General features: G+C 60.1%; 50 protein-coding genes (2 of these 50 only partly in view). 14 read left to right on the forward strand and 36 right to left on the reverse strand.

What is annotated here, in order from left to right; translation table 11 throughout:
* On the reverse strand, positions 1-1,371 hold the 5' portion of the coding sequence (locus tag OHL18_RS03360; RefSeq protein WP_263373414.1) for a deoxyribodipyrimidine photo-lyase. The gene continues 51 nt to the left of window position 1, outside the view; the window shows 1,371 of its 1,422 coding nt (coding positions 1-1,371); its start codon is at positions 1,369-1,371; the stop codon falls past the left edge of the window.
* A gap of 287 nt (positions 1,372-1,658) precedes the next feature.
* Here OHL18_RS03360 and OHL18_RS03365 point away from each other — a divergent pair, with 287 nt between their 5' ends.
* On the forward strand, positions 1,659-2,189 hold the full coding sequence (locus OHL18_RS03365) for a GNAT family N-acetyltransferase (RefSeq protein WP_263373415.1): 531 nt from the start codon (positions 1,659-1,661) through the stop codon (positions 2,187-2,189).
* Positions 2,190-2,344: 155 nt separating this feature from the next.
* Here the strand turns inward: OHL18_RS03365 and OHL18_RS03370 are convergent, their stop codons facing one another.
* The 12 genes from OHL18_RS03370 to OHL18_RS03425 form a co-directional block, all read right to left on the reverse strand.
* Entirely contained in the window at positions 2,345-2,689 is a 345-nt protein-coding gene (locus OHL18_RS03370; protein WP_263373416.1) for a cytochrome C oxidase subunit IV family protein, read from the reverse strand.
* Between the two features lie 27 nt (positions 2,690-2,716).
* On the reverse strand, positions 2,717-3,490 hold the full coding sequence (locus OHL18_RS03375) for a cytochrome c oxidase subunit 3 family protein (protein WP_263373417.1): 774 nt from the start codon (positions 3,488-3,490) through the stop codon (positions 2,717-2,719).
* Complete coding sequence (ctaD, locus tag OHL18_RS03380; protein ID WP_263373418.1) at positions 3,483-5,159, reverse strand: cytochrome c oxidase subunit I; 1,677 nt, start codon at positions 5,157-5,159, stop codon at positions 3,483-3,485. The genes OHL18_RS03375 and ctaD overlap by 8 nt, the downstream gene beginning before the upstream one ends.
* Complete coding sequence (coxB, locus tag OHL18_RS03385) at positions 5,156-6,238, reverse strand: cytochrome c oxidase subunit II (protein ID WP_263373419.1); 1,083 nt, start codon at positions 6,236-6,238, stop codon at positions 5,156-5,158. Before coxB ends, ctaD begins: the two co-directional genes overlap by 4 nt.
* Positions 6,239-6,240: 2 nt before the next feature.
* Positions 6,241-7,170 carry an SCO family protein gene (locus tag OHL18_RS03390; RefSeq protein WP_263373420.1) on the reverse strand — a complete coding sequence of 310 codons (930 nt, stop codon included), beginning with the start codon at positions 7,168-7,170 and terminating at the stop codon, positions 6,241-6,243.
* Between the two features lie 144 nt (positions 7,171-7,314).
* Positions 7,315-7,986 carry a hypothetical protein gene (locus tag OHL18_RS03395; protein WP_263373421.1) on the reverse strand — a complete coding sequence of 224 codons (672 nt, stop codon included), beginning with the start codon at positions 7,984-7,986 and terminating at the stop codon, positions 7,315-7,317.
* Complete coding sequence (locus tag OHL18_RS03400) at positions 7,976-9,316, reverse strand: hypothetical protein (RefSeq protein WP_263373422.1); 1,341 nt, start codon at positions 9,314-9,316, stop codon at positions 7,976-7,978. The genes OHL18_RS03395 and OHL18_RS03400 overlap by 11 nt, the downstream gene beginning before the upstream one ends.
* Before the next feature lie 77 nt (positions 9,317-9,393).
* Complete coding sequence (locus OHL18_RS03405; RefSeq protein ID WP_263373423.1) at positions 9,394-10,116, reverse strand: c-type cytochrome; 723 nt, start codon at positions 10,114-10,116, stop codon at positions 9,394-9,396.
* A gap of 67 nt (positions 10,117-10,183) precedes the next feature.
* On the reverse strand, positions 10,184-10,726 hold the full coding sequence (locus tag OHL18_RS03410) for a DUF3341 domain-containing protein (protein ID WP_263373424.1): 543 nt from the start codon (positions 10,724-10,726) through the stop codon (positions 10,184-10,186).
* Complete coding sequence (gene nrfD / locus OHL18_RS03415) at positions 10,726-12,156, reverse strand: NrfD/PsrC family molybdoenzyme membrane anchor subunit (RefSeq protein ID WP_263373425.1); 1,431 nt, start codon at positions 12,154-12,156, stop codon at positions 10,726-10,728. Before nrfD ends, OHL18_RS03410 begins: the two co-directional genes overlap by 1 nt.
* On the reverse strand, positions 12,157-15,324 hold the full coding sequence (locus OHL18_RS03420) for a TAT-variant-translocated molybdopterin oxidoreductase (protein ID WP_263373426.1): 3,168 nt from the start codon (positions 15,322-15,324) through the stop codon (positions 12,157-12,159).
* Between the two features lie 89 nt (positions 15,325-15,413).
* On the reverse strand, positions 15,414-16,310 hold the full coding sequence (locus OHL18_RS03425; protein WP_263373427.1) for a cytochrome c3 family protein: 897 nt from the start codon (positions 16,308-16,310) through the stop codon (positions 15,414-15,416).
* Positions 16,311-17,025: 715 nt separating this feature from the next.
* Here OHL18_RS03425 and OHL18_RS03430 point away from each other — a divergent pair.
* The 5 genes from OHL18_RS03430 (at position 17,026) to OHL18_RS03450 (ending at position 22,845) form a co-directional block, all read left to right on the forward strand.
* Complete coding sequence (locus tag OHL18_RS03430; protein ID WP_263373428.1) at positions 17,026-18,132, forward strand: hypothetical protein; 1,107 nt, start codon at positions 17,026-17,028, stop codon at positions 18,130-18,132.
* A gap of 251 nt (positions 18,133-18,383) precedes the next feature.
* Entirely contained in the window at positions 18,384-19,097 is a 714-nt protein-coding gene (locus OHL18_RS03435) for a DNA-3-methyladenine glycosylase family protein (RefSeq protein ID WP_263373429.1), read from the forward strand.
* Positions 19,098-19,112: 15 nt separating this feature from the next.
* Positions 19,113-19,400, forward strand: coding sequence for a type II toxin-antitoxin system Phd/YefM family antitoxin (locus tag OHL18_RS03440; protein WP_263373430.1), 288 nt, complete (start codon positions 19,113-19,115; stop codon positions 19,398-19,400).
* Positions 19,397-19,825: a type II toxin-antitoxin system VapC family toxin gene (locus tag OHL18_RS03445; RefSeq protein ID WP_263373431.1), complete on the forward strand. Its 429-nt coding sequence runs from the start codon at positions 19,397-19,399 to the stop codon at positions 19,823-19,825. The genes OHL18_RS03440 and OHL18_RS03445 overlap by 4 nt, the downstream gene beginning before the upstream one ends.
* Positions 19,826-20,124: 299 nt before the next feature.
* Positions 20,125-22,845 (forward strand): DUF3536 domain-containing protein, encoded by a 2,721-nt coding sequence (locus OHL18_RS03450; protein ID WP_263373432.1) that lies wholly within the window; start codon positions 20,125-20,127, stop codon positions 22,843-22,845.
* A 134-nt stretch (positions 22,846-22,979) separates the two neighbouring features.
* On the opposite strand, the gene OHL18_RS03455 is transcribed toward OHL18_RS03450, so the two are convergent.
* From OHL18_RS03455 to yajC, 10 genes are all read right to left on the reverse strand, one after another.
* On the reverse strand, positions 22,980-23,729 hold the full coding sequence (locus OHL18_RS03455; protein WP_263373433.1) for a YIP1 family protein: 750 nt from the start codon (positions 23,727-23,729) through the stop codon (positions 22,980-22,982).
* Between the two features lie 43 nt (positions 23,730-23,772).
* Positions 23,773-23,913: a hypothetical protein gene (locus tag OHL18_RS03460; RefSeq protein ID WP_263373434.1), complete on the reverse strand. Its 141-nt coding sequence runs from the start codon at positions 23,911-23,913 to the stop codon at positions 23,773-23,775.
* A gap of 182 nt (positions 23,914-24,095) precedes the next feature.
* A complete protein-coding gene (locus tag OHL18_RS03465; protein WP_263373435.1) occupies positions 24,096-24,917 on the reverse strand; it encodes a tetratricopeptide repeat protein in 822 nt (273 codons plus the stop codon).
* A gap of 641 nt (positions 24,918-25,558) precedes the next feature.
* Positions 25,559-25,990: an ExbD/TolR family protein gene (locus OHL18_RS03470; protein ID WP_263373436.1), complete on the reverse strand. Its 432-nt coding sequence runs from the start codon at positions 25,988-25,990 to the stop codon at positions 25,559-25,561.
* Between the two features lie 77 nt (positions 25,991-26,067).
* The gene (locus OHL18_RS03475; protein WP_263373437.1) at positions 26,068-26,496 is read right to left on the reverse strand and encodes an ExbD/TolR family protein; all 429 of its coding nucleotides are present in this window, start codon (positions 26,494-26,496) and stop codon (positions 26,068-26,070) included.
* 113 nt (positions 26,497-26,609) lie between these two features.
* Positions 26,610-27,353 (reverse strand): MotA/TolQ/ExbB proton channel family protein, encoded by a 744-nt coding sequence (locus tag OHL18_RS03480; protein ID WP_184217739.1) that lies wholly within the window; start codon positions 27,351-27,353, stop codon positions 26,610-26,612.
* 131 nt (positions 27,354-27,484) lie between these two features.
* A complete protein-coding gene (locus tag OHL18_RS03485; RefSeq protein WP_263373438.1) occupies positions 27,485-28,216 on the reverse strand; it encodes an energy transducer TonB in 732 nt (243 codons plus the stop codon).
* Positions 28,217-28,509: 293 nt separating this feature from the next.
* A complete protein-coding gene (gene secF, locus OHL18_RS03490) occupies positions 28,510-29,469 on the reverse strand; it encodes a protein translocase subunit SecF (RefSeq protein WP_263373439.1) in 960 nt (319 codons plus the stop codon).
* A gap of 186 nt (positions 29,470-29,655) precedes the next feature.
* Positions 29,656-31,251: a protein translocase subunit SecD gene (secD, locus tag OHL18_RS03495; RefSeq protein ID WP_263374583.1), complete on the reverse strand. Its 1,596-nt coding sequence runs from the start codon at positions 31,249-31,251 to the stop codon at positions 29,656-29,658.
* A gap of 164 nt (positions 31,252-31,415) precedes the next feature.
* Positions 31,416-31,721, reverse strand: a complete 306-nt coding sequence (gene yajC, locus OHL18_RS03500) for a preprotein translocase subunit YajC (RefSeq protein WP_263373440.1) — start codon at positions 31,719-31,721, stop codon at positions 31,416-31,418.
* A 392-nt stretch (positions 31,722-32,113) separates the two neighbouring features.
* Here yajC and OHL18_RS03505 point away from each other — a divergent pair, with 392 nt between their 5' ends.
* Positions 32,114-32,614: a heme-degrading domain-containing protein gene (locus tag OHL18_RS03505; RefSeq protein WP_263373441.1), complete on the forward strand. Its 501-nt coding sequence runs from the start codon at positions 32,114-32,116 to the stop codon at positions 32,612-32,614.
* 208 nt (positions 32,615-32,822) lie between these two features.
* On the opposite strand, the gene tgt is transcribed toward OHL18_RS03505, so the two are convergent.
* The 3 genes from tgt to OHL18_RS03520 all read right to left on the reverse strand — a co-directional run bounded on the left by tgt (position 32,823) and on the right by OHL18_RS03520 (position 35,864).
* Positions 32,823-33,950: a tRNA guanosine(34) transglycosylase Tgt gene (tgt, locus tag OHL18_RS03510; RefSeq protein WP_263373442.1), complete on the reverse strand. Its 1,128-nt coding sequence runs from the start codon at positions 33,948-33,950 to the stop codon at positions 32,823-32,825.
* Positions 33,951-35,002: 1,052 nt separating this feature from the next.
* Positions 35,003-35,419: a DUF1801 domain-containing protein gene (locus OHL18_RS03515; RefSeq protein WP_317890458.1), complete on the reverse strand. Its 417-nt coding sequence runs from the start codon at positions 35,417-35,419 to the stop codon at positions 35,003-35,005.
* 16 nt (positions 35,420-35,435) lie between these two features.
* The gene (locus tag OHL18_RS03520; RefSeq protein WP_263373443.1) at positions 35,436-35,864 is read right to left on the reverse strand and encodes a DUF3291 domain-containing protein; all 429 of its coding nucleotides are present in this window, start codon (positions 35,862-35,864) and stop codon (positions 35,436-35,438) included.
* A 212-nt stretch (positions 35,865-36,076) separates the two neighbouring features.
* Here OHL18_RS03520 and yidC point away from each other — a divergent pair, with 212 nt between their 5' ends.
* Positions 36,077-37,894 (forward strand): membrane protein insertase YidC, encoded by a 1,818-nt coding sequence (yidC, locus tag OHL18_RS03525; protein ID WP_263373444.1) that lies wholly within the window; start codon positions 36,077-36,079, stop codon positions 37,892-37,894.
* 350 nt (positions 37,895-38,244) lie between these two features.
* Positions 38,245-38,772, forward strand: a complete 528-nt coding sequence (locus OHL18_RS03530; protein ID WP_263373445.1) for a hypothetical protein — start codon at positions 38,245-38,247, stop codon at positions 38,770-38,772.
* Positions 38,773-38,780: 8 nt separating this feature from the next.
* Here OHL18_RS03530 and OHL18_RS03535 read toward each other — a convergent pair whose 3' ends face one another.
* The 5 genes from OHL18_RS03535 to thrS all read right to left on the reverse strand — a co-directional run bounded on the left by OHL18_RS03535 (position 38,781) and on the right by thrS (position 43,093).
* Positions 38,781-39,260 carry an SRPBCC family protein gene (locus tag OHL18_RS03535; RefSeq protein WP_263373446.1) on the reverse strand — a complete coding sequence of 160 codons (480 nt, stop codon included), beginning with the start codon at positions 39,258-39,260 and terminating at the stop codon, positions 38,781-38,783.
* A gap of 9 nt (positions 39,261-39,269) precedes the next feature.
* On the reverse strand, positions 39,270-39,752 hold the full coding sequence (locus OHL18_RS03540; RefSeq protein WP_263373447.1) for an SRPBCC family protein: 483 nt from the start codon (positions 39,750-39,752) through the stop codon (positions 39,270-39,272).
* A 12-nt stretch (positions 39,753-39,764) separates the two neighbouring features.
* Complete coding sequence (locus OHL18_RS03545) at positions 39,765-40,115, reverse strand: HNH endonuclease (protein WP_263373448.1); 351 nt, start codon at positions 40,113-40,115, stop codon at positions 39,765-39,767.
* Between the two features lie 117 nt (positions 40,116-40,232).
* On the reverse strand, positions 40,233-41,000 hold the full coding sequence (locus OHL18_RS03550; protein WP_263373449.1) for a phytanoyl-CoA dioxygenase family protein: 768 nt from the start codon (positions 40,998-41,000) through the stop codon (positions 40,233-40,235).
* Between the two features lie 38 nt (positions 41,001-41,038).
* The gene (gene thrS, locus OHL18_RS03555) at positions 41,039-43,093 is read right to left on the reverse strand and encodes a threonine--tRNA ligase (protein ID WP_263373450.1); all 2,055 of its coding nucleotides are present in this window, start codon (positions 43,091-43,093) and stop codon (positions 41,039-41,041) included.
* A gap of 294 nt (positions 43,094-43,387) precedes the next feature.
* Here thrS and OHL18_RS03560 point away from each other — a divergent pair, with 294 nt between their 5' ends.
* Complete coding sequence (locus tag OHL18_RS03560) at positions 43,388-43,672, forward strand: hypothetical protein (protein ID WP_263373451.1); 285 nt, start codon at positions 43,388-43,390, stop codon at positions 43,670-43,672.
* A 152-nt stretch (positions 43,673-43,824) separates the two neighbouring features.
* On the opposite strand, the gene OHL18_RS03565 is transcribed toward OHL18_RS03560, so the two are convergent.
* Together OHL18_RS03565 and OHL18_RS03570 are read right to left on the reverse strand one after the other, a co-directional pair.
* The gene (locus tag OHL18_RS03565) at positions 43,825-44,841 is read right to left on the reverse strand and encodes a Kelch repeat-containing protein (RefSeq protein WP_263373452.1); all 1,017 of its coding nucleotides are present in this window, start codon (positions 44,839-44,841) and stop codon (positions 43,825-43,827) included.
* Between the two features lie 239 nt (positions 44,842-45,080).
* Entirely contained in the window at positions 45,081-46,148 is a 1,068-nt protein-coding gene (locus tag OHL18_RS03570) for an SDR family oxidoreductase (protein ID WP_263373453.1), read from the reverse strand.
* Positions 46,149-46,445: 297 nt separating this feature from the next.
* Between OHL18_RS03570 and OHL18_RS03575 the strand changes: the two genes are divergently transcribed.
* Positions 46,446-47,105, forward strand: a complete 660-nt coding sequence (locus tag OHL18_RS03575) for a hypothetical protein (protein WP_263373454.1) — start codon at positions 46,446-46,448, stop codon at positions 47,103-47,105.
* 100 nt (positions 47,106-47,205) lie between these two features.
* Here OHL18_RS03575 and OHL18_RS03580 read toward each other — a convergent pair whose 3' ends face one another.
* Positions 47,206-48,051, reverse strand: coding sequence for a hypothetical protein (locus OHL18_RS03580; RefSeq protein ID WP_263373455.1), 846 nt, complete (start codon positions 48,049-48,051; stop codon positions 47,206-47,208).
* Positions 48,052-48,242: 191 nt separating this feature from the next.
* Between OHL18_RS03580 and OHL18_RS03585 the strand changes: the two genes are divergently transcribed.
* Positions 48,243-49,910, forward strand: a complete 1,668-nt coding sequence (locus OHL18_RS03585; protein ID WP_263373456.1) for a GH39 family glycosyl hydrolase — start codon at positions 48,243-48,245, stop codon at positions 49,908-49,910.
* A 184-nt stretch (positions 49,911-50,094) separates the two neighbouring features.
* On the forward strand, positions 50,095-51,996 hold the full coding sequence (locus OHL18_RS03590) for a sensor domain-containing diguanylate cyclase (RefSeq protein WP_263373457.1): 1,902 nt from the start codon (positions 50,095-50,097) through the stop codon (positions 51,994-51,996).
* A gap of 29 nt (positions 51,997-52,025) precedes the next feature.
* On the opposite strand, the gene OHL18_RS03595 is transcribed toward OHL18_RS03590, so the two are convergent.
* Both OHL18_RS03595 and OHL18_RS03600 read right to left on the reverse strand, forming a co-directional pair.
* Positions 52,026-52,454, reverse strand: coding sequence for a hypothetical protein (locus OHL18_RS03595; RefSeq protein WP_263373458.1), 429 nt, complete (start codon positions 52,452-52,454; stop codon positions 52,026-52,028).
* 376 nt (positions 52,455-52,830) lie between these two features.
* Positions 52,831-56,124 carry a TonB-dependent receptor gene (locus tag OHL18_RS03600; protein WP_263373459.1) on the reverse strand — a complete coding sequence of 1,098 codons (3,294 nt, stop codon included), beginning with the start codon at positions 56,122-56,124 and terminating at the stop codon, positions 52,831-52,833.
* Between the two features lie 697 nt (positions 56,125-56,821).
* Here OHL18_RS03600 and OHL18_RS03605 point away from each other — a divergent pair.
* Positions 56,822-57,671 carry the 5' portion of a VWA domain-containing protein gene (locus OHL18_RS03605; RefSeq protein WP_263373460.1) on the forward strand. 215 nt of this gene lie beyond the right edge of the window, so the window shows 850 of its 1,065 coding nt (coding positions 1-850); it begins with the start codon at positions 56,822-56,824; its stop codon lies beyond the right edge, outside the window.

Below are 57,671 nucleotides of genomic sequence, written 5' to 3' on the forward strand. Positions count from 1 at the left end.
TCGTATGTACTTCTTCGAATCGAACTTCTTCCCCGTCGACCCACCCGACATGTACCGGATCTTCCCAAAGATCGGCCGGTCAAACCACGGTCGATCGAACTTCCCCACAATCGCCCACGCAATCCCCGCATACCCTCCAGGATCGCGCCCATCCAGCTCGTACTTATCATTCAGATACACGCAGTACTTCACCGCCGTAGCCGCATCCGGCGTCCACTCAAGGATCTTCTTCGCCCAGTACATCCGCAGATAGTTGTGCATCCATCCGTGCCGCGTCATCTGGATCTGCGCCGCATTCCAAAGCTCGTCATACGTCTCGGCATGCTCGAGCTGCTTCAGCGTATAAAGCTGCTCCCGCTCGTCCCGCGCATGTTCAGCAATCGACTTCTTCGCCCAATCCTCCGCGCAGTCCGCCGTGTCGTATTGCGGGCACCAGATCACGAAGTTTACCGCCAGCTCCCGCCACGCGATCAGCTCATTGATAAAGCTGTCCCGAGCCTTCGTCAGCAACGGATCACTCTTCGCCGCCGCCTCCACCGCCAGCGCAATCGTCTGCGGCCCGATATGCCCATAGTGAAGATAAGGCGACAGCGCCGACGTCCCATCCATCTCAGGATGGTTCCGCGTCTCGTCGTACTTCGCCAGCATGGAGCCCGTGAAGAGCTTCAGCCGCTTCAACGCCGCATGGGTCCCACCCTGCCACGCCTCCACCGGCGGCACGCTCCGGTCGAGATGCTCCCACCCCTTCGTCATGTCCTCGGTCAGAGAATCCGCATGAAACCCATTCGGCCGCTTCCACTCATGCTTCGCGTGAGGATTCTCATAAGGCACCAGATACTCCGGCAGCAGCTTGTAGAGCCGGGGCCGAATGATATAAGCCCCATACTGCGCCTTCTCGATCAGCTTCGACGGAATGACGACATCCGCATCCACCGTCCAGAATGGAATCGAGATCTTCTCCGCCAGGTGCTTCCGCCACTTCTCCGGCTCGCGCATCGGGTTCTCATCGCCAATCAGAAACGCCGCATCCACATCCGCCAGCAGCTTTTCATGCGACTCATGCGGAGCCCGACGCATCACGAACGAGATGTTCCGCTTTGCCAAGTCCTCTTCGATATCCGGCAACCCCTGCTGCAAGAACACATAGTGCCGCAGATTCGCGCTGGGAAAGTTCGAGATCCCCGCAAAGTACACCACCAGCGGCAGCCCAAGCAGGTTCGCCACCTCGACCGCGACATTCACCGCATGATTGTCCACGCCACGCTGCGCCCGCTGCATCCAGTACACAACGCACTTCCCATCCGCCTTCGCCGCCCCATCCCGCCGAACGGTAACCCGCGGATTCTGCTTCAGCGCCTCAAACTCATCCATCAATCAACCCTCTCATCGAACGCACGAAATCCCGGCTACCAAGAACCGAGTGCCGGGTGCCCCATCCATCACAGTTTCATCGTGATGGGTGGGACGTAAACCGTTCCCTAGCCCGTTTCTACACCGCGAAAGCACGTCATCTCGACCGGAGCGGCGGACAGCCTCACCGTCCGCCGCGCAGTGGAGAGACCCCCGCATTGGCCTTCCGCTCACACCACCACAAAATCCCGCATTCCCACCCTACCAATCCCACCGCGATAAACTGTCCTCAAACACGAGAAACCCGAATGCCTTTTGATGAGATTTCACTTCGCCGCGCCACCCTTGATGACGCACCCGCGCTTGCCATCGTCGGAGCCGGCACCACCCTCGAAACCTTCGCCGGCCTGGTCGACGGCCAATCCCTGCTCCAGCACTGCGAGAAGAACCACTCCGTCGCCGCCTATAAGAAATACCTCACCACCCCCGACACCCAGGCATGGCTAGCCGTCATGCAGCCCGGCGACGCCCCGATCGGATATATCCTCGTCACCCCACCCGACCTTCCTCTCGACGACATCACCCCCGCAGACATCGAGCTCAAACGCATCTACCTCTTTGCCCGCTTCCAGGGCACCGGCACCGGTCGCCTGCTCATGAACAAGGCCGTCGAGATCGCCCGCGAGGCCGGCAAGAAGCGCCTCCTCTTAGGCGTAAACGCCGAAAACGAGACCGCCCTCAGCTTCTACTATCGCAACGGCTTCATCAAGGCCGGCGTCCGGAAGTTCCAGGTTGGGGACATCCTCTGCGACGACTTCATCCTAGCCCGCCCGCTTTAATCCGACCACAAAACCCGGTGCCCCATCCATCGCGCCTTTGCCTCACGCGATGGGTGGGACATCGAGCGAAGCTCGACCGCTCCCGCCCCCAAAGCCCCCAAACGCAAAACGGCGCGGCCCTTGGGTCGCGCCGTCGTGACTCAAACAAAGAGCCGTTACCAAAGCCCCCACGACCGGCTGATGTAGTCACTCAGCGTCATCGTGATCAAAACGAGAAACGTAAAGAATCCCGCGCCTACGGTCATCTTGATCAGCTTCGACTGCCACTTCACGTGCATGAAGAACAGGATCACCACCACCGCCTTGAACGAAGCGATCCCTAGCGCAATGATGGGGTTGAACACCCCCAAGTCCCAGTCGGCGGCAAACACCGTGATCAGCGTCCCCAGCAACAGCGTGCCGAAGACAGCGAGATACGTGATCGGCTGAACCACATGATGCTCAGCGTGCTCCGGATTGATGACGTTCGACGGGTCGTGGTATTGATCGTGTTCAGACACAGCATGACTCCTTGAAGTATTGCGAAGTTACTTAAGCGGGTGGCGATTGATGAGGTACAGCAAGGGGAACAGGAACAGCCACACGATATCGACAAAGTGCCAGTAGAGCCCGAAGTTCTCAATCGGCGCAACATACCCCGCAGAAAACTCCCCTCGGTTCGCTCGCCAGATCAGCCAGAACAAGATCCCAAGCCCCAGGATCATGTGGAACGCGTGCATCCCCGTCATCGCAAAGTACAAGAAGAAGAAGATCTGCGTCTTCTGCGCCATGTCCGGAGCCATCGGCACCTGATCAGGCTTGCCCGTCTTGGCATCGATCGGCGGGTTCACGAACTCGCGGATATCGAAGCTCGCTCCTGGAATGTGGTGCTTCTCATACTTCTCGTGGTACTCGTCGGCCTTTACGCCGAGGAAGGCGAAGCCGAAGATCGTCGTCAGCACCAAGAAGATCACCAGCAGCTTTTGCTTCTTCATCTCCGCTGCCCAAACGCCCAGCGCCATGAAGAACCCCGACGTGATCAGGATGACCGTGTTGATCGCGCCTTCAGTCACATTCAACTGGTTCGAAGCGGCAACAAAAGCCGGGTTGTACCAGTTGCGATACAGCAGGTACGCGAAGAACATGCCGCCGAAGAACATGATCTCGGTCAGCAGGAACAGCCACATGCCGAAGCTGCCCGCCTCGCGCTGCTGCTGCTCCGTCTCAAAGTGATGGCGGTGCTGCGGAAGCATCACGTGTTCGTGATCTTCCTCATGGGCCGCACCGTGTACGTCAGGATGGGTGGCGATGGCGTTATCCAACGGTCGTTACCTCGTTTGCGTGCTTGTGTTCCAGCCACTCGTAGTCATACGCTTCATGGTCCATAACGGGAATTTCAACGAAGTTCTCCGTCAGCGGAGGAGACTGAATCTGCCACTCAAGTCCCGTAGCCTGCCAAGGATTGTTGCCCGCAATCGCTCCATACTTCAGCGACCACGCGAGATAGATCAGCGGCATCAGGAAGCCAACCCCAAGCACCGTCGCTCCGGCCGTCGAAAGCACGTTCAGCACCTGGAACTCCGGAGGATACGCATGATACCGGCGCGGCATACCCAGGTAGCCAAGGATGAACTGCGGCATAAACGTCAGGTTGAACCCGATGAAGCTGACTACTGCGGAAAGTTTGGACACCGACTCCGGATACATCCGGCCTGTCATCTTCGGCCACCAGAAGTGAATGCCCGCCAGGAACGCCATCAACATGCCGCCCACCATCACGTAGTGGAAGTGCGCCACGATGAAGTACGTCTCGGTCAGGTGGATGTCCATGCCCAGCGATCCAAGGAACACGCCCGTCAGTCCGCCAATGGTGAACAGTCCGATGAACGCGAACGCATAAAGCATCGGCGTCTCGAACGTGATCGAACCCTTCTGCAGAGTGAACGCCCAGTTGAAGACCTTGATCGCCGAAGGCACCGCGACCAGCATGGTCAGCAGCGAGAACACCAGCGCCGAGTAGTTCGACACGCCCATGATGAACATGTGGTGTGCCCACACGAAGAAGCCGAACAGCGCAATCGCCACCGAAGAGAACGCCACAGCCGTGTAGCCAAACACCCGCTTCCGGCTGAAGGTGCTGATGACCTCAGAGATCACGCCCATACCCGGCAGAATCATGATGTACACGGCAGGGTGCGAGTAGAACCAGAAGAGATGCTGGAAGAGCAGAGGATCGCCGCCCTTGGTCGGGTCGAATACTCCGATACCCAGCGTGCGCTCCAGAGCCACCAGAACGATCGTGATCGCCAGCACCGGCGTTCCCAGAACCATCAGGATCGAGGCCGCATAATTCGACCAAACGAACAGCGGCATCCGGAACCACGTCATGCCCGGCGCGCGCATCCGGTGGATGGTCACGATAAAGTTCAACCCGGTAAAGATCGACGAGAACCCTACGATGAATACGCCCGTCGCCGCCGTGATCACATGCGTGTTCAGGTAGTGAGTCGAGAGCGGCGTCGTAAACGTCCACCCCGTATCGACTCCACCCTGTACCAGCGCGATCAGCGTGAACAACGCGCCGCCAAGGTACAGATACCAGCTCAACAGGTTGATCTTCGGAAACGCCAGGTCCTTCGCGCCGATCATGATCGGGATCAGGAAGTTCCCAATCGTCGCCGGAACCGACGGCACCAGGAACAGGAAGATCATGATCAACCCGTGCATGGTGAAGAACTTGTTGTACGTGTCGGACGCAACCAGGTCAGGCTGCGGCGTCAGCAGCTCCAACCGGATCAGGCCCGCAAACGCTCCGCCCAGAAAGAAGAAGAACGTGATCGAGATCAGGTACAGGATGCCGATGCGTTTATGGTCGCCCGTCAGCAGCCAGCTCAACAGGCCGTGCTCGTTGTTCAGATAGTTCCGCTTCGGCAACTCGGCCGTGCTCTGATCAGGAAGATTGACGATCGTGTGATGTGTTGTAGCGCTCATGGCTTCACCATCCCTGTGCTGGCTCCCGGGCCTTGCTGAGGCACGACTGGCTGTGGCGTGCTCGGGGCTGCTTGGTCGGACTCTGCTGTGACCAGCGTCTGTTTGACGCGGTAGTTGGAATCAAGGTTCTTGATAAACTCCACCAGGTCGATCAGACCCTCTTCACTGATCTGCCCCTGGTACGTCGGCATAATCGGCGCATACCCCGCCGTAATATGTTGCGACGGATTAAGAATAGCGTCCCGCAAGTAAGCGTCATTTACAAGAACCTGCGATCCGTTCGTGAGCTGCAACTTCGACCCATAAACTCCCGCAAGATTCGGTCCACGCGCCGCCGCCGAGCCGTTATGGCAGGCGTTGCAGCCCATCGCCGAGTACAGCCGTTCGCCGTTCTGTGCCAGCGACATGCCGCTCGTCGACTGCTGCGTCCACTTGGTGTAGTCCTCGGGGCTCATCGCCGTAATCGAGCCAATCATCGCCGAGTGCGCCGTGCCGCAATACTGCGTGCAGAAGAGGTGGTACGTTCCCGGCTCCGTCGCCTGGAACCACACCGTCGAATAGCGCCCCGGAATCACTTCGCGCTTCACCCGGAAGTCCGGAATCGAGAAGCTGTGAAACACGTCCTGCGAGATCATCGTCAACTGCACTGGCCGTCCAATCGGAACGTGCAGCGCATTGATCTCGTGCTGCCCACCCGGATGCTCGGCCTTCCACATCCACTGCTTACCAACGATGTAGATATTCATCGCATTGGTCGGCGGATTGTAGATGCGGAAGTACAGCAGCGCGCCCCACACAAACGTTACCAGGAAGATTGCCAGCGGAATGATCGTCCACGTCGCCTCGAGCAGGGTCGAGCCTTCGATCTGCGTCGCCACCGGGCTGCGCTCCTTGCGGTACCGGATCGAGAACCCGAAGATCAGCGCGCCCACCAGCACCAGGCCGACCACCGTCATCGCCAGCAAAAAGAAGTACAGCGCATCGGTCCAAGGCGCAATCGTCGACGCCTCAGCCGGGAACAACGCCGAGGAGTGGAGCCACTTCACTAAAAACTGCCAGAGTACTGGACTGATATGCATCGTTACCCTTTATCCGTTCTCGATCCGTTGCGACCTGTCAGGTTATGCTCGCGACCCAACTTCAAATCCCGCCGGAACATCAAAAATATAAAACCGCCCAGACCCGCCATCGTCACCATCCCGCCAAACTGGACTACCCTAGCAACGATCAAGGAGTGTTTGTTCGTCTGCGGATCGTAGTGATAGCAGTAGGTCAGAATATTCGCGACCGGCGACCCAATCTTGTTTCCCGAGGCATCGATCAACCCCAGCAACATGTCCTTCGGTGAATACTCCACGCCAAGGTAGTACTGGGCCAGCTTGCCCTGCGACGTGACCAGCTCGATCGAACTCGCATGAGCGAACTGCGTCAGCCGACCATCCGGCCCCGGAACCCGAACATACCCAAATCCCACTGCGTCAGTGACTGCATCGATCGCCGGCTTCTTGCCTGTAAGAAAATGCCATCCATCCGCCGTCTCTGGACGCCCGTAACGCTTCAGGTAGAACGCCTTCTTCTTCGCCGCATCAGCCGGAGTATCTGTCGGATCGATGCTCATGATGACGACCTGGAAGTCCTTACCGGGGGTTAGGTGTACCATCTCAAGCGAACTCGTCAGCCCGTCCAGCTCTTCCGAACAAAGCAGCGGGCAGCTGAAGTAAACCAACGAGATGACTGCCGGGGTCTTGCCGCCAAAATAGTCCCCGAGATGCACCGTCTTGCCCGTCTCGTCAACGAACTCCGCGTCAAGCGGCAACTGCTGGTTCAGGTGCTGCGTCACAGCGACCTTTTGCAGTACCGTCGGCAGTTGGTCGCCAGTATTCTCGCCCGCCTGCTTATCGCCATAGCTCGAGACCTGCGCCGATGCCGTCGCGACCAGCAGAGGCAGCGCCAGAAGCCCGGCGCACACATCTGCCGCCGTCCCCTTCCACCCTCGCTTTGTCGCTCTCATCCACATATCTCTAACCTTGTCGCCCGATTGCAGGTACCACTCACTTACCCTTGTCATCCTTCGACGAAGTCGGAGGATCTGCTTCTCGTGCTTGCTTCGAAACTGCTGGCCCTGCTTAAATCCTAAGCCGTAAAGCGACCCCAACTACTTGATCGGGGCTAGCTCCGCGTGCGTATTCTCCTCAGCCTTTGCAAAGCTCATCTTCTGCTTCCGCGCTTCCATCGCATCAAGTTCGTACCCTGTCCGCGCAAAGCCGCTGGTTAGCGGAACCTGCGGAACCGGATGAGCATCCCCCGCCATCAGCGTCGTCGGTGCCGAACCCTGAGCCACGACCGGCAGTTTACCCGCCACCAACTCCATCGCCCGATCGATCGGAATCCGTATCGTACCGTTGTTCGAGCTGTAGTGATTCAGCAGCAGGTCCTCGCGGGCATGAAGGTCCGCCGTCGCCTGGTTGCCATCGTCGATATCCAGCCGAGGCGTCGGAAACGACTGCGTCATCTGCGCCAGCTCTTTCTGCTGCATCACGGCGTTGCTGGTCAGGTCTTCGCGCTTCCCGCCGCCCTCCAGGGTCGACTTCGTGTGCCACTTATCCGTAGGTCCGTCCGACTCGGTCAGCTGATTATTGATCAACTTTCCAATTCCGAAGCAGACCACAAAAAAGATGACTAGGAAGCCCATCAGGCCGCCAAGAAACACCACCACGCCGCTGACGTTGACGTCCGTTGTCTCGTAACCAGGATGCTCGCCGTCAAGGGCGGGCTTCGGGTCCACGTGGCTCACCGCTTTTCCGAGTTCTCCATCATTAGTGGGCATGTTCAGGCTCCAACATCTCTTCAACGTGAGGATCGTTGACCGCAATCAACGGACGCGAGTTCAGTAGCGTCAGGTAGTAGGTGCCCCAAAGGCCAAGCATCGCAATCGGGACAGTAACGTAAGCGAGGATTCCGAAATTGCCGGCAATATGCAGGTTGCCTGCGGCATCCGGGAAGTTCGGCTCGATGATCCAGAACAGGTCGATTGCACGCGCGAGGATCATAAAGGTGCACAGCACCTTCATCCGCGACTTGCTGCGCTTCAGGTCGCGCGACAGCAACAGGCAGAAGGGAATCAGCCAATGGCACACGAAGTCCAGCGAGCAGATCGTCCACCATCCGCCATGGATGCGTGCCAGATACCACGGAATCTCGTCCGGAACGTTGCCGGACCAGAGGATCAGGAACTCCGCGAAGGTCAGATAGATGTTCAGCATGACGAACGCGAAGAGGAACTTGCCCAGGTCGTGCTGCTCGGTCGTCCGCAGCATCGTCTTCATCGGCTCGACCTTGGAAAGGGAGACCACGGTAAGAATGCCCAGCGCCAGCACTCCGTAACCCTGGCCGACCATGAACTTCAGGCCCCATACCGAGCTGTACCAACTCACATCGAGCGACATCACCCAGACGATAATGATGTCCGTCATCAGGATTACGTAGATCAGGATGCCCGGGCCGGAGAGGTTCTCGAACTTCATCCGCCAGCGCTCGAAGCTACCCTCGGTGCCACGCGCCTCATCCGCGTCGCGCGCGATCGACCAGCGCCGCAGCGTGAAAGCCAGGAACAGAAACACCGCGAAGGCGATGCAGCTCTGCGCGACCGCAGCCCACGGGTTCAACATCGCCCGCTTCGAGATCAGCGTGAGTGCATCTTCAAGCCCGAGCTGGTGGTCCTTCACCGCCTGCAACGCCTTGGCGACGGTATCGAAGTTCGCCCACGCGTACATGCTCTTCCCGGTAAACAAAGAGATTCCAAGTGGAATAAGCGCCAGGGCGATCAAAGGTAGCGTGCCCGCCATCGCCTCCAGTGGCCGCCGCAGCAACAGGCCCCACTTACCGCCAGTGACGTACTGCAGCATCAGCATGATCAGGCCGCCGCCGGCAAAGCCGAAGCAGAGCACCCAGCCGTGGAGGTATGCGCGTGTCAAGTGTGCGCGGCCACTATCGCTGAAAGCGAAGACCAGCGAGATCACCGTGAAGGCGATGCCGACGATCAGCGATTTCGTGCGCCAGGCGCTGAGCACCTCAGGCGAACCGAGAGTCGATGGCAGCACGCGCGGACCGTGAGCCGCCAGGTGGTGTGAGCCGTGTTGTTCGTGTCCAGATGCCATTCGTTTCAAGCCTTCTTGTACGATCTCAAGTCGATCCAAACCTTGTTACATCGACCGCGTCTACGCGGCCGCTAAAGCTACTTGGCCGGAGCCGGTGCAGTGGCCTTTGGTGCAGCAGGTGCAGCCTTCATCTCAGGAGCCGCGCCGCTAGAAGGAGCTGCTCCATTACCCGGCAGTACAAACTCCTGCTTGTCCGGAGTTCCATAGTGGGCCGTGCTCGGAAGCGACCAGTCCTCGGCAAATCCCTCGTTGAACCCTTCAGCCTTTTCGATATCGCTCAGCGGCTGAACATGCTCTCCGCTGGCGACGTCCGCCTGCTTCGCGTTCTGGCTCAGCTGGAGTGCGCGAATGTAAGCAGCGATCGCCCAGCGATCCTCAACGCTCACCTGCGCCGCATACTCCGGCATCGCGCCATAACCATTCGTGATCACGTTGAAGAAGTGCCCAAGGGGAGCCGCAACCAGCCGAGCCGTATGGAAGTTCCCGGCCGGATGATAGCCACGGTCGACGATCATGCCAGCGCCGTTACCGACGCGTGAGTGGCAAGGCGTACAGTACACGTTGTACCGCTCCTGCCCCTTTTCGAGCACCTGCAGCGTCGCCGGGAAGGGAAGCGCGTCACCCTCTTTGCCGTTCTGCAAGCCGGTATAGAAGTAGGCGTCCTGGTGCAGTTGCGTGCGGGCGACAGTGTTCTCCACCTGCGGACGCGCGGAGCGGCCATCGGCGTAGAAGTCGGTGCCGCGCTGTGGAACGAACTTGGGCTGGTTGTGCATGTCCTGGCGGCAGCCAGCGAGGAACACCGTCGCCAGAGCTGCCGTCAGAATGCCAGCGCGTTGAATTTGAAGACGCGTAGCTTGAACTCGAGTGCTAATGGTCCACCTCCACCACGGAGACCGCGGGGAATGTTTCAAGAAAGGCCCGCGTCTCGCCCAGCGAGAACTTCGGGTCGGAGGCTTCAAGGCAAAGGAAGAACTTGTCCGTCGTCGCTCCATTGCGGAAGTTCGGGGCGTTGAAGACAGGATGGTAGAGCTGCGGCAGTCCGTTCAGCGCCAGCATCCCGAACGCCGTTGAAAGTCCGGCAAACAGAATCGTCCACTCGTACGCGGGAATAATGAACGCCGGCCACGAGAACAGCGGCCTTCCCGCGATGTTCAGCGGATACGCATAGACGTTGATCCACGTCTCCATCAGGAAGCAGGTGGTCACGCCCATCAACCCGCCCAGCAGGCAGACCAGCGGGACGCGTGTCTTATGAAAGTGCAGCGCCTCTGCCGCTTCTTCGACCGGGTATGGCGTGTAGCACTCCATCCGGCGATATCCAGCCTCACGTGCAGCTTCAGTCGCCTGCACCAACTCGCTCGGCGTATTGAACTCGGCAATCAGTCCGTAGATTCCTTCACGAGGTGGCATTAGACGGTCTCCTCAATTGTGGTCTCGGCACTTCCGCCGCCCTTGCTGACCTTCGTCTGCGGCAGCATCATCCGGATCTCGGACATCGGGATCATCGGCAGGAAGCGCACAAAGAGGAAGAACAGGAACGTAAACAGGCCCATCGTTCCGATGTAGATCATGTAGTCCCAACGCGTCGCCCGGTACGTTCCCCAGCTCGACGGCAGGTAGTCGCGGTACAGGCTGGTCACAACGATGACGAAGCGCTCGAACCACATACCCGTATTGATCACGAACGAGAGCAGAAAGAGGTACGTCACGTTGACCCGCAGCTTGCGCGACCAAAGCGTCGTCAGCGGAATCGCGATGTTCGTCAGGATCAGTATCCAGTAGCCCCAGCCCATCGGCCCGAACATACGGTTCCACATCATGAAGTACTCCCAGTGGCTGGCCGAGTAGTACGCCATGAAGACTTCCATGCCGTAGCCGTAAGCCACGATCAGGCCGGTTCCGAGCATGACCTTCGCCATGTTATCGAGGTGCCGCAGCGTAACCAGGTCTTCCAGGTGGTAGAACTTCCGTATCGGAATCGCCAGCGTGATGACCATGGCGAACCCCGAGTAGATAGCGCCCGCAACGAAGTATGGCGGGAAGATCGTCGTATGCCATCCAGCCAGCGACGCCACCGCGAAGTCGAAGCTGATGACCGTGTGTACCGAGAGTACCAGTGGCGTTGAAAGTCCGGCCAGCAGCAGGGAAGCGGACTCATACCGAATCCAGTGCCGCGTCGATCCTCTCCAGCCCAGCGACAGAGTCCCGTAGAAGAACTTCGCCGCCGGCAGCACAGCCCGGTCGCGCATCGTGCCGAAGTCCGGGATCATGCCGACGTACCAGAAGACAATCGAGATCGTCGCGTACGTCGATACCGCGAACACGTCCCACGCCAGCGGGCTGCGGAACTGCGGCCAGACGTTCATTGTGTTCGGGTAAGGGAAGAGCCAGTACGCCAGCCACGGACGTCCAACGTGGATCAGCGGGAACGTTCCCGCGCAGACCACGGCGAAGATCGTCATCGCCTCCGCGAACCGGTTGATCGAGTTTCGCCACGTCTGCTTGAACAGCAACAGAATCGCCGAGATCAGCGTGCCCGCATGGCCGATACCGATCCACCACACGAAGTTGATGATGGCGAAGCCCCAGGCGCCCGGAATGGTCACGCCCCAGATGCCGACGCCCTTCAGGAACAGCCATGTGCAGCCGATCACCACACCATTCGCCACCGCCGCGCCCACAATCAGGCCGAAGAACCAGCCCAGCGGCGTGTTCGACGTCAGCACGATTCCGGCGATCTTCTGCGTCACCGACTTGAAGTTGTGACCCGGAGCGATGACCGCATACTCACCAGTACGCGGGTCAATCATGGGATCGACAATTGGATTCTTGGTAGCCATTTATGCCAGCTCCGGGTTCGGGTTGATGACGCCCGCCGTGTAAGTCGTACGCGGACGGAAGTTCAGGTCGGCGAGCACGGGGTAATCGCGCTCCTCGGCCTTCAGTTTGGCGACCTTGCTGTTCGGGTCGTTGATGTTGCCGAAGGTGATCGCGGAGGTCGGGCACGCCTGCTGGCACGCCGTCACGATGTCGCCATCGCGAATCTCGCGGTTTTCCTTATCGGCCGTGATCTTCGCCTCTTCGATGCGCTGGATGCAGTAGCTGCACTTCTCCATCACGCCGCGCGAACGGACCGAGACGTCCGGATTGCGCATGAACTTCAAGCTCTCCTGGTCGTAGTCCGAGTACAGCAGGAAGTTGAACCGGCGAACCTTGTATGGGCAGTTGTTCGAGCAGTAACGCGTTCCAACGCAACGGTTATAGACCATCGTGTTGATGCCTTCGGGCGTATGCACCGTCGCGCCCACCGGGCAGACCTGTTCGCAGCCCGCGTTCTCGCAGTGCTGGCAGGCCATCGGCTGGAAGTGCGCCTTCGGAGCATGAAGATCGCCCTCGAAGTACGTGTCGATGCGGATCCACTGCATGTTGCGGCCAACCTTCACCTGCTCGCGGCCCACCACAGCGATGTTGTTCTCCGCATAGCAGCTCACCACGCATGCGTTGCAGCCCACGCAGCTGTTAAGGTCGATCGCCATGCCCCACGCGTTCTGGATCTTCAGGTTCGCGGGATCAGTCTTCTTGTAGTTCCACGCATCCGGGAAGAAGCTGTCGGCGTGGCCGAGAGGCTCGCCCTCGGGCGCATACCCAACCTTGCCGATCAGCGCGCCCGGAATCGACTTGCCAACCTCTTCCTGCTCATGCGCGAAGTTCGGATTCTTCTTGACCTCTTCAAGCGTCGCGTAGCGGATGATCGCCCGCTCCATCGCCTCATGTCCAGCCAGCGAGTACGTGCCCGTCTTGTCCGAAAGCGGCTTCTCGAGGTCGCGCTGCGCAAACGCTCCGCGGTGCTCGATGTTGTGCACCTTGGTCACGCAAAGGTCGTAGCCAGTGTCGACCTTCTTCGCCGTCGCACCCGGAGCGTAGAGCGCTCCATCGGCCGTCCGCAGCGCATAGGCGTTGAAGCCGACCTTCGCGGCGGAGCGTCCGGCCTCCGGCCCGCGGCCAAATCCAAGATGGACCGTGATCGCGCCATCCGGATGTCCGGGAACCATGAACACCGGCGCCTTGACCTTGCGGCCATTCAGCTCGATCTCGATCACGTCGGTCTCTTCGACCTTCAGATCGGCCATCGTCGCCATGCTCATCATCGCGGCGTTGTCCCAGCTCATGCTGGTGATCTGCTTCGAGAGCTCCTGCAGCCACCCGATGTTCGCGTAGCGACCGTCATAGAGCGAAGTGTCCGGCTTGAACGAGATCTCGTAGCCGCTGGTCGAGGCAGGAGCGGCAGCAGCCGTCAACCCACCCTTCGGCGATCCGCCCTTGGCCGTAAACGCCGTGCCCTCTACCCATCCATCATGCAGCGCCTTGCGCCAACCTTCGGCGAAGTCGCCCTTGATGTAGGTCTTCGCATTCGCCGAAACCACATCGAATGCCGAAGCCTGCGGATTGTCCAGCAGCGACTGGAAGACATCATGCGCCGTCTTGCCGTCGTACATCGGAGCGATCATCGGCTGAATGATCGAGATCGTGCCGTCATACGCCCGCGCATCCGACCAGATCTCCAGGAAGTGCGCCTGATTGAGGTGATACGTCGACAGAACGCCGGTCTCGTCGCGGTACATCCCAAGATGCGCCGTTGTCGGGACCTTGTCGAACGCGTCCTTGAAGTTCAGGTCAGCCGGGGCGGAGTAGAGCGGATTCACGCCCAGCATGACCAGCCAGGAGACCTTACCCGCGTTCATATCGTTGACCAGCAACTTGAGGTCTGCGATCTGCTCGGACGGAATCGGGTTGACCGTCTCGGTGTAGATCACGGTCTTGCCAATCGCGCCCAGCGCAGCATTCAAAGCATAAGCAGCAGCATGAACCGAAGCCGGAGCCTGCTCACCCGGAATCACCACAACCTTGCCCGAATTCGCCTTCAAATCATTCAGCAGCGCGGTCAAAAACTTCTGCGCATCGGGATTCGCCACACTTCCGCCACTTGCCAGCGCGTTCGCGAAGTTCACCAGGTCGCTAGGCTTCAACCCCAGCCGGTGCTCGGCCTTCATACCGGTAACCGTCGGCATGGTCTCGACGACGTACAGCCGGTTCATCGTCTTGCCTGCCTCGTACCGATGCCGCTCCGCATAAGCAGCAGCCAGCGGCAGGAAGCCCGGATGCGCGATCCCGCCGAGGAAATCGGCATCGAGCGAGACGATCACGTCCGCCTCTTCCAGCTTGTACTGCGCGTCCACGTACTCGCCAAACGCCGCCTTCGAAGCAGCGCGCGAACTATCCGAGTTCACCGGGTCCCACTGGATCAGCTTGGCCTGCGGATACTTCGCCTGCAACTGCTTCCACTGCACAGCCAGCGTCGGCGAGGTGATCGTCTCCGAGAGGAAGTAAACTCCCTGCCCGCCGTTCGTCGCCTTTACCGCAGTCGCAAAGTCCTGCTGAAACTTCCCAAAGCTCGAAGTCTCGCCCTTGTAGATCACATGCTGCGAGCGGTCCGGGTCATACATGCCCAGCAACGTCGCCTGCGTGATCGCATCGGACTTGCCCTTGACCACGGGATGCTCAGGGTTTCCCTCAAGCTTGATCGGGCGGAACGCATCGGACTTAACCAGCAACGGCAGAGCGCCGGTAGGGAAGGGATGCGCCGTCGCGAAGTACATCGACGTTCCCAGCACTAGGTCCTCAGGCTGCTTCACATACGGATAGATCGGCTCGTCGGGCTGCTTGGTGCATCCGGCCAATCCTGCCAGAGCGAACGAGGCACCCATCACCTTCATGAAGCCGCGACGCGACACGGGATCGACCCACTCATTGGTCGAGCCAGCCTGCCGCGGAAACTCCTCCGCCATCAAGTTCTGAAATGACTCCGTCTCGGCCAGCGAGTCAAGGTCCTTCCAGAACCGGCGCCCGGTCTTGCCCTCGAGCTTGGCCTGAACCTCGGCCAGCGTCAGCTTGGCCGGCGCGATGCGCGTTACCACTACCGGAGCTTCATTCGTGTTGGTCTTTTCCATCGCCTCTTCCATCTGCTCGCTGTCTCTCGCTGCCGTTCTTTGTCTCTCGCTGCCTTTAGCTGTCTTTCGCTGCCTTTAGCTGCCTTTAGCTATCTGTGGCACGTCTCGCAGCTTGAAAGCTGTTCCGGCGTTCGTATGTGGTACTGGCCTGTCAGATACTTGCCCAGATCTTCCTGGCTGGTGAACTTGTGGAAGCTCGCCGGCATGAGCATCGCCGGAGGAGCGTCGCTGACCGTTTGGCCTTCGCCCGTAAGCGGATGCGGCTGTAGCGGAGTTCCAGAATCGCTCTTACCAGCTCCCATCTGCAGGAATGCGACCTCAGGATTGCTGCTCGAAGGATCCTTGGTCGTGCAGGCGATGTTCTGCGCCGTCGGTCCGCTTACGCCCTTGTCAGCGCACCACACCGGCTTGTCGGTCGAAGGTCCAGCCCACGCCATATTGTAGATCTCGCTCGTCGGCCGCAGGTTCACGCCAGGATTGCGGTGGCAGTTCAAACACCACTCCATCTGCAACGTGTTCTGCTGATACATCAACGGCATCTCGTCCACCCGGCCATGACAGCTTGCGCAGCCAATGCCTTTATTCACGTGGATCGAGTGATTGAAATAAACGTAGTCGGGAAGGTCGTGGACCTTGATCCACTGGATCGATGCTCCCGTCGCCCAGCTCTGCCGAACCGGTTCAAGCAGTTGCGCGTTGGTCCAGATCTGCGAGTGGCAATTGATACAGGTCTTCGTCGGAGGGATACCCGCGTAGCTCGACTTCTCTACCGACGTGTGACAGTACTGGCACTGCAGCCCCAGGCCCACAACGTGGTGCTTATGGCTGAACGGTACCGGCTGGTCAGGACGCTGGCCCTGGCGCGTCACCCAGGGGGAGCGCTGCAGGTTATCCAGCGTGACGCCGAGCGCAATCACGATGACCCCGGTCAGGACCAGGCTGAACCGCGCCAGAGCGTTCGAACTACGATCAAAAACTTGCGCCATGAGAGCTTTCCTGCTTCCTCTGCTTTTCCCGTAACCGCTACTACGGAACTTCGAAAAAAGAACCTCTACTGCGAAACACTTCTGTCACCACCCGGTCTAACTGCTCAACCCTTAGTGGAAACAACATCGCCGCCTCAACTCAGACGGTGGTGAAACGGAACCTGCGCTCCCGGCACAACGTAACTACCTGCGACGGAAGCAACTTGGAAACTGCAACCTGCACAAAAAACGCTGCTTCAGGACCCATGTCGAATGGACTCAAACCCTACCGGCAACACATCTTCTGTGTCAACCGGTAACCAAAATAGGGATTACTGTCCTGATTTGCACTGCTAAGAATCCAAGTTATAGCACTCGAGAAAAAAATCCAACCGCCCAAAACTCGGACGTAAGTGGTCTTATATCTTGGATTTCCATGCCCTGAACGCTCTTTCGCACTACATCTCATACAAAAATCCCCGCAGCGTCAACATTCTCCACAAGTAATCCCTTTTTGGCACTGGTTCCCACTCTTGGTTCGCCCCCGAATTAAATTCCGCGCCCCGTTCGATGTTCGACCATCCAGACCCGGCAGTTTCTGCATCTGTTCGATCATCGGAACACTCTGATACCGCTTCTGCGTCCGCTATACTCGACCTACGCGCTCAAAACCTGATTCGGCATCCCCTATCGAGCATTCGGTACCCGACCCATCAGCCCACCACAGGAGATCGGCTTGATTCAGAGAAACCTCAAAGCGCTCTCCCCAGGCTTCTACCCCGACACCTATCCGGACGTTCAGCCCTCCTCGCGTCCCCGCCCGATAGTCGTCGCCGTTGTCTCCGTCCTGCTCCTCATGGCGACCCTGCATTGCGCGCTCTCCGTCTTCTGGCTCAACTACAGCTACGTCGACCTCCGCCTCTACGTCGCCGGCACCGCTCCCATGCCCTACCAGGGCCGCATCGGCATGATGCCCATCCTCCAGGCCGCGCAGAACTCTCCGCGCTTCGTCGATCTCGCAAAGAAAGTCGACGACAACCGCCACCTCCGCCACAAGCGCTTCCCCTTCGAGCCCATCTCCGCCCTCAAACTCGCCAGCCTGCTCGCCGGCGTCGTCGCTCTCCTGCTCACCACCGCAGCAGCGCTCTTTTACGGTCTCAAGCGCTATCCAAATTTCTGGTGGCTCCCGCCCACGCTCATGCTGGCCATGCTCTACATCACTGAGGCAGCTCGCTACGAGGTCACCCTATGGTACCCCTGGGACCTCCCCCACGCCTTCCTCTTCGGCGCTGCCTGCCTGCTCATCTTTGAGGGCCTCTGGGTCCCCGTCTTCCTCGTCTTCCTCATCGACCTCCCCGTCCGCGAGACCGCCATCTTCCTCATGCCGTTGAGCTTTGGCGTCGCCTGGGTACGCGGCCAGCACAGACAAGCGATCGCCATCTCCCTCGCCATGCTCGCCGTCTGGATACCCTTCCGCCTCTGGATTCTCCACCGCTACGCCGCCAATCTCTCCACCGAGATGGGCCTGCACCTCGGCGAAAACCTGCACAACGTCGTCAACCCCAGCCACTGGCCCCAGATGCTCAGCGCCTTCGGCTTCCTGCTCATCCCGCTCATCATGGGCAACCGCCTGCTGAAGCCCTCTCAGCGCGCCTTCATGCTCGCCGCCGTGCCCTGCCTCATCGTCACCTCCGGCTACGGCGTCTGGGCCGAGACCCGCATCTTCGGCGAATGGCTCCTGCCCGCCGCCGTCCTCGCCACCGCCGAGATCGATCGGCTCTTCGTCAACCGCCAATCCGTGGCTTACGATCTCTCCAGCGCCGAAGCCTCTCGTGTCGCGTAGGAGTACTTGTCCGTCATCTTGAGCGGAGCGCGAAGCGCGGAGTCGAAGGACCCGAGAACGACCGCACTACCCGAGATGCTCGAACCTTTTCGCCACAAACCAAGTACCCGACACCAAAGAATCGTCATCTCGACCGAAGCCACGGACAGCCTCACCGTCCGTCGCGCAGTGGAGAGACCCCCGCATTTCTCCCTTCTAACTTCTCCCTCTTTTTCCTACACCCTACCCCCTAATCCCTATACCCTGCCTTCATGCCGTACGAGCGCAAGAGCCCCCGCCCACCCCGTTACGACCACGCCCAGGCCATCGCCGACCTCTCCGCCGCCGACCCCAAACTCGGCAAGCTCATCGCCCGCGTTGGCCCCTTCACCATGAAGCTCGCCAGCGCCCAGTCGCCCTTCGAGGCCCTGCTCGAGTCCATCGTCTACCAGCAGCTCCACGGCAAGGCCGCCGCCACCATCCACCGCCGCCTCATCGAAGGCTTCTACCCGCTCGTCGGCGAAGGCATCCATCCCAGCCCGCAACATCTCCTCGACTGCCCCAACGAGCAGCTTCGCGCCGCTGGCCTCTCCCACAACAAAGCCCTCGCCGTCCGCGACCTCGCCGCCAAGACCCTCGACGGCACCGTCCCCACCCTCGCCCACATCCGCCGCATGTCGGACGAAGCCATCATCGAGCACCTCACCCAGGTTCGCGGCATCGGCAAGTGGACCGTGGAGATGATGCTCATCTTCCGCCTAGGCCGCCCCAACGTCCTCCCCGTCGACGACTACGGCGTCCGCAAAGGCTTCGCCCTCACCTTCGGCAAGCTCAAACCAACAGACAAAGTCACGCCAGGCGATCTCCCCAAACCAGACGAAATGCGCAAGCGCGCCAAACGCTGGCAACCCTGGTGCTCTGTCGCAACCTGGTACCTCTACCGCGCCTGCGACCTCGCCACTGAAGAAGCTAAGTTAGCCAAGTAGGAGTATTCTCAACCTATGAAAACGGTGAACATAGGCGAGCTCAAGAACCAGCTAAGCGGCTATCTCCAATACGTGAAAAATGGGGAAGAGGTCGTCATAAGGGATCGCAGCGTTCCAGTGGCGCGAATTCTGCCCTTCCGTCACGGCGCAGGATGGGACGAGGAAGCTCAACTGGTCGCTTCAGGAGCCTTGAAGATGCCGGAAGAGGAGATTGACTGGAGTCAGTTTTTTCTCGCTCCCGCAGGCAACGTCTCGCAAGAGATTGCGGTGGAAGTAGCGATCGATAGCCGGGGAGACCGGTGACCCCTGCTTTCTGGGATACAAGCGCGCTGGTGCCTTTGTGCGTCCAACAGCAGCCGAGTCCCGCAGTGCAGAAGCTCCTCGAACAACATGAGATTGCGGTCTGGTGGGCCACGCCGGTCGAGATTCGCAGCGCCTCCGAGCGCCTTCTCAGGATGGGCCAGCTAACGATCCCTGATCACGTAGCGGCGGTAGCGCGACTGGAGAAGCTTCGACGTGGATGGCGCGAGTTGCAGCCAACGGAATCGCTTCGAGCTGAAGCAGAACTCTTCCTGAGCAAGTATCCCCTCAAAGCCGCCGACGCGCTTCAACTCGCCGCCGCGTGGATCTGGTCTTCCGGTAATGCCCAGAATTACGTCTTTATCTCAGGAGACACTCAGCTCCTGGAAGCCGCGCGTCATGTTGGCTTCCAGACTGTTACTCCATAACCGCATGAAAATTGCATAAAAAGAAGAGAACGTCATCTCGACCGAAGCGACGGACAGCACCATCGTCCGTCGCGCAGTGGACGGACCCCGCATTTCATTCTTCTCCACATCGCTACTCAATACCAGCGCCTGAGACCCGCCCCATACAACCCCATCCCCACCTCAAACTCCACCAGAACAAAACTCCCCTCCCCAATCACCTCCCCAGCAAAAACTCCCATCCCCGAACCCTGTAAGCTGTTGGCTGTGCCGATGTGCCACACCCGGCCCGGCATCAAACATCTCAGGAGACCGGCACCATGCCCAAGGCGACATCCACACTCAAGCCTCAAAAGGCTGCTCAGAGCGCCTCTCGCCCCACTGCCGCGCAATCAGCCGAAAAACCTCTCCGCTACGTCTGCGTCCACGGCCACTTCTACCAGCCGCCCCGCGAGAACCCCTGGCTCGAGACCGTAGAAGTCCAGGACTCCGCCGCCCCCTACCACGACTGGAACGACCGCATCACCGCCGAGTGCTACGCCCCCAACGGTGCCTCCCGCATCACCGACATCGAAAACCGCATCGTCCGCATCGTCAACAACTACAGCCGCATGAGCTTCAACTTCGGCCCGACGCTGCTCAGCTGGCTGGCCGACAACGCCCCCCGCGCCTACCGCATGATCCTCGACGCTGACGTCGCCTCCGCCGCCAGCTTCAGCGGCCACGGATCGGCCATGGCGCAGGTCTACAACCACATCATCATGCCGCTCGCCAGCCGCCGCGACGCCCTCACCCAGATCCGCTGGGGCATCGCCGACTTCGAGTCCCGCTTCGGCCGCAAGCCCGAAGGCATGTGGCTCGCCGAGACCGCCGTCAACCGCAGCGTCCTCGACCTCATGGCCTCCGAGGGCATCAAGTTCACCGTCCTCGCTCCCATCCAGTGCGCTCGCGTGCGCCGCCTAGCTACGGCCCCTCCCGCTGCCACTCCCGACCTCGAAGCCGAAGTCGCCGATGGCCTCGACGGCACAACTCCCGCAGCAGCCACAACAGCCCCGGCCCCAAGCTGGATCGGCACCCCTGACGCTACCGTGGACCCTACCCAGCCCTACCGCGTCCAGCTCGACGAAGGCCGCAGCATCGCCGTCTTCTTCTACAACGGCCCTGGCTCCCGCGCCATCGCCTTTGAAGGCCTTTTGAACAGCGGCGAGACCTTCGGCCACCGCCTCCTCGATGGCTTCCATCCCGGCCCCAGCGACGCACCTCAGCTCTCCCACGTCGCCACCGACGGCGAAAGCTACGGTCACCACCACAAGCACGGCGAGATGGCCCTCTCCTACGCCCTCCACTGGCTCGAAGCCGACAACCACGCCCGCCTCACCAATTACGGCGAGTTCCTCGACAAGTACCCTCCCACCTGGGAGGCCGAGGTCGCCGAAGATACCTCCTGGAGCTGCATCCATGGCGTCGAACGCTGGCGCTCCGACTGCGGCTGCAACGGCGGCAAGCCCGGCTGGAACCAGAAGTGGCGCGGCCCCCTGCGCGCCGCCCTCGACTACCTCCGCGACGCCACCGCCCCGCTCGCCGAGAGCCTCGCCGAAGATCTCTTGGTCGACGTATGGGCCGCCCGCGACGCCTACATCCAGGTCGTCCTCGACCGCTCCCCGGCATCCATCAGCCTCTTCCTCGCCCAGCACGCCGCCCGCCCGCTCACCGAAGAAGAACGCACCACCGTCCTCGAGCTCATGGAGCTCGAACGCCACACCCAGCTGATGTACACCTCCTGCGGCTGGTTCTTCGACGAGATATCCGGTATCGAGACCGTCCAGATCATCGCCTACGCCGGCCGCGTCCTGCAGCTCGCGAGCGAGCTCTTCGGCGATCCCGGCCTCATCCTCGAAGAGCGCTTCCTCGAGATCCTCGCGAAGGCAGAGAGCAACGTCCCCGACATCGGCAACGGCGCCGAGGTTTACCGCCGCTACGTCACCGGCATGAAGCTCGGCCTCGAGCAGGTCGGCGCACACTACGCCATCAGCTCCATCTTCCGCAGCTATCCCGAAGATGGCGAACTCTTCTGCTTCGACGTCCACCGCCACTCGCACGAGGTCTTCGCCTCTGGCCGCGGCAAAGTCGCCCTGGGTCGCGCCCTCATCCGCTCCCGCATCACCGAGGAGAGCGAAGAGATCTGCTTCGCCGTCCTCCATCTCGGCGACCAGAACCTATCGGCCGCCGTCCGCCGCTACGCCCCCGAAGAGGAAGCCGCCTTCGTCAAGTTCTCCGACGACGTCCGCAGCTCCATCCGCCGCGCCAACCTCCCCGATGTCATCCGCTACATCGACCACTTCTTCGAGCCCAGCAACGTCTTCCCAGACCAGTTGCACGGCGAGCCCCACCCCTCACGCACCAGCTACTCCCTCACCTCGCTCTTCGCCGACGAGCAGCACCGCATCCTGCGCACCATCCTCAACCAGACCCTCTCCGAGATGGAAGACTCCCTCCGCAACATCTACGAGGACCACGCCAGCCTTCTCCACTACCTCACCGAGTCCGGCATGAGCCCACCGCCCGCCCTCGCCCTCGCCGCCAGCTTCGCCCTCAACGCCAGCCTCCGCCGCGCCCTGGAGGCCGAGGACTTCGACGCCACCGAGGTCCAGTCCCTCCTCACGCGCGCCGAAGGCGACCAGGTCACTCTCGACGGCACCCTGCTCGGCTTTACCGCCAGCCAGCGCATGAAGCGCGCCATGGTCAAGCTGGAGGTCGCCATGGCGTCCCTGCTGAGCTCTGCGGTCACGTCAGCCCACTCGACCGCCATGCACAACCTCCACGCCGCCCTGGCGATCGCCCATACCATCGCCGCCATGCCTTTTGAGGTGAACCTCTGGCAGGCGCAGAACATCTGGCACGACCTCCTTCGCCGCAGCCGCGACTCCGCCGGCATCACCGAATCCAGCCTCGAATGGAAGGAAGGCTTCAAGCGCCTCGGCCTCGCCCTCAACATCGCCGTAGACCGCCTCATACAAGAAGATGCCGCCCAGGAAGCCTGACCGCGTTTGGTTGCACCGAAACGTCATCTCGACCGGAGCATCGCGGCTTCATGCGATGCGTCGTGGAGAGACCCCCGCATCTCTTGGATAGCCAGAATGTAGGTTGCCCTGCCTTCGCTTCCCCACCAAAGAATCTACCCAAACGCCGCCGGCGTCACCTTCAGCAGCAGCACATAAATCAGCCACCACCCCAGCACGATCGCCCAGGCCACCCCACGCTTGATCCCCGCCACCGTCGAGATCCCAATCGCCAGCAACGCCGCCGTCCAGATCGAAAAAATATCGATCGCTGACAGCAGCGCGACCAAGGTCTTCGGCAACTCGCTGTCCGTCAGATAGAAGCCCGGGTTCGTCCCAATCGCATTGTTGATATTGAACGGATCGCTGGCTACTCCCGCATAGATCCCCGCGATAACGAGCAGCGTATACACGGTGATCGGCAGCGTCCCGTAGAACCAAACCCCCAGCATCTGTCCATAGGTCGACTTGCCGCCGGCCCCAAAGTTCGCCGAGGCCAGAAAGATCCCGGCACAAGCCAGCCCCGCGACCAGGCTGATCACCGGCGCGATGTACGACAGCTTGAAGTTGAACTCGATCTGGTGCCGGATCTTCGCCGCATCCTCAGGCGTCGCCGACGCGATCCGCTGCTCCATCGACGGCGAGTTGTGGATCACCTGGTCCACCAGCGTCGGCAGCCCCACAGCGTGCAGCAGCACGTACGCATAGATCAGCCCCACCACCGACGCGACCACGAACGGAGCCCACCAGCCAGAGCTCTTCTTCACATCCGCGAACGCCTTCGATGGCGCAGTCATGACTGTCACAATCCGTGCGAACGGGTTCGATACGCTCACTTCATCTGCAGCAGGGCTAAGCTCCGTCATATGCGCCTCTTACCTGAATTTTCTTTCCAGCGATGCGAGGATTCTAGCCGCCAACCACTATCCTCTGGCAAGCGAATTCTAACTTCGCCGCTTCCACCGCCTGCACCGCCTCAAATCCGGGTGCCCCATCCATCGCGCTCTTGTCTTCGCGATGGGTGGGACCTTCGTGCGCAGCACGAACCACCGTCCTCTCCACCCACGAGAACACCTCATTGAAACAAAGGAGGACGGCCTCTAGACCGGAGCACAGCGCAGTCGAAGCCCCCTGCGTTGGCCTTCATTCACTCCGCCAACTACGGCCGCACTCAACCAGAAAAACGGCCTCCCTTTTGGGAGGCCGTTCACATCATCCAGGAGGAAAGCCTCTTACTGCATTGAGACGCCGCCGCCCACTGCCTTTTCCTTCTTCAGCTCGTTCGCCTTGCGGGCGCCCATACTCTTCTGCGTCCAGTCGTCCGCAGCAGCCAGGTCGGCCTTGCGCGCAGCGTCGTTGCCGCACTCCAAGTCCGCTTTGCGGCGGCTCATCAGGTTCAGATAGGTCATCGCCTCTTCGTAGTTCGGGTTGATCTGGACCGCCTTCGTCAACACGTCAAGACCTTCCGTCACCGGGGCCGTATTGGCATCCACCAGCTTCTGGCAGGCGCCCTTGCTCTTCTTCACGTTGCCGTTACCGTCGTCCGTCAGGCCATCGGCAGCAAGAATCGCAACCGCGCTCTTGTACGCCTGCATCCAGTCCACAACGCCGATCGTGTAATACGCTTCCGCATCGTTCGGGTCGATCGCGATGACCTTGCGCTCATACAGCTTCGCGTCGTCCATCTTCTTGATGTTGCGGCTGATCGAGGCGATCTGCTTCAACGCGGTCAGATCGTTCGGCTTCGTCGAGAGAACATTCTGGAACCCATCGAGCGCCTTGTGCGCCATCTCCAGATTGTCCGGAGTATCCAGGTTCGGGACCACCTGGTTGGCATACGCGGTCGCGAGATAAAGCTTCGCGTCCGAGTAGTTCGGGTCATCATTGATCGCGTTCTGAAAGTGATTGACCGCTTCTTCGTACTTCTGGTTCTTGAACGCCTGGACACCCTTGTTCAACTGGTCGCGCGCCTGGAGTTGTTTGCAACCGGTAGCACCACATAGCATCATCGCCACAAAGGCGGCCGTGACCGGAACTCGTGCAGTCAATTTCATCGGGCGGGTGTTCTCCTTGGGGGGCGCAATCATAGGCATGGCACGCTTTTCTATTGTTTTAGGATTTGCTGCGTGGACTGAGTGTACTGGCACATAGTATCAAATGACCAGCCTGCGAAGATAACCTTTCATCGAGAGCCGCATGGCAACCGCCATACAAACCATCGCGTTTCATCACTTGCGTCAGCCTTCATTACACGTCGAATAACAAAGGCCAATCGCGACTCGCATACATTACATCCAGAAATACAAAGGACGCAAGCAAACGGGTTCTCTTGGGGCGGACCTGCAACTGAACGTATCGGAACTGGACTGCCTGAAACTCGATGTATCGGAACCGAACGCACCCGAAACTCAACGTCGCGGGATTGAACCTACCTGGAATTCGTCATCTCGACCGAAGCATCGCGGCTTCCTGCGATGCGTAATGGAGAGATCCCCGCACTCCGTCTTTGTTCTTGCTCTTACCAGCCCCCTGAAGCCACAAACAAGGAAGCTCCGAGCCATGTTTCTCAGATCCGAATCGCCCTACGCGAAGAACTCCGCATGCGGAAGGGAGCCAAAGGTAAAACTCCGCTGTTGCCACCAACAAGCAGGGCGACGAGACCATCGGTCTGTCGCCCTGCTCATTGGCTTTTTTCTTACTGTCCTGCTTCGACCCGTGGTGTAATCAGGCCGATGTTATCCACCCCAGCCTGGTGTCCGAAGTCGATGACCTCCGCGATCTTGCTGAAGTCCAGCGCCGGATCGCCCTTTACGAACATCGTCTTCGTCTGACGCGTCGAGAAGATCGACAGCAGTTGAGGCTCGAGGTCAGCCTTGGCAAACGCCGTCTCGTTGATCTTGTACGAGGTCTGAGCGCCGTTCGCCTGGATCTGCACCACGATCGTGTTTGGATCCGGAACATCGTCACTCTTCGTCTTCGGTGGCTGAGGGATCAACGTATCGAGACCCTTCGGCGTCACCGGCACAATTACCATGAAGATAATCAGCAGCACCAGAAGAACGTCGATCAGCGGCGTTACGTTGATCTCCGATACTGAACCACCCTGACCACCACCGCCCATACCCATAGCACTTCTCCTTATTCCACCGGGCTCCCGGCCTTACAGAAACGAAAAACGAATACTGAACGGCTGATGACTCGAGTTTACTGGTCCTTCTTCTCGGTCAGCATCACCAGCGAACTCACGCCCGCTGAACGAATCGCATCCACCGTATCCATCACCTTGCCGTAGTTCGACCGCGAGTCCGCGCGCAGGAAGACCGACTTGCTGCCCTGCTTGTTCGCTTCCATCCGGGCCGTGATCTTCGCTCCCAGGTCGTCGATCTGAACCTGGTCGCCGCCAAGGAAGGTCTTGCCGTCACGGGTCACCGCAACGACGGTCGAGTCTTCCTTGTTCGCGTCTTCCATCACCACCGCCGCAACGGCGATCGGAAGGTCCACGTTAACCTTGTTATTCAACATGGGCGTGATCACCATGAAGATGATCAGCAGCACCAGCATCACGTCCACCATCGGGGTGACGTTGATGGCGGAACTTACCTTCTTGCCCTCATCGCGCTTCGAGATTCCCATTATGTACTCCGTACCATCAAGCGATCTTGTACTTCAATCCTGTCTTCTGCCGACCTTACTCTCCGGGCCCAAAACTCGGGCCCGGAGGGACGCCCCTGCAACATGCCTCAGGATTAGTGGCCGCTCTGCTTGATGAAGTAGTCCACCAGCTCAGACGAGCTGTTGTCCATCTCGACGTCGAACGCTTCTACCTTGTTGGTGAAGTAGTTGAACGTCATAACGGCCGGGATCGCGACGAGCAGACCGAAAGCGGTCGTGACCAGAGCTTCCGAGATACCGCCGGCAACCGCGCCGATACCCGAAGTCTTCGAAGAGGCGATCGACTGGAACGCCTGGAGAATACCAAGCACCGTGCCGAGCAGGCCGACGAACGGAGCCGTCGATCCAACGGTCGCGAGACCGCCAAGACCGCGCTTCAGCTTCGCGTGAACGATCGCTTCCGAGCGCTCAAGGGCGCGCTTCGAGCTCTCGATCTGGGCTTCGGTGATGCTTCCACCCGAACCGAAGCTGCGGAACTCCTGCAGGCCAGCGGTAACAACCTCTGCGAGGTGCGACTTCTTGCTACGATCGGCAACCTTGATCGCCTCATCCAGACGGCCATCCTTCAGCGCGCCGGCAACCTTCGGAGCAAACTCACGCGACTGCTTACGTGCTGCCGAGTAGTACAGGTAACGGTCGATGATCACAGCCAGCGAGTAGATCGACATGATGAAGAGGATGACGACGATCGAAAGAGCGTCCCACTTCATGTGCGAGATCATGCCTACAAGGCTGAAGCTCGGAGCTTCGGCTTCCTGGAAGAAGGCGGCGAGGACGTGGGGAGCGTGTGCGAAGTTTGCGAGATGAGCGAGAATCACTGGAATCTTTCCTCCGGTTTTTTGACCCTGACCTGCCAGGGTGTTGCTAAATCAAGTTCAATGCGTACTCCCCGCTTCAAAGGCGACAGGAAGCCCAACAAATCTGCTCCGCCTGCGAGGGCGGTTAGGTTCTAGCCGCCACCAAAGTTGAAGTTCACAGTGATCGTGGTATCGACCTCGGTCGGCTCGCCGTTCAACAGATACGGCTTGTACCGCCAAGTGCGAACTGCATCGAGAGCGCTGGCACGCAGCATCTCTGGACCGCTGATCACCTGCAGGTTGTCGATCGTGCCGCCTTTCGAGATCACGGCGTGAAGAACGACAGCGCCGGAGACGTGTGCCGCCTTGGCGATCGGAGGATACAGGGGAGTCTGACCGGAAAGCTTGTTACCCTGAATCACACCACCGGATACGCGGGTCGGCCCCTTGGGAGGAGCGACCTTCACCACGGGGGCAGGGGCTGTTCCCATGCCGCCCATCACGCCGCCAAATGCGCCAGCGGGCGATCCCATGCCTGCGCCCATGCCAGCAACGCTGGTGGTCGGCGGAGGCGCTGCCTCAACGACCTTATTGATGTCCTTCGGAATCTTGGTGGGGGCGTGGAAGCCGGTGTCCACCTGCACTTTGACCGTCATCGGCTTGATCACAGCAGCCGGCGGCGGAGGAGGCGGAGGCGGAGGAGGCGGTGGGGGCGCAGTCAACATCGCCGTCATCGACCCTTTCGGCAGGGCTTCAGGGTAGAGCAGCGGGATCAGGATAATGACGCCAACAATAGCGGCATTGAATCCAAACGTGGCAATCATCCAGTATTTGGACTTTGACTTGATCTTGCCGCCGGACTCCATCAACGAATCTTCAAACATGGGCGACCTCTTCCGGTGATGAAAGCTTTTTTCAGCTATCTCTTACTTGGACACCGAGGGTGCAAGATTTGTTCCCGCGGTGGGAAACTTGGTGAAATTGTGGAAATCTTTACAATCCCACCGAAGGGTCACGACCATAATTCGCGTGGAGTCCCCGCGAGAGCGGCTAGCCTGGCACCCAAGCCGGGTGTCCCCATATCTGGCAGCTTCAGCGCCAGGTGTGGGATCAACCGTCACCCAAAGCAAAAGGGAGCCCAAAAGGCTCCCTATTCGCTACACCCTATTTCTTGCTTCTAAGCCTTCACCCGCTTCGCCGGCAAAACCGCCTGCTTACCCTGCTTCAACCGCCAGTCCTGATAAGCCACCAACATCGGCGCAGCCACTGCAATCGACGAGTACGTCCCGATCAAAATACCGACCACCAGCGCGAACGAGAACCCATGCAGCACCTCGCCGCCAAACAGGTACAGCGACAGCACCGTCAGAAATGTCAGCCCTGATGCGATAACGGTTCGCGAAAGCGTCTGGTTGATGCTCTTGTTCACCACGTCGGCAAGATTCTCCCGCCGCGTAGTCGCCAGGTTCTCGCGAATACGATCAAAAACGACAATCGTGTCGTTCATCGAATATCCGATCAACGTCAGGATCGCCGCAATCACCGTCAGCGTAATCTCCTGGTTGATCAAACTGAACGCGCCCACCGTGATCAGCGTGTCATGGAAAACCGCCGCCACCGCCGCGAGCCCATAGATCAACTCAAACCGGAACCACAGGTAAACCAGCATCCCCAGCAGGGAATACCCCGTCGCAAACCACGCCTGGCTCTGCAACTGCTTGCCCGCCGTAGGCCCGACGATCTCCACCTGCTGCACCGTGAACCCGGAGTCATGATAGTTCGCTCCAAGCGCCGCCAGCACCTGCGCCCGGCCAGCGTCATGGTTCGCATCTGATGTCGCCGACTCCGGCAGACTGATCACTTCTTCGTTGCTCGTCTTCTGCAGCACGTCGCTGATCCGCGTGATCTTCGTCCCGCGAATTCCAGCAGCGTCCATCGCCGCCCGGATGTGGTCTTCATTCGGCGTCGAGTCGAACTTCACATACACCAGCGTCCCGCCCTTGAAGTCCACGCCCGTAGGGATCCCGTGCCAGAACAGCATGCTCAGCACGCCCGCCACGGAAAAGATCAGCGAGAATCCCAGGAAGTACCACTTCTTGCCCAGCCAGTCGATATTTGCGTCGCGAAACAGTTCCACAGTCCTAAACCTCGTCGGAGCCTCAGCCCCGCAAACTTTCCATCAAGCTTCAAACCTACTCTGATACGTCATCTCGACCGGAGCGTAGAGGAGTGGAGAGACCCCCGCATCTGCCTTCGCCCAGCCTCAACCATCCGGGTGCCCCATCCATCGCAGTCGTATCGCGATGGGTGGGACGCAAAACCCCTAAATCGACAAAGCCGCGTTCCGATCTTTGTTTCTCAACTCAGCGTCGAAGATCACCCGCGACACCAGCACCGCGGTAAAAATATTCGCCAGCAAACCAATGGTCAGCGTCACGGCAAACCCCTTCACCGGCCCGGTTCCGAACAGGAACAGAATCGCCGCCGAGACGATCGTCGTCACGTGGGTATCCACAATCGTCACCCACGCATGCTTGAAGCCTTCCTGCACCGCCATCGCCGCCGTCTTCCCGCTGCGTAGCTCTTCGCGAATGCGCTCGAAGATCAGCACGTTCGAGTCGACGCCCATACCGATCGTCAGGATCACACCCGCGATTCCCGGCAGGGTCAGCGAAGCATGGCTATACCCCAGGAAGCCCAGCAGAATCACGAGGTTCAACACCAGCGCCAGGTCCGCATTGATGCCCGCGCCCCGGTAGTACACCAGCATGAACGCCATCACGACCAGCATCCCGATCACCGCAGCGATCACGCCCTGCCGAATCGAAGCAGCTCCCAGGCTCGGCCCAACCGTCCGCGTCTCAAGATACTTGATCGAAGCCGGCAGCGATCCCGTCCGCAGCAGCATCGACAAGTCCTTCGCCTGGTCGGATGTAAACCCACCGGTAATCCGTCCGGTATCGCGAATCGCCGACTGGATCGTAGCCACCTCTTTCACTTTGTTGTCCAGGATGATCGCCATCTGGCCGGTGCCCTTGTGCTCGTCGGTGAACTTGTAGAACCGGTCGCCCGCCGCCGTCGTCAGGTTGAAGGTAATGTCTGGCCGCGCATTCTCGTCCTGCGATGGCTGCGCATCGCGAAAGTCCGTACCCGCCACCACGCTCACCCGCTTCACCATCCAAACCTGGTCGCCCGTTCCCGGCGCGCCATTTCCATGCACCAGCATCGAGTCCGGCGGCAAGCCCGCCGGGTTTGCCGACATTGCATCCGCATCCGTCGGATACGGCCCGCCCGTCACTTCATGAATCTCAAGCCGTGCCGTCGACTGGATCACATCCTGCACGTGACCTGGATCGTCGATACCCGGCAACTCCACCAGAATCTCGTTATCGCCCAGACCATACTTTTCGATCACCGGCTCGCTCACGCCCAGCTTGTCGATGCGGTCGCGAATCGTCTCAATCGACTGGTCCAGCGCCCGCGTCTCAAGATCGCGAATCGCGCCCACCTTCATCGTCAGCGTCTGCGATCCGTCCGCGTTGCTGCCAAGATCATAGGTCGCATAGTTCCCGTTGTTGAACACGCCGCGAGCATCGCCCAGCTTCGCCGCCGGAATCCCCGAGACCTGGATGATCTCCGGATGGTCCGGGTTGGGCTTCGTCACCACGGTTCCCGTCACGCCCGCCTTGGTCAGCTCGTCCTCGAGCGTCGCCACAGCCGTGTCCGTCGCATGCGACAGCGCCTCGACCACCTGAACCTGCAGCACCAGGTGCGTTCCGCCCTTAAGGTCCAGCCCAAGGTGAATGTTGCGTGCCAGGGACTCCTTCAAGCCGCCCTTGGGAATCCCGATGATCCCGTAAACCGACACCAGCAGCACTGCAACGATGAAGATAATCCGATTGCGAAGACTCTTACCCATGATCTCGAATGCCACACTCTCTAAAGAAGTACTACCCTGCGATTCCTTTGAAACCTAACCTCTAAAACTTGTCATCCTTCGCCGCCACAACGCTGAGTCGGAGGCCGAAACTCTGTGCCCCATTCATCGCAGTCGCATCGCGATGAGTGGGTCGGCCACAACCCCTAAGCAGCCTCATCCGTAGTAACCGCGGCAATCGCGCTCTTCACAAACTCGAGCTTCACACCATCCGGCTGCACGCGAACGATCACGGCGTCATCCTTGACCGTCAGCACCTTGCCCCGGATCCCCCCGTTGGTGGTCACCGTATCGCCGCTCTTCAACTGGCCCAGCATCTCCTGCCACTTCTTCTGCTTCTTCTGGTTCGGCACGATCATCAGAAAGTACATCACACCGAAGAACAGGATCGGCAAAGCCAACCCGCCCAGATTTCCCAACCCGAAACCGCCCTCAAGCCACATCGCCAACATCAAAGAAGACTCCAGTCCTGCTCAAAACAGGGAAACTCCGAAAGCCGTCACCCCGCACACGCTTCCCGAAGAAAGCTCGAAAAGACAGTCAGCGGAGAGCGGAACACATAATGATCGCACCTGAAGGCCATCAGTGCCAAGCTGGATCGCCCATGAAGTCTCCGCAGCACAGATCATGACAGCCTCAAGGCGCCCATAGAGCACGAGGCACCACACCCCGTCATTCTGAGCCGAAGGCGCAGAATCCCCGCATTTGTGCCGCCCATACATCGGCCACTCCGGAAGCCGGGTGCCCCATATCTGGCGGCTTCATCGCCAGATGTGGGAGTTGGCCACAAACCTCGGTGCCGCCAGCACCTCATTTACCTCCATGCGCTAAACTCTCCCACACCATGTCCATAGCATCCGACCGCGCCCAGATCGCCCTCCAGGAAAGAGAACTCGTCTTCCCCAGCTTCAACTCCGAGATCGCCTGGTTCCTGGGCAACACCCTCCGCACCCTCGCCGAGACCCGTAAGCACCCTGTAGTCATCGACATCCGAAAATTCGGCGACCCCGACCAGCAGCTCTTCTTCACCGCCCTGCCCGGCACCACGCCCGACAACGCCCGCTGGGTCCTCCGCAAATCCCGCGTCGTCGCCCGCTTCCACCGCAGCTCCTACGCCGCCGGCCTCTATTTAGAGGAGCAGGGAACCACCTTCTCCGCCAAATACTCCCTCCCCGACGAGGACTACGCCACCCACGGCGGCGCCTTCCCCATCACCGTCGCCGAAACCGGCGTCGTTGGCGCCGTCACCGTCTCCGGCCTCCCTCAGCGCCAGGACCACGAGCTCGTCATCGAAGCCCTCTGCAACCACCTCAACCTCGACCACGCCACCTACAAACTCCCCTAACAGACCCCTTTACCGAGAACACTTCATCTCGACCGGAGCGAAGCGCAGTGGAGAGACCCCCGCATTTTTTTCCCAGGGCCACCACTTTGTGCCCCATTCATCGCAGTCCTATCGCGATGAGTGGGTTCGCCACAGACCCGCTTCACTCCAGCACCCACGTCGGGTGCCCCATATCTGGCAGCCTCATCGCCAGATGTGGGATCTCCGCCTAACCCAACTCACCCCTTACCCTCTCCATCGTGTCCAGATAAAACGCCAAATTATGGATCGAGTTCAACACCGCACTAAGCGCCTCCCCCGACGAATAAAGGTGCCGCAAATAAGCGCGCGTATACCGCGCACACACTCTGCACGTACACGACTCATCGATCGGCCGCTGGTCCTCGGCATATTCCTTCTTCTTGATATTCATCCGGACGACCGATGAAGACCCCGGCTCCCGCATAAACAACAACCCATGCCTCGCCGCCCGCGTCGGCAACACGCAGTCCATCATGTCCACGCCCATCTTCGCGTACTCTTCAATCTCATCCGGATACCCCACGCCCATCACATAAACCGGCTTGTCTTTGGGAAGGACTTCAAGCGTCCGCGCAATCATCTCCCGAGTCACCTCCCTCGGCTCGCCCACCGCCAGCCCGCCAATCGCGTACCCCGGAAACTCCATCTCCACCAGCCGCTCGGCCGACTCCTTCCGCAAGGCCGCATACATCCCACCCTGCACAATCCCAAACAAGTTCTGCGTCTGCCCCCCTCGCTCCTCAAACCACGGCACCCGCTCTTTCTCCGCCTCGAACCGCTCCTTCGACCGCGCCGCCCACGCATGCGTCAGCCCCATCGACTGCTTCGTCCGCTCCCACGTCGCCGGCGTCTCCACGCACTCATCGAAGGCCATCGCAATGTCCGCCCCCAGCGCAATCTGCACGTCCATCGAGTGCTCCGGCGAGAAGAAGTGCTTGCTCCCATCGAGATGCGACCGAAACTCCACACCCTCCTGCGAAATCTTCCGCAGCTTGCTCAAACTGAAGACCTGAAACCCACCCGAGTCCGTCAGCATCGGCCGGTCCCAGCCCATAAACTTATGCACTCCACCCATCCGCCGGACAAGCTCATGTCCAGGTCTGAGGTAAAGGTGATACGTATTCGCCAGAATGATCCGCGCCCCCACCCCACTCGCGCCGTTCGTCTCCAGCACATCCTGCGGTACGGCCTTCACCGTGGCCGCCGTCCCCACCGGCATAAACACCGGCGTCTGCACCTCCCCATGCGGCAGCGACAACATCCCCCGCCGCCCACCCGCATCACTCGTCTTCAAAACCTCAAACCGCAAACCCATCCCTAAAGTGTACGAGCCGCCGGTATCCATGGCGCGCAGGTACTGGGTGCCCCATATCTGGCAGCCTTACCGACAGATGTGGGCGATGCGCCCACAAACATGCCTGCCGCTCTCAGGTGATTGAACTAACTCACTCAATGCGGTAGCTTCCATGCGGAACAAGAAATATCGTCGCGACAAAACTCCAAGGCATCCATGCGAGCATCCTTCCTTTGCCGAGCACTACTGTTCTCCTCTCTCCTGCTGCCCTCAACCTCGGCGGTCCTTGCTCAGGAGCTCATGGGTGTGGAAGGACAGATTCGGAAAGGCAGACATCGAAACCGCAAAGGCCTACCGCGCTGCCGTCATCCGGCAGGACGGCCTTCGCCACATCTCTTAGCGAACCCCTGACCCGAGTCCGCCAATGTGGAAGTTAGCTGAAATACCTGGCCTTGCCTAAGGGCACGGCTTCAGCCGTGCCATAGCCGATCTACTTGCAGCGCGGATTTAGTCGCTGAGGTACAGTTTCGTCTCCGGCTCTTTCAACGAGCTCAAGAGAGCAGCAGCCGCTTCCAGGCAGGCCACCGACAAAACCTACCGCGAATAGTGCCCCGGTCGTTCCACCGCCATCCGTTCATAGAGCGAGCCCAGGAACTTCGAAGGCTGCTCCGTGCAGGAAGCATCCGTCGTCTCCCTCAAACTCGCCAGACACTGCGGACACTCATTCCGCCAGAAGTGGGTCAACAGACCGCACTTAGGACATTCCACCTCGTGAACATAAAGCATAGCTACACCTCGGCATACCAGCGACGAGCAGGATCTTCGGCGTCCAGAAGATCTCCTGAAACTCACGCTAGTCCCGCCAGCTTCGCGAGGGCATCCCCTGCAGGTTGCATGGGCATGAGCACTTCGTTCTGCCGAATCGCACCCCAGTCCCATGAAAAAAATCCGCTGCCCATACCCCGGGTGCCCCATATCTGGCAAGTTCATCGCCAGATGTGGGGTCCATCCCCGACGCCGGGTGCCCCGTCCATCGCGGTCTCATCGCGATGGACGGGAACCCACGACCGTCCCTACTTCTTCTTCGACATCCGCTGAGCCACCACCGCAGCATTCACCCCCACCGCCGCCCGCACCAGCTCCTTGAACGCCGCCTCATCGATCTTCTCCCCCTCCCGGATATCGATCGCCCGCCGAACATTCCCCTCCAGGCTCGAGTTGAACAGCTTCTTCGGATCGCTTACCGCCGCCCCGCGCGCAAACGTCAGCTTCACCACCTGCTTGTACGTCTCGCCCGTACAAACAATCCCGTCCCGCGACCACACCGGCACGCCCCGCCACTTCCACTCCTCCACAATCTCCGGCTCGGCATCATGGATCAACTCCCGCATCCGCGCCAGCGTCTCCCCTCGCCAATCTCCCAACCCATGAATTCGCTCCGAGATCTTCGCCGATGCGTGCCCGCTCTCCGCTATAGCCTTCGCCATCATCGTCCCCCCTCGCCCATCAAACCGGCCGTATCGACGCACTCCCCGCCGTCCGAGGCGCGTTGTACTGCAACCCCGCGTGCGCGGCACTCGGATGCAAAACCTTCGACGCTCGCCCTTCCGTCCGCATTCGCTCATCGGCCTGCTCCCACGAAGGCAGCGTATCCGCCTCCTGCATCCAATGCGCCACCGAAGCCTCATCGCACCAGTGCAGAAGCTTTGGCATAGCAGCTTTATGTGCCCCCGAGATCATGTAAGCCCGCATACTCGCTTCGCTGTCCCACGCGGTCATCGTCCAGAACGTCTTGTCGCGGTCCGGCAACAGCGCTCCGGTCAGAAATCCGGCCGCTCCCCGCACTTGGCGCTCCGATCGAATCGCGTACAGAAAGAACCCCGGCATAAACCACACCGACCGCACCCGCAACCGCGTCAAGCTGACAAACACCATAAGCCCTCTAGCCAGCCATCATAACCCTGCCGAAAAAGCCCATGCGCGACAAAACACGCGCATTCGCACCGACCATTTATCATGGAAGGTAGTGTCGCAGAGCCATCGCTGCGGGAATTACACCCCTGCGCGGACTTCAGAGATCTGAAGTGGCTGGAGCGACGCTGGCCTCATGGTCAAGATGGACAACGATGTACTAGATAGGAAGTTTCGTGGCAGAGTTCAGGAATCCGAACCAGGCAGGCGCAGGCAGCGGCGGTACCCAGGACAACAAGTCCCTCATCCTCATGATGATCGTCATGCTGGGCGTCTTCTTCGGCTTGCAGTACTACCGGCAGAAGACGAACGTTCCGCTGGCAAACCCGGCAACAACGACGGCGCCCCAGAACGTGGGCCAGAGCGCAGCGCAGCGCACGGTAGAGACCCCGTCCGCAGCCGCAGTCGCTTCGGCCGCACAGCCTCAGACCACTCCCGCGATCCAGGCGGCGGCAGAGACTACGACCGTAGTCGAGAACGAACTCTACAAGATCGTCTTCTCGAACCGCGGCGGCCAGGTCACAAGCTGGACCCTCAAGAAGCAGAAAGATGCGGACGGCAAGCCCCTCGACCTGGTGCACCAGCAGGCGGCAAAGGCCTTCGGCTATCCGCTGTCGCTGTTCACCTACGATCCGGCCACTACGGGGACGGTAAACTCCGCGATGTACGTCGCCTCGGCGACCGGCGCACTCTCGACCCCGGGCAGCGTCTCGTTCCACTACGCGGCCAACGGTCTCGACGTGACCAAGACCTTCTCCTTCGACGAGACCTACATCATCCATGCGGACGTGCTCGTCACCCGCAACGGCGTTCCGGTTCGCGCGCTGATCTCCTGGCCGGGAGGTTTCGGCGACCAGGACAACGCCATCGCCTACAACAGCGCGCAGTTCGATACCATGCGCGACACCAAGGAAGACCACCTCGCTCCGAAGAAGATCACGAACGGCGACACGCTGAACGGCCCGTTTGAGTGGGTCGGCGTCAGCGATATGTACTTCGCCGCCGTCTTCCTCCCGGACTCGCCCGCGACGGCGACGGTCGCTACGCTCTCGAACCAGATCGACGTAGCCAAGACGATCAAGAAGACCGGCTTTAGTTCAAACACGGACAAGCCGGTGATGGTACCTATTGTGGGCACGGCGCTGGGCGATACCAGCGGTCATACGACAGCCCGTATCTACGCCGGTCCCAAGCTGGTGAATGTCCTCCGCGGCATTCACCCCACAGGGTCAAAGGCATCGCTGGAGCCGCTGCTGGACTTCGGCTTCTTTGGCCCCATCGGCAAGTACCTCTTCCTGGCGCTCCAGTCGATCCACTCATTCATCACGCTCAACTGGTCGGGATCCTGGGGATGGGCCATCGTCATCCTGACGATCGCGATCAACCTGCTCATTCTTCCCCTGCGCGTGAAGACCATGCAGAGCGGCCTGAAGATGCAGCGCATCCAGCCGCAGATGGACGCCATCAAGGCCAAGTACGCAAAGTACAAGGTGACCGACCCCAAGCGGAACGAGATGAACGCCGAGATCATGCAGCTGCAGAAGGACCACGGCGTCAACATGTTCGGCGGCTGTATCCCGACCCTGATCCAGATGCCGCTGCTCTTCGCCTTCTTCGGCATGCTGCCCAAGGTCGTCGAGCTCCGCCATGCGAGCTGGTTCTGGCTACCCGACCTCACCTCGGCCGACCCGTACCACATCCTTCCAATCATCATGATCGTCAGCCAGTTTCTGGTCCAGTTCTACACGCCTTCGCCGGGCGTGGACCCGCAGCAGCAGAAGATGATGGCGTTCATGATGCCGGCGTTCTCCGGCTACATGACCTGGAACTACGCATCAGGCCTGGCGCTCTACTGGTCGGTTGGAAACCTGATCGGCATCGCCCAGCAGGCCGTCATGAACCGCACCAGCCTTGGTCGCGAGATGCGCGAGATCGCGGCGAAGCGCGCGCGGCGCAAGGCTGGGAACCCTCCAACAATCCAGGGCAGAAAGTAGAACTCTCGATAGGGCGAAACCAGCAGCAGTGGCTAGGCCGCTGTAGGCGAGTTGCGTCCGCGGACTTGAAAATAGGCCCTCTCAACAGAATCGCCTTTGGAAAGTAACGTTACGAAATAGCCCGTTTCTTCAAGGCCGGCCCCTGTTTCGGTGGCCGGATCAAGAATGCACTTTGTATTCTTTCCCACATAGTCAACGCGCTATGGGCTCAAAGTCTCTTCGCAATCGACAAATGATTTTCTCAACCACTGTCGTCCTTAGCCATAGGATCACCCCCATCCGGGCTTCAGAATGCAGACCCTTGAGTAGTTTGCGATGGAGTCTGAAGATTTCATCTGCCAGGCGGCCAAATGCGAAATTTACAGGAACTAAGTAAGAGAATTGCAGAACTGGTTCAACTTCTCAGCGAGATGGGCGACCTGGAGATCCGGGCCGAGATCAGTCTTGACGAAGGCGTCCCCGGCAGCAGCGATCCCCAGGTGCTGGTCCACTTTACGGGCCGCGACACACCGATCCTGACTGCCGATAACGGCCGCGTACTGGACGCGATTGAGACCGTCTCGTTGGATATACTGGGCCTCCCGGATGCCGTGCGGGAGAACATCCGGTTCGATGCGGAGAACTTCCTCGCCGACCAAACGATAAGGCTGCGGAAGGTCGCCCACATGGCGATCAGCCAGGTAGAGTCAAGCGGCACTCCCCATGTCTTTCCGCCGTTGGGTCCACGCGATCGCAAGCTGCTTAGCGACGCCCTGCTCCCATCCGGTCTGTCCTACGAGACGCTGGGGCAGAGTTCGGCGCAGTGGGTGATCCTCTTCCCGAAGGAGACGACGGCGCAGAGGGCGAGCCCGGAGGCACAGCAATCGAGGCACAACTAGGCAATCTCTTAGCCCGGAAGGTAGTCTCGCCACCCGTCGCCTTCCGCAAGCTGCTTCAGCAGAGCGAACCTTCGCCGCAGCAGCCCTTCGATATGCGGAACCATGATGACCGCTCCAACCAGCGCGCCCGCCGCACCAAAGGGCATGGAAAAACGAAGCTCATCCTGAAGCAAAGTGCCGCCGTCTTCGGTCGCAGAGAAGTGATGGTCGTGCTGGAACGTGGCAAACCGGCCCCGCCCCATGGTGTCCTGGAAGAAGGTAGGTTCGTCAAAGCCCGTGATGAGCGTCTCGTGCATCTGCGGCAGGCCGAACTTCCATCCCCGCCAAAGCAGTTGATCATTGGCCGCGATCATTCCACCAGTCTTCCCTTCGACCGGTCGCATCGCAAGCGTCAGGGCAACGACCTCGATGCTGGTGGAGAGCCGAAAGCAGCGCTCGATCGGTGCGGCGATGAGGATTCTGTCGCGCAGCGTGAATTGTTTTCCCACGTTGTTCCTTCACACACCTTCATGAATAAAACTACGCCAGTCTTCGCTTTCAGCGGCGTGCTTTATGACCGCATTCCGCTCCATCAAAAACTTCGCGAGGTAGCTCTTCAAGACTAGGTGATCCACCAGCATTCCTAAAGGTCCGAACGGAGACTCGAATCGAAGTTCATCTCGCATCAGTGTCCCGCGATCCACTTCAGCAAAGTGATGATCGTGCTCGAAGCTCTTGAACATGCCCTTCGTCATCGAATCCTGAAAGTGTGCTGGCCTTTCGTATCTGCTGATGAGGCTCGTATGGCGAAGCATGAACCCGAAGTGGCGGCCTTCCCAGGTGACGGTCTCGCCCGCTCCGATCAACCCCGAAGTCACGCCTGCGATCGCTCGTTCGGATGTCTGCGCTGTGCTCTCAACGTGAAGATCCACGCTAAGCGAGAGCAGGAAGCAGCGGTCGACGGGCGCGGCAATCTTCGTCTCGATCAGTACGGTCTGCATGGCGTAACGCTACTACAGCTTCGCCAACGCTTCGGCGTTGGCGTGGCAACGCGGGCAAAGAAGCCGCGTATTCTCCGGCGTGTATCCGGCGATGGCGCGGACCCGGTGGAGTTCCGCGCCGGTTTCGGGCAGGTCTTCTTCACAAGAGGCGCAAACTCCGTTCTGGCTCTCGCGCTTCTGTTCCTTGAGCCGCTTGCGATGGGTAGGCGTGCCACGCTCGTCGAACTCAAGGCGCTTGGCGATATAGCGCTTGAGTTGAAAGCGCAGAGCCTCGTTGCCCGCGGAGGCTTCATCGATCTTGGCGCGGAGATCATCCAGCAAAGAGCGGGCGGTAAGGCGATCGGCTTCGGAGAGTTCAGGCATGATTCGCTCGAGAAACTTGTTGAAAGATCCGGTCTTGCTTAAGGGCACGGCTACAGCCGTGCCATAAAAAGTCGCCTATGCGGCGCGGCTTTAGCCGCTGAGGTACGGTGTTCGTTTCTATCCTCTTTCAACGAGCTCCCGGAACGAGAATACCTGCCTCTCGCGCCACTCCAATCCGTTTGGTAGCTCCACGTTCGCATAGTCAAAGTGAAGGACGCGGCGATGATTCGGTGCGCTCGATGGCGATGAGGCGTGAACAAGCAAGGGACGCATCACCAGTGCATCGCCTGCTTTCGCTTCACAGGTGACAGGAACGCCACGCGATACCTCTGCTTCTATTCCAGCCTGCCCCAGCTTGCCTTGACGATGCGTTACCGGTAGAACCCGCAGAGCGCCGTTTTCAGCCGGGCAATCGTCAAGATGGATACGCACTGAAATCATCTTCTCAAGGACATTTGCCGGCGGCTGAACGTGCAGGACGCCAGCTTTGATCGACCACGGCCCGAAGCCATCGGCATCAATCCGATTTGTAACCGCAATGGTTACATCCTGGTGCCAAGGCACCTTCCAATTGGAATTGCTCGTTTTATCGAAGAGAATCCCGCGAACTATGAAAGCCTCATCGCCAAGGATTCCCCGAACGAGACGCAACAATGGAGCAGATTCGGCGAGTTCCCGGAAGGCAGCAACATCGAGAAGATTGCGGACGCCGCCTCGACCCTCTTCGGCGACCGCATCTTCTTTGGCCAACCCCTTCAAGGAAGCGAGTGTCGCCGGACCGATAAGGTTCTTCTCGATGTAGAAGCCGCTCTCTTTCAATTGTCCACGATCGACGTATTCCTGTGGCAAGCGTGGCCTTCCTTCTGCTGGATCAACGTATTCCAAGCTCAGCTACTTCGAGCCGATGCAGATGTAGATACAGATTAGAGCCCAGCGGAGCGGGATTCGAGTAGCGCCGTGGCTCGTTCGATGAAGGCGGCGAGCTGCACGCTGCCTTCGTCACCTTTGCCTCTCGTGCGGACGCTGACCGAATCCGTAGCGGTCTCCTTGTCGCCGAGAATCAGCACAAACGGCACCTTCGCGAGCGTGAACTCCCGGATCTTGGCGTTCATCTTCTCGTTGCGCGCATCGATCTCCACACGCAGCCCAGCCGCCTCGAGCTGCGCCTTCACCTTCTCCGCATACTCAAGGTGCTTGTCCGATGAGATCGGCACCAGGCCAACCTGCACCGGCGCAAGCCACAGCGGAAATGCCCCCGCATAGTGCTCGATGAGCACGCCAAAGAAGCGTTCGATGGAGCCGAACAACGCGCGGTGTACCATCACCGGCTGGTGCATCTCGCCGTCTTCACCCTTGTACTCTAGGCCGAACCGCTCAGGCAGCGTGAAGTCGAACTGCACGGTCGAGAGCTGCCACAGGCGGCCAAGCACATCGACCAGCTTGATGTCGATCTTCGGCCCATAGAACGCCGCTTCCCCCGGAATCGTACGGAAGGGGATACCCTTGCGTTCGAGAGCGCGCTTCAGCGAGTCAATCGCGAGGTTCCAGTTGGCCTCGGAGCCGGTGTAGCTCTTCTTGTCCGCCGGGTCCCACGTCGACAGCTCGACCTTGAACTCCGCGAAGCCGAAGGTGTTCAGCACCGACTGCGCAAACTCCACACACCCGATCACCTCGTCTTCGATCTGCGACGGGGTGCAGAAGATATGCGCATCGTCCTGCGTAAATCCACGCACCCGCAACAGACCATGCATTGTGCCCGACCGCTCGTAACGATAGACATTCCCCAGCTCCGCATACCGCACAGGCAGGTCGCGGTAGCTCTTCGGCGAGTTCTTGTAGATCAAAATATGGCCCGGGCAGTTCATCGGCTTCAGGCGGTACTCGGCGTCGTCGAGCTCCATCGGCGGATACATGTTCTCCGCGTAGTGGCCCTCGTGCCCGCTAATCTTCCACAGCTCGCGCTTCATGATGTGCGGCGTGTAGACCATCTCGTAGCCGCGGCGGATGCACTCGTCCTTCATCCAGTCTTCCATCGTCTTGCGGATGAGCCCGCCCTTGGGATGCCAGAAGATCAGACCCGATCCCGCCACCTCTTGTATGGAGAAAAGGTCGAGCTGCTTGCCCAGCACGCGGTGATCGCGCGCCTTGATCTCCTCCAGCCGCTTGAAGTGCGCATCGAGATCTTTGGCATTAAAAAATGCCGTCCCATAGATGCGCTGGAGCTGCTGGTTCTTCTCATCGCCTAGCCAGTAAGCTCCGGCAACCGACATGACCTTGAACGCCTTAACGCGCCCGGTGGAGGGAACATGCGGCCCACGGCAGAAGTCCGTGAAGTTGCCATTCTTATAGAGCGAAATCTCTTCGCCGGGCTTAGTAAAGCGTTCGATGAAGTGGACCTTCATGAACTCGCCCTGCTTCTCGTAGTCCGCAAGCCCCTTCTCGCGCGGCTCTTCCTCGCGAACGAACTTCTCGTCGCGCGCAACAACCTCAGCCATGCGCGCTTCAATGGCAGCGAGATCGGCGTCCGAGAACGGAGTCTCGCGATAGACGTCGTAGAAGAACCCGGCGTCGGTCGCCGGCCCGTGGCCCAGCTTGGTCTCGGGAAAGAGCTCCAGAATCGCTGTCGCCATCACATGCGCGGCGGAGTGCCGCACCACCTTCAGCGCCGCCTCGTCCGACTCCTTCAACAACTCCAGCGCAACATCCTCATCAAGCGGTGCGGTCAGGTCCACCAGCCGCTCGCCCGTGGCCACCGCGCCGTACATGGCGGCCTCAGAGGCCTCCGGGTCGCTTGCATCCCCTTCGATCGTTGCGAGAGACAGGGGCTTCACGCGCGCCACCACCACCGCAGCCGCCAGCCGCGGGGAGATGCTCATCGCCACATCGAACGGCGTCGTTCCCTTCGCTACCTCGCGCACCGAACCATCCGGCAGTTGCACTCGAATCATCTGTACGGCTTCCATCACACCTTCACTCATACACTCTTCTTCCTGAAAATCGAAAAACTGCGGCGGACCGCGCCTGAGGCCGATCGGCCGCGAAGTCCACATTTTGCTGGCTGCGGCCACCGGCCACTCTTATACTAACCAGACCAGATAAGCATATTCACTTTGCCGTGCGGGCACCAATGGCCGCGATGCCATGGGGTGGGGAATGTCCGCGATAACGCCTTCGTGGCATAGCGAGCAGGGTGGGTGGAGGCATAGCTTCCAAAGTACAACGCGACAGAATCCGAACGACGGGGTTCTGCTGGATGAAGGAGATATCAATACATGGAACAGGTTCGCTGTGAACTCTCACACGCCGGAAGTGATGTGCGTTGCGCCGTCTGCGGACAGGGCTTCCTCGTGCACTGGTCGCGGCTTTCGCGCGCCGAACAGATGGCCTGCCGCCGCGTGATCCAGGACCATCTCCGTAATCACCACGTCGCGGTGCGCGACACCCTGGCCGACCGCCGCATTCACCCGCGCGATGAGTTCCCCATCCCGGAGTGGATGGGACTGGCTGCGTTCGCCGCCGCGGAAGAGGCAAAGAACGCGATGGAAGAGGTCGCGTAAAGAACTTGTTAAAACACCACTTTCGCTTCGAGATACTTGTCGAAAGCCCCGGTCTTGCTTAAGGGCACGGCTTCAGTCGTGCCGCAAGTGCTCCACTGGCAATGCAGCTTTAGCCGCTGAGGTACAGTCTTCGTTCCATCTCAGTCGCTAGCTCAACGCGAAAGCCAAAGCATCGAAGGCGTTCCGCTGGCCACGACCGCCTTGCTCGCCAGGCTCGGAGTGAGCTTGGAGAAGTCCGTGATGAGCTCGAAGCTGGTGAGTGGCAGCTTCTTCCACTGGCTCCCGTCCCACGCCCACGAGTTATACGATGGCGTGCCCGAGCGCGCGCCATTCCATGTAACGCCGGAGAACAACACCATCTTCCGCAAGGTGGTGCTGTACTCCATCCCCGCACCCGTATAAAAATCAGGCGGCGTCGCCTGCGCAGGGGCCGGCAGCCAGTCGTTGCCGTTCCACAGCCACGTGTCGTTCAGGATCTTTATCCCTCCGTTGCCGCCAAACATTACGACTCTCTGGTTGATCGGATCGTAAGCCATGGTGTGCAGGAACCGCGCGGGCGGTTTATGCGCCGTGACGACCTGCTTCCAGGTGGCACCGTTCCATACCCAGGTGTCGCCCAGCGGAGCAGACCCAGTGGCACCCACCCCGCCAAACATCACCACCTGTCCGCTCGCGGCGTCGAAGGCCATCGCGTGCAGCTCTCGATGCGGTGGCATCGTCGCAGGAGACATGCGTGCCCAGTTGCCGTTCTTGAAGATCCACGTGTCCTTGCAGAAGAGCTCGGTGGGCAGGCCAACGGGCACCGTTCCCGAGGTGCAGGACGCCGTGGACGACTTCTTCACCCGGCCGCCAAACAGAACGTATTCGCCCCGGACGCTGTCATACACGAGAGACGCGGAGACGCGGGCCTCCGGATGAGCGGCGGGACTCTCGAGCTTCCAGCCGGAGGCGCTTAGCAGCCAGGTGTCGCTGTAACGCGCATTGCCGTAGGTTCCACCGAAGAGGAGAAACTGCTTGTCCGCTAAATCGTGGGCGACGGCGGCGAACTGGCGTGGCTGAATCGTGTTGGCCGGAGGATCGGCGGCAACCGTGAACCGAGGAGCGACGAGAGCAAGGAGCGCGCCGCAGGCATAGGGCATGATTCGAGCGGTGAGCTTGATGGCAGACATGAGTTTCCTCGGAGACGCAGTCAGGCGCGGAGTTGTTTCCAATACGAAACCGGCGTGGACTCGGATGTAGGGCCAGCCAGCATTCGATGTTGAAAAGTCTAGCGGGGATACCACCGGGATTCCAGTAACTTTCTGGCGTCTTTTCGACCTAAAAGGTAACACCCTGCCCCGCGCGGGCTGAAGACGAGGTCCCGTGCGGCCTGAAGACGACAGGCGATCTTGAGGCTGTCGGAACTCTCTCAGAGGATCAGGCGGTCTTCGCGCAACCGGGCAAAAAGGTCGAAGAAGCTGTCATCCGTCGCCTGGTACTCGAGAAAGCCGAGCTTTCGGCTCTTGCTCATATCGGTAACGACCTCGATGGGACGGCCCAGGTCGGCGTCAGTGTGCCATGCGGAGATGAGGGCGTTGAGGCTGGACTCGACGAGATCGTATTTGGCGGCAATCTCCTTCCAGATCGGGGCCGCGCCTGCAAGCTGCACTTCGAGTGGCGTGATCTCGGCGGGAAATGGAGCAGGCTCAACTTCGAACCAGGCCGCGAGGCGCTGCCACATCCAGCTCCAGCGGAAGACGTCGCCATTGACGATGTTGAAGGCCTGGTCGCGGGCCGCAGGGGTCGTCGATGCCCACAGCAGCTGCTTCGCGAGCTGACGGGCATCGGTCATGTCCGTCAGCGAGTTCCACTGCGCGGCGGACCCCGGGAAAACAAACGGGCGGCCCGTCTCTTTGCAGATGCTTGCGTAGACCGCGAGGGTGACCCCCATATTCATCTGGTTGCCGAGCGCGTATCCGACGATCGTATGCGGCCGGTGGACACTCCAGCCGAAGTGGTCTCTCGCGGCAGCGGCAAACACCTCATCTTCCTGGGCGTAGTAAAAATTCTCTACGTCGAGACGGCCTTGCTCCTCGCGGAACGGAGTGGCCGGAAGCTTGCCCTTCCCGTAAGCCTCAAACGGGCCGAGATAGTGCTTGAGCCCGGTAACCAGGGCCACATGTTCGACCGTCCGTGCCGGGGCGACCGCCGCAAGCAGGTTGCGGACCATCGCGCTGTTGACGCGGATGTTTTCGGCCTCAGTGGGCTGGCGCAGCCAGGTCGCGAGATAGACATGCGTAGGCCGGATCTCCTTGAGCGCCGCGGCCAGGGAATCAGGCGAAAGCAAGTCAGCGGCGATGGGATGAACGCCCGGCGTCGCGAGCGGCTTGCGGGCCAGCCCGTAGACACTCCAACCCGGCTGTGCGCTTAGCAGAGCAGCGAGATTCTGTCCGACGATTCCGGTCGAGCCGACGATGAGTGCGGTTTTGCTGGGCAAGAATACCTCCTAGGCAATACGTCTTTGGGATTCACGGGCTCAGGTTCGGAACTCTCGAGCCTGAGTTAGGGCCTTAACAGGTTAGGGACTCACAAGCCTAAGTCTGTAACTCACAAACCCGAGATCCCGTTGAAAACACTGTCTGCTTAAGGGCACGGCTTCAGCCGTGCCACAAGCGCTGCACTTGCTACGCGGCTTTACCCGCTGAGGTACGGTTTCCCTTCACGCTGTTCCCATTTCATCAACCTTATGAAAGTCAGATGAAGCTCAAAGTGAATAGGAAGCAGCAGTCTCCCCATGGAGTACACTTTCGCTGCCACGGCACAGGAAAAGGGCGGCATTGGGGGATGGATGCGTTTAAGAGGCATGCGAGTGCAGCTTTTGCTGTTGCTGGCCCTAGTGATGGCGATCGCGACAGAAGCTCCCTCGGAGCAGACGTGGACCGAGATTCGCAGCCCGCACTTCCGAGTGCTCACGGACGCCTCGGCTAGTGATGGTCGCAGGGTCGCCAACGAGTTCGAGCAGATGCGGAATGTCTTCGCGGTACGTTTTGGCGATGGCGAAGACGTCCGCACCGGCCCTCCGCTGACGATCTTAGCGGCGAGCGATGAACGGACTTTTCGCGAGCTCGAGCCGGGACTGTGGAAGGCTAAGAATAAGACCGATATCAGCGCACAATTTCACGCTCGGTGGGAGAGACAGTTTGCATCCATCAGGCTGGATACCTGGCAAGGTGCGCAGCAGGTCCCGGTCTACTACGAGTACACCCAGAGCTTCCTTCACGCGAACGTGCGCTGGCTTCCTGTCTGGCTTGAAGTAGGTCTATGGGAGTTCTACTCGTACACGACCTTTCAGCACGACCGTGTCCTTGTGGGAGCGCCATCCTTGCGCAGCGGCACCCTGAAGAGCATGGTGCTGATCCCGGTATCGACGATGCAACGCGGCTTTAGCCGCTGAGGTACGCCTTTTTTGCTCTATTTCGGCCTCTTTCAGCAGTCTCCCACTGGAATGCATCAGAAAACCGCGACCGGCCTCGACAGCTCGGGTGCCCCATCCATCATCGCGTCTCTTGCGAGGATGGGTGGGAAGTACGCGGAAACAGATCGTCTGTCAGCGTCTGCAACGCTTCAACAAGCGCTCTCGTTCCGTGCTCGCTCGCGTACCGGCTGGCAGCTTCGCCCACAGGGTCGTCGCGCCTGCCTACTTCACCGCGGACCGAGGATCGCGGCGGTGTGGCTCCGGGTGGAAGCGGCTTCAACGTGTCTGAGACCAGAACACCGGCCTTAACTCGTTCGCGCGCACCGCGCAGGTTGCGGAACTGATAGGAGATGTCCCACAGGATACGGAGAACTTCTACAGCGGTGCAGCCATCGGCTAGCTTCTGGTCCGGCGTCGTTGCGTAGATCGCGGGCGCGGACCAGAGGTTGCGGGTGCCGCGACTCCACATATACCGCGACACGGCATAGGAGCCGTCGCGGAGGTTGTGGATCTCGGCAACAGTAACAAGAGCGTCGGATGAAGCCCCGATGGTCTGAACGTAGCGGTTCCAGGCGTCAGCGACACGCTGTTCCGGGATCAGCGTAGGAGTAGAGTTCGCTGACTCATATTCGGCGTTAGCGATCTGGTCGCGCAGCGAGCAGGTGCTCCATGCAGGCGGCAGGTCTTTGGCGAAGATCTCCGCAATAAGGTCGACCATCTTGCGCGCGTCTTCCATCGACTGCGGCGTGCTGGCCAGCTCGTTGAGCTCGAGCGACCGCTTATAGAAGAGCGTCGCCTCGGCCATCTGGGCCGCCATATCCGGCTTATTCGGGACGGCGTTCTGGCCCGGGTTCTGGGCCGGGTTCTGGGCCGAGACCAGAGAGAGCGGCAGCAGACTTGCGACCAGGGCGAAGATTCTCTTCATGGCTGCTTCCTTTCTCAGAAGACTGTGAAGGCAGGCCGGTCAGGGAAAGTGTACACGGAGGTTTGGTGGGTGGCGCGCCCCCCCCTGTGCTGCCTGAGCTGACTGGACTATCCTTTCCCGTCCGCTGCTCCCTGTTCCCTAATCCCTGACTGGACTGGACTTTGATTACCCTCATGATGCAGACTTCGCCCATGCAAAGACTGTGGGTGGGAGCGGTGCTGAGTGTCGCGGCTGTATGTACGGCCGCGGCGCAAGTGGGAACAACAGGCGAGCCGATAAAGATTACGGTCCATGCCGGCGAGCGTACCGGAAAGTATTCACCCGACTGGAACTACTTTGGAGCGGATGAGCCGAACTACATCACCGCACCGAACGGGAAGAAGCTGCTGCGCGAGCTCCACGATCTGAGCCCCGTGCCGGTCTACTTCCGGCCGCATAACCTGTTGACGACGGGTGACGGCACCGGCTCGCTCAAGTGGGGATCGACGAACGCCTATCGCGAGGATGCCGACGGCAAGGCCATCTACGACTGGACGATCACCGACAGGATCTTCGACTCGTTGAAAGACGCGGGCATCAGGCCACTTGTCGAGGTAGGCTTCATGCCCGAGGCCATGTCGACGCACCCGCAGCCTTACCGGCATGACTTTCCTAAGGGTGACGTCTTCACCGGATGGAGCTATCCGCCAAAGGACTACGACAAGTGGGGGGCTCTGGTCGAAGCCTATGCGACGCATCTCAAGTCGCGCTACGGCGCGGATACGAACACCTGGCTGTGGGAGGTCTGGAACGAACCGGACATCGACTACTGGCACGGCACGCCGGAGGAGTACGACCGGCTCTACGACGTCACCACGGCTGCAATTCGCAAAGTCATCCCAGCGGCCAAGGTAGGCGGCCCTTCAGCAACGGGGATCAATGAGGGCAAGTCCGAGCACATGCTCCGCCAGTTTCTCGAGCACTGCGAATCCGGCAAGAACGCGGCTACTGGTGGCGTAGGCGCGCCGCTTGACTTCATCAGCTACCACCCCAAGGGTTCCCCAAAGGTCGTCGACGGCCACGTCGAGATGGCACTGGGACGCCAGCTCGCCTCGGTCGAGCGCGGAATGAAAGTGATCGCATCCTATCCGAAGTGGAAGCAGACGCCGATCCTCATGACCGAAATCGACCCCGAAGGCTGCGCGGCCTGCAAGGGCCCGCAGAACGGCTATCGCAACGGGCCACTCTACGGGGTCAGCGTCGCCGAGGCGATGGCTCGCAGCTATGAGCTGGCGAAGATCTACGGCGTCAATCTCCAGGGCGGTGTCACCTGGGCGTTCGAATTCGAGGACCAGCCTTACTTCGCCGGCTTTCGCGAGCTGGCGACCAACGGGATCGACAAAGCAGTCCTGAATGTCTTTCGCATGTACGGCAAGCTGGGCGGCGACTGGGTAAAGACCGAAAGCTCCGGTGAGCTGGGCGTCGAGGAGATCATTCGCGACGGAGTCCGCGCGAAAGACGACGTAGGTGCCATCGCGACGCGCCGTGCACGCGAGGTCGATGTCATGCTGTGGAACTACTCCGATGAGGACGTAACCGCAGCGCCTGCTGCGATCAGGATGCAAATCGATGGTCTCTCGAAGGGAGCCGTGCAGGTAGAAGAGTTCCGCATGGACGAGAACCACTCAAACGCCTACGGCATCTGGAAGCGAATGGGATCGCCTGCGCGACCGACAGCCGCCGAGCAGGGCGAGCTGGAACAGGCAGGGAAGTTGGATTCCTCAGAACCGGGAAGATCGGTAGCCGTGAAACACGGCACGGCCGATCTATTGACGTCACTACCAAGACAGGGTGTTGTGTTGATAAAGCTTCAATGGTGATGGCGCGTGCCATGCAGATGAAGCCAAGGTGTTATTCCTGGCCCGTTCGTCACTGTCGTATAAAGAGCCAGACAGTCAGAGATGCCGAGGGGGAGCGAGGCCGTGGCCGGTCGGTTCCGTGCGACTGAAGAATAGGATTCCTCCTCCCATGCCATTGTCACAATACAGGAGCATAGCGAAAGCGATGGCGATCTCCGCCGATCCGATCGAGAAGAGGCCTCGCACTCTCCAGGATGCCCTCTTCGAGAGCGGCATCCCGCAGGCATGGCTGGGCACACTGGCGGCGACGTTCCTCGGCCTGCTCGTGCTGGGCCATGTAGATCGCCCGAACCTGCTGTGGCCGGTCAGCGGCATAGCGCTGGCCCTGTGCCTGCCGCACTGGCAGAGGGGGTGGGGAAAACGGATACGGCTGCTGGTAGGCTCGGCGTCCGGCTTCTGGACTGCGGCGGTGATCCTCGGAATGCCCTGGCGACTGGCGGCGTTGCTCTCCATCTTGACCTGCATCGATATCGTCCTCGGTGGATGGGCGCTGAGCCCCGCGGTGAAGACCTTCGAAGACCTCAAGGACGAGCGCAATATCCTCACGTTCCTGCTTGCGGCGGTATTGATTCCGCTGGTGACCGGGTCGCTTGGTGCCTATCCGGTAGCGATCTTCCTCAAGCTGCCACCAAGTCAAACCCTGTTGATGAACGTCATGGGGAACTCCCTGGGGATCGCGGCCTGCATGCCGCTGGTGCTGCTACTGCGCAGCGGAGACTGGCTGGGGCTCGACAAACTGCGCCGGGACAATGAGAGGCAAGGCGGCCAGGAGCGGGACAAGCTAAGAATCGCTGCAGCGGCAACATTCTTCGTTGCTGTCTCGGTGTTCGTCTTCTGGCAGCAAACAAACCCGTTTCTGTTCATGGTCTTTCCGCCCATGATCCTCCTCATCCTCACGATGGGCCTCGAGGGTTCCGTCCTCTCGTCGGTGGCACTGTCGGTGATCGGCTGGTTCGGGACGATGCACGGCCATGGGCCGGTCATGCTGGCGAAGGGTACGCCGATGCACCAGTTCCTCATCTTCCAGGGATTCGTTTGGATCAGCCTGGCCACATCGCTGCCGGTCGGCGCTCTGATCGATGAACGCCGCCGTGCGGAGCACAGGGCAAAAGAGTCCGAGTCGATCTACCGTGTGCTGCTACAGAATGCGGACGACCTCATCGTCCTTTCGTCCATCAATGGAGAAAGCCGCTATGTGTCGCCTGCGGTGACCCGGCTCTCGGGATGGACGCAGGAGGAGTACTTGGCGATGGACCGGTTCGACACCTTCCACGAAGAAGACCAGGAGATGGCCCGGGAGGCCGTGCAGAAAATTCGTGCCGGATCGGGAGAGCAGACGATTCAGTATCGGATGCGCGAGAAATCAGGCGGCTGGAAGTGGGTGCGGGCGGTAGTGCGCGCGTATGGCGTCGAGGGCGAGGCGATCGCAGGCTATGTCGGCACCATCCGAGACATCTCCGGCGAGAAGCAGATTGAAGAGATCTGGAGCAGGGAACGGCAGGGCCTGGTAACGGAGAAGCGCCAGATGGCCGCCCTCGCCAGCACCGACTCGCTCACCGGGTTGCTGAACCGCAGAGGCTTCGAGGAGCAGGTAGAAGTCCTGAAGCGACGCGGCAGCTTCCCCGTGTCCTTACTCATGGTCGACATCGACCACTTCAAGCGCTACAACGACCGCTACGGACATCTCCAGGGAGATAGCTGCCTGACCCAGGTAGCCCAGGTGCTGCGCTCGCATGCGACCCGCACCAACGACATCGCAGCGCGACTCGGTGGAGAAGAGTTCACCGTAGTGCTGGTCGGTGCCGGGTTGCAGGATGCGCTGCGCGTATCTGAAGCCATGCTGTCGGTGCTACGGTCGGTGGGTATTGAGCACGGCGCAAGCCCATTCGGTGTAGTTACGATGAGCGTGGGAGCCGCAGTCCATGCGAGTGGAGATCTGGATATCGAGCAGCTCATGGCGCAAGCCGACAGCGCCCTTTACCTCAGCAAGCGGACTCGAAACCGGGTAACGGCATACTCGCAACAAGCGGAACTGGCGCGGGCGTAACTCGTTTCGTAGAGTGAATCCCACTCGTCTTATGCGGTGGTATTGACGACGTTCCCAGTGGAGCTCCCACCCTGGAGGAAGAAGCTGGCCAGGGTATTGATCGCGCTGGTGGTGTCGCCGGACGAGATCGAACTCGAGAGCGAAGCGAAGAGTGTCTGCAGCGGCGTGGAGCTCGTACTGCTCGAGGTGCTCGATACCTCGAGGTCCTTCTCCAACTGGGTCAGGTCGGTCTGCGCGGCAGAGGTGTCATTTGCGGCCAGGTCTTTGAACAGCGTGGCCAGGTCGCTGCCCAAGCTGGTCAGACCCGAGGTAGAGGGTCCGCCCAGGGCGGCGGTGGTAATGGCGCCAATTGAGTTGGTCTCCGCTGTGTTGCTCGACGAGGCGACGTTCGCCACAAGCTGTGCGTTCACGCTCGATTGGAGAAGCGAGGAGTACGAGGAATCAATGGTGAGAGACATAGGAGGGCTCCGAAATGGCTGACTAGGGAGGTATCGGCCCGAATGGCAAAACCTTTAGCCGTACCTCCAAATGTGAAGGAATACCCAATCTGCTTAAGGCCAAGCCTTCAGCCGTACCGTAACCTCTCCCATCGCCATCATTCTGAGCGAAGCGAAGAATCCCCGCATTTCGCCTTCGCCGTGGCCTGTTCTTCCCATCCCGCGCCAAATCAGATCGCGGCAAATCTACACCACGCAACCCTGAGACCCGACACCAGAACCTTCCTGTAAAACAGGGTCTTGCTTAAGGGCACGGCTTCAGCCGTGCCGTAACCGGCCGGTCTGCCATGCGGCTTTAGCCGCTGAGGTGTGCTTTCGTTCCGTTCTCAACCAGCCTCTAGAACACGAGCTTCAACCCAAACTGGATCTGCCGCGAAGTCGTAGCGGTAGCCGTAATAACCCCCGCCGTAGGCGAGACGCTGGGAGCGGTGTAAGTGCCCGCCACAAGCGTCGGCGCAGAGGCAAACGTGATCGCGTTCGGAGTCGTAAAGTTCGTATGGTTCAGGACGTTGAAGAACTCCGACCGGAACTGCAGGTTATAGCGCTCACTGATGTGGGTCGACTTGAGCAGCGACAAGTCCAGCTCGGCAAGACCAGGGCCGGTGAGAGTGTCGCGGCCCAGGTTGCCAACCGCTCCGCCAGTGATGGCACCGGTCTTTGAAGAGAGCGTCGAAACGGGAGCAAGGAAGGCCGCAGGGTCGAACCACTCGCCAACCTTCTTCGGATACAGATTGCCGTGGTAATCGGGGTTGATGTCCGGCCTCACCGGGTTCCTCGTGTCGCCTGATCCCGTTGGGTTATAGCCAAGCTGCGGGCTGAAAGGGAAGCCCGATTGCAGGTCGGCGATGGCACTCACCGTCCATCCCGATGCCGCCTTGTCCAGCGTCGGAGCAAGGTTCGAGGCAAACCGGTGGTTGCGGCCGAAGGGCAGATCATAGGTGCCGTTGATCGCGGCGATGTGGTTGATGTCCGTAGCAGCGCGCCCGTAGTCGAGGCTGGTCAGCGTAGGCACCGAGACATAGGCCGGCGTGTTGGCAGAGACGCTGGTGTTCCACGCCGAGCCATTGTCGAGATTTCGCGACCAGGTGTAAGTACCGCGGAACTGCAGGCCGTTCGCGAAGCTGCGCTTCAGGTCGACTTCAAGAGCGTGATAGTTCGAGATGCCCGTCGAGAACCACGAAGTAGTGTTCGCGACCAGCGGATTCGCCTTCGTAGTCGTCGGATAGAAGATCGTTCCTGCGGCCACTCCATTCGGGCAGGCAGCGTTGGGGCAGGTGACAAACGCAGGCTCGTTCTGGTCGCCGGAGAGCACCTGGTGATACCCATGCGATCCGATATAGCCCACAGTAAGCGACGTGTGAGCGGCCACCTTCTGCTCCACTCTCAAATTCCAATTCACCACGGCGGGCGTGTCGATATTGGGCTGCACGTTCGAAGGCGAGATGAGCGTGCTCGCACTGGGCTGCGAGGCGGCCGTGAAGTTCAACGACGAGACCGCAACGTTCGACTGCGACAGCGTGGTGTTGAACGGCGCGGACTGGTCTAGCCGGTAGTCGAGGTTATCGAGCAGCGAGTGGTGCAGCCCGAAGCCTGCCCGGATGGAGGTCTCGCCATTCTTGAACGGGTCCCACGCCAGGCCGACGCGGGGCTCAGGCAGAAACTTCGCGCGGTTGTCCGTCAACGCCGCAGAGCCCGTCGTCGGTGTGGTGTTGATGATGCCGTTGGTGAATCCGTAGACGCTCGCCCGCCCCTGCGACTCGTTGAAGCCGTTCGTGGACTCGAAGCGGATACCCGCGCGAAGCTCGAGGTTAGGCAACAGATGGACCGTGTCTTCGAGATAGCCCGCACCCATCCACGAGCGCCATCCAAGCTCCGTCGGGTTAGGAACGACCGTGAAGGTCTTCACCGTCCCTTGCAGGAACGTTGTGAGGCTTGCGAACGAAGCTTGGCCGTCCTGGTTCTGGGCCAGGTTGTCGTTTGACTGCAGCCGCTGAATCCATCCCCCTGCTTCAATCTGGTGCCGCCCAAGCGTGTAGTAGATGTGGTCGTCGAAGGTGAACAGGTTGCGCGTGGTCGCGTTGTCCGAGCCGACGTTCGCGCCGGCTCCCGTGATCTGCGATGACCCGTTCGAAGCGGTGCTGCCCGCGATCACAATCGCACCCACAGGCTTGCCCGCAACCCATCCGGGAACGTCCGCACCGCCAAGCGGCGTGGATGCGCCAAGGAAGAAAAAGCTCGCGCGCGAAAATCCGACGCGCGCCGTATTCAGCAGCCGTGGCGAAAAGACGTGCTGTTCCTGCACGCTCAGGACTTGCTCGCGGAGGTCTTCGTTGATGAGCGAGTACGGGTTCTGGGTCGGGGTGTTCGCCGTGGAATCGTCGATCGTGTACACCGCGAAGAGCAGATCGCTGGGTGTGATGTTGGCGTCGAAGCGGGCGGTGCCGAAGTCTTCGCGAATGTGCTGAATGGGACTCGAGAACGCCTGCGCGATGCCGGTAGGAAGACCGCCCGAGGTAAGTTCAGGCCCGTTGGCGACGGGCCAAAGATCAAGCAGCGCGGCCACACCCGGCGCGACACCGACGTTCGTCAGCGCGCCCGTCTTGGCGTTCGGCACGAGTCCTTGGCGGGCGTTATTGTCAGGCACCAGCGTGACATCCGAGAGGCCAAGGTTCTGGCGGTAGCCCTCGTAGTTGCCAAAGAGAAACAGCTTGTCGTGCTTGATCGGGCCGCCAAGCGATGCGCCGTAGTTGTTGCGCTGAAACTCAGGAAGCCTTCTCGCCCCATTCGCTTGATCAAAATAATTCCGCGCGTCCAGCGCCGAGTTGCGGATGAACTCGTACGCTCCGCCGTGGATCTTATTTGTGCCGCTGGCGGTTACGATTGAGATCTGCGCCCCCTGGCGCTTGCCGTAGCTGGCGGAGTATGTGTCGGAGACGACGTTGAACTCGCGCACCGCATCGACTCCCAATAGCTGCCCGCTGGTGCCGCCCGGGGTGACGTTGATCAGCGAAGCTCCGGTGTACTCAATACCGTTGAGCAGGAAGAGATTGTCCTGCGGACGCCGTCCCGAGATGGCGAACATATTGCCCACCGACGAGTTCGAAGTGCCGATCGATCCCGACCGCTGGCCGGTGTAGTTCACGGTAGCCGGGTTCAGCGTGATGAGCTGGTCGTAGCTGCGACCGTTCAGCGGAAGCTGCTTCACCTGGCGCTCATCGACCAGGCCGGAGGTCTGCTCGGTGCTGGTGTTGACCGTCGTGCCTGCGGCGTCGACACTTATGTTTTCCGAAGCTCCGGCGGGCCGAAGGGTGAGGTCAAGGGTAGTGCTTTGGCCGACGACCAGCTCGACGTGTTTGCGATGTTCATCGGCAAATCCTGCGTCGGTAACGGTGATCTCGTAGCTGCCGATGGCCAGCGACGGTGCCGCATACCGGCCGTCCGCTCCGGTAAGCAGACGGCGCTCGGTGCCGGTCTCTTCGTTGTGAATCACAACCGTCGCTGCGGCGATGCGCGAGCCGGTCGAATCAGACACGGTGCCTGAGATCGAGCCTCCCACCACCTGGGCGTGCAGAGGGGCGCATATAGCGGCAGGCGAGAGAAGCAGTGCGAACAGTGCGGTGCGGGTATTCAATGTGGACTCCTGAGAGGGTGCGATCTGGCCGGTGCTTCTCTCAGGCGGTTGATGGGGAATTAAATCAGAAAACCCACGCATCGCCTGAGGTGGCGGCTGCGTGGGTTTGTATGTTTCCTAAGCTTATGGCTTCGCTATCTTTCTGGATAAAGCGCGAAGCGGGAGAGCAGGATTCAGACCGACGCGGCCACTGAGCTGTCGCAACAGAAGCGACAGGAGTGACAACACAGGGCGACGGTAGAGCGAATGTGCATGCTTTTTTGAGCGTAACGGGGATTTGATCCGGGGTCAAATTCTGAAGCTGGGAGTCTATGAGCTTGTTGAAGGCTCAAGGGCAGGAGCTTGCTCATAAGCCCCGTGGGAGCGTGTTTGTAAGTTCGGGGCGTCAGGGAGCGTGTTGCAATCCCGGTTGTGCTTAAGGGCACGGCTTCAGCCGCTAAGGGACGCTTTTGTTCTGTCTCTAAGTCTTTCAATGACTCTTTATGTCCTGATTGCAATACCCGGCCTTGCTTAAGGGCACGGCTTCAGCAGTGCCCTTACCGACCGATTCGCCATGCGGCTTTAGCCGCTGAGGTACAGCTTTCCTTCCGTCTCTACCTCTTCCGGCAAGCTTTTTCAGTCTCAATCCCGCAGAATGTGAAGCAGTGACAGGCCACACGGCATCCTATAGACAGGGACAGGGAAAGCAGGAAAAGTGATGCGACTCGATCAACGGTTGGCCTTGGTTTCTCTTCTCTTATGCGGTGCAGCAAGTTCTGCGCAACAGGCTGTGCCTCTACGGGCGGAATCCGCGGATACCATCTCGCTCGATGTCGTGGTGACACCGAAGTCTGGTGTGCCTGTCCCAGGCCTTCAGCAACAGGACTTCGTGGTTCTGGATAACAAGATCTCGCGGCCTGTCACATCCTTCACCGCACTAGCCGGGCCACAGGCACCGATTGAGGTGATCCTGGTCGTCGACGCGGTGAACGCACGCTATGACACGGTGGCTTACGAGAGAGAGCGGATCGACAAGTTCCTGCTCGCGGATGGCGGAGAACTCACGCATCCGATGACCCTGGCGGTGCTTACCGATAAGGGAACAGAGATTCAGCAGGGGAGCTCGCGGGACGGTAAAGCGCTGAAGGAGGCGCTCGACCATGATGCGATTGGTCTTCGCACGATCGGGCGCAGCACAGGATTTTACGGAGCGGAGGACAGGCTCGATCTCTCTCTGAAGGCGTTGGATGGCCTGATCGCACGCGAGGAGACAAGGCCGGGGCGGAAGATCATCCTGTGGGTCTCGCCGGGATGGCCGCTTTTATCGGGACCGGGAGTTCAGTTGGATAACAAACAGCAGCAGCGGCTCTTTGGGCAGGTCGTTGCGCTCTCGACTCGCCTGCGACAGGCGCGTATTACGCTTTACAACATCAATCCGGTCGGGACTGGCGAAAGCCTTGTGCGCGCCGACTATTACAAGACCTTCCTGAACGGGGTATCGAAGCCCAGTCAGGCCAATCTCGGAGACCTGGGATTGCAGGTGCTGGCGACCCAGACGGGAGGCCTTG

Origin of the sequence: Granulicella aggregans (assembly GCF_025685565.1) — a bacterium.
GTDB classification, from domain to species: Bacteria; Acidobacteriota; Terriglobia; order Terriglobales; family Acidobacteriaceae; genus Edaphobacter; species Edaphobacter aggregans_B.

What these genes read in the sequence shown, in the direction of transcription:
- OHL18_RS03365 (WP_263373415.1), top strand. Translation starts at nt 1,659, where the DNA reads ATGCCTTTTGATGAGATTTCACTTCGCCGCGCCACCCTTGATGACGCA.
- ctaD (WP_263373418.1), bottom strand. Translation starts at nt 5,159, where the DNA reads ATGAGCGCTACAACACATCACACGATCGTCAATCTTCCTGATCAGAGC.
- coxB (WP_263373419.1), bottom strand. Translation starts at nt 6,238, where the DNA reads ATGCATATCAGTCCAGTACTCTGGCAGTTTTTAGTGAAGTGGCTCCAC.
- OHL18_RS03390 (WP_263373420.1), bottom strand. Translation starts at nt 7,170, where the DNA reads ATGAGAGCGACAAAGCGAGGGTGGAAGGGGACGGCGGCAGATGTGTGC.
- OHL18_RS03395 (WP_263373421.1), bottom strand. Translation starts at nt 7,986, where the DNA reads ATGCCCACTAATGATGGAGAACTCGGAAAAGCGGTGAGCCACGTGGAC.
- OHL18_RS03400 (WP_263373422.1), bottom strand. Translation starts at nt 9,316, where the DNA reads ATGGCATCTGGACACGAACAACACGGCTCACACCACCTGGCGGCTCAC.
- OHL18_RS03410 (WP_263373424.1), bottom strand. Translation starts at nt 10,726, where the DNA reads ATGCCACCTCGTGAAGGAATCTACGGACTGATTGCCGAGTTCAATACG.
- nrfD (WP_263373425.1), bottom strand. Translation starts at nt 12,156, where the DNA reads ATGGCTACCAAGAATCCAATTGTCGATCCCATGATTGACCCGCGTACT.
- OHL18_RS03420 (WP_263373426.1), bottom strand. Translation starts at nt 15,324, where the DNA reads ATGGAAAAGACCAACACGAATGAAGCTCCGGTAGTGGTAACGCGCATC.
- OHL18_RS03425 (WP_263373427.1), bottom strand. Translation starts at nt 16,310, where the DNA reads ATGGCGCAAGTTTTTGATCGTAGTTCGAACGCTCTGGCGCGGTTCAGC.
- OHL18_RS03435 (WP_263373429.1), top strand. Translation starts at nt 18,384, where the DNA reads ATGCCGTACGAGCGCAAGAGCCCCCGCCCACCCCGTTACGACCACGCC.
- OHL18_RS03440 (WP_263373430.1), top strand. Translation starts at nt 19,113, where the DNA reads ATGAAAACGGTGAACATAGGCGAGCTCAAGAACCAGCTAAGCGGCTAT.
- OHL18_RS03450 (WP_263373432.1), top strand. Translation starts at nt 20,125, where the DNA reads ATGCCCAAGGCGACATCCACACTCAAGCCTCAAAAGGCTGCTCAGAGC.
- OHL18_RS03455 (WP_263373433.1), bottom strand. Translation starts at nt 23,729, where the DNA reads ATGACGGAGCTTAGCCCTGCTGCAGATGAAGTGAGCGTATCGAACCCG.
- OHL18_RS03465 (WP_263373435.1), bottom strand. Translation starts at nt 24,917, where the DNA reads ATGAAATTGACTGCACGAGTTCCGGTCACGGCCGCCTTTGTGGCGATG.
- OHL18_RS03470 (WP_263373436.1), bottom strand. Translation starts at nt 25,990, where the DNA reads ATGGGTATGGGCGGTGGTGGTCAGGGTGGTTCAGTATCGGAGATCAAC.
- OHL18_RS03475 (WP_263373437.1), bottom strand. Translation starts at nt 26,496, where the DNA reads ATGGGAATCTCGAAGCGCGATGAGGGCAAGAAGGTAAGTTCCGCCATC.
- OHL18_RS03485 (WP_263373438.1), bottom strand. Translation starts at nt 28,216, where the DNA reads ATGTTTGAAGATTCGTTGATGGAGTCCGGCGGCAAGATCAAGTCAAAG.
- secD (WP_263374583.1), bottom strand. Translation starts at nt 31,251, where the DNA reads ATGGGTAAGAGTCTTCGCAATCGGATTATCTTCATCGTTGCAGTGCTG.
- yajC (WP_263373440.1), bottom strand. Translation starts at nt 31,721, where the DNA reads ATGTTGGCGATGTGGCTTGAGGGCGGTTTCGGGTTGGGAAATCTGGGC.
- OHL18_RS03505 (WP_263373441.1), top strand. Translation starts at nt 32,114, where the DNA reads ATGTCCATAGCATCCGACCGCGCCCAGATCGCCCTCCAGGAAAGAGAA.
- tgt (WP_263373442.1), bottom strand. Translation starts at nt 33,950, where the DNA reads ATGGGTTTGCGGTTTGAGGTTTTGAAGACGAGTGATGCGGGTGGGCGG.
- OHL18_RS03515 (WP_317890458.1), bottom strand. Translation starts at nt 35,419, where the DNA reads ATGATGGCGAAGGCTATAGCGGAGAGCGGGCACGCATCGGCGAAGATC.
- OHL18_RS03520 (WP_263373443.1), bottom strand. Translation starts at nt 35,864, where the DNA reads ATGGTGTTTGTCAGCTTGACGCGGTTGCGGGTGCGGTCGGTGTGGTTT.
- OHL18_RS03530 (WP_263373445.1), top strand. Translation starts at nt 38,245, where the DNA reads ATGCGAAATTTACAGGAACTAAGTAAGAGAATTGCAGAACTGGTTCAA.
- OHL18_RS03540 (WP_263373447.1), bottom strand. Translation starts at nt 39,752, where the DNA reads ATGCAGACCGTACTGATCGAGACGAAGATTGCCGCGCCCGTCGACCGC.
- OHL18_RS03545 (WP_263373448.1), bottom strand. Translation starts at nt 40,115, where the DNA reads ATGCCTGAACTCTCCGAAGCCGATCGCCTTACCGCCCGCTCTTTGCTG.
- thrS (WP_263373450.1), bottom strand. Translation starts at nt 43,093, where the DNA reads ATGAGTGAAGGTGTGATGGAAGCCGTACAGATGATTCGAGTGCAACTG.
- OHL18_RS03560 (WP_263373451.1), top strand. Translation starts at nt 43,388, where the DNA reads ATGGAACAGGTTCGCTGTGAACTCTCACACGCCGGAAGTGATGTGCGT.
- OHL18_RS03565 (WP_263373452.1), bottom strand. Translation starts at nt 44,841, where the DNA reads ATGTCTGCCATCAAGCTCACCGCTCGAATCATGCCCTATGCCTGCGGC.
- OHL18_RS03575 (WP_263373454.1), top strand. Translation starts at nt 46,446, where the DNA reads ATGGAGTACACTTTCGCTGCCACGGCACAGGAAAAGGGCGGCATTGGG.
- OHL18_RS03580 (WP_263373455.1), bottom strand. Translation starts at nt 48,051, where the DNA reads ATGAAGAGAATCTTCGCCCTGGTCGCAAGTCTGCTGCCGCTCTCTCTG.
- OHL18_RS03585 (WP_263373456.1), top strand. Translation starts at nt 48,243, where the DNA reads ATGCAAAGACTGTGGGTGGGAGCGGTGCTGAGTGTCGCGGCTGTATGT.
- OHL18_RS03590 (WP_263373457.1), top strand. Translation starts at nt 50,095, where the DNA reads ATGGCGATCTCCGCCGATCCGATCGAGAAGAGGCCTCGCACTCTCCAG.
- OHL18_RS03595 (WP_263373458.1), bottom strand. Translation starts at nt 52,454, where the DNA reads ATGTCTCTCACCATTGATTCCTCGTACTCCTCGCTTCTCCAATCGAGC.